Raw genomic sequence first — 57,671 nt, 5'->3', positions numbered from 1 at the left:
GAGTAAATCATCAGACCAATATAAATCGCGTATTTGAATAGAACACTCATAGTAAAAGCGGCTGCTTTATAGCAGCCACAATATTACACTGGTTTCATTTAATTACTGGTAAGTTACATCTACTGCAACGTTAGCAGTATATGTACCAGCAACTAATGTCGCACTTGAAGTACGTGCAGTACCACCAATATTAAGAGCCGCAGTACCACCGGTAAGAGTAATAGCGTTATTAAAGTCGAATTCAGCTGCAATCGTATTTACGCCGTTAACCAAGTTAGTATCAGAAATACTTACTGTTACTGCATCACCAGACTCTCCAGAAAGAGTAAATGCCGCAGCTCCAGCATCACCTTGAGCGATAACAACGTCCGTTGTGTTGTCTGAAGTGATGATACCGAAGTCAAGATCACTTGTTTTTGTCATTGTAATTGCTTGTTTTACTTCTAGTGTTGCATCAAAAGTGTCACTCACAGCGAAAACGTTCGCTGAAGAGAAAGAAAGTGCAGATACAGCAACAACCTTAAAGACTTTGTTCATTTCTTTAATCCTTTATATAAAATCGGCTTTATTATTAGGGTTACCTAATAGTCAATCAAAGTTAACAATTAAGTAACAACAATCCTATTTAGAAAATATATATATTGACACTTATTTATAAAGAAATGAGGCGCAGTGAGAATAAGATCACGCAAATTGATATAAATAACACTAACAATAATAATGGTATTGGGTCATTTTCACCAATTATATATAAAACTGGTTTTACACTTAATTCCTTTATTTTTGTACGTAATTATTTCTATAAAAAGACCTTAATTAAAGTAACCCTAAAATAAAGAACAAGAATAAAGGACAAGAATAAAGCCTTATTATATTCAGGTTAATTACTATATAGATCACCGTGTTGCAATACAGTCTCATAAATGAAACACACTGACAATTAAAATAAATTGTAATAAAAATGAAATATTAGAGTTTTCTTTATATCCAATTCAAACGAGGATTATAAAAAGCATTAAAAATGAGACAGACATAACGCTCCAGTAAAATTAACCCCGACAATCATAAATACCGAAAAATTAATTAAATCTAAGAGGATTGTATTGCGAAAAACACCTTGATTGGACAGATCCAAGACAGGCAAGTGAAGCAGTTTAAACATCTGCGCTGCGGTTTAGACACAAGCACAGCGGATTAGCCTCAGGTACAGGTACAGCCGATTAGCCACCAGTCAAAAAACAACGAGATGTTTCTAATCACACAGCTTTAGAGTACAAGACAAACAAACTCATTCGCGGTAAACCTGAAACCCGACTCATCGCCTTACAACAGCTAAGGTGACAAGATAGGTTAAAAAAGAGGTACACAGGCAGAATTGTGACCATAGAAAAGCCACAATTGGATTCAAAACCTTCCCCACCGACTCGATTGAATAGTAAAGCACCGTTTTCCGGCAATTTATTTGTGATCTGGGTTGCACGCGTACCGCATACTATCAGATACTGAACAAAACTAACCTTCAGCCACAGTAAACGTTCCGCGCTTGCTGTTCAGGAAATTCAATGAGTTCAGATAATCAGCCGACCTACTTCTTTTTCGATTACGAAACGTGGGGCGTTAGCCCAGCAAAAGACCGTCCGAGTCAATTTGCGGGTGTTCGTACCGACCAAGATTTCAATGTTATTGGAGAGCCTCTGGTTATCTATTGCCAACCTCCCGCTGATTACCTCCCTGCGCCTGAAGCTGCACTGATCACCCGTATCACACCACAAAAAGCGGCTTCACAAGGTCTTCCTGAACCAGAGTTTATCGCTAAGATCCATGCTGAGTTGGCGAAACCAAACACCACAAGCCTTGGCTACAACAGTATTCGATTCGATGATGAAGTAACGCGTTACACCTGTTACCGAAACTTCATCGACCCATATGCGTGGAGTTGGCAGAACGGCAACTCGCGTTGGGATCTGTTAGATGTAATGCGCGCTGTTCACGCACTGCGCCCTGAAGGCATTGTTTGGCCAGAGAACGAAGAAGGTTATCCAAGCTTCAAACTGGAACACCTATCTGTGGCAAACGGCATTGAACATGAGAACGCGCACGATGCGATGGCCGATGTTATTGCGACCATCGAACTGGCTAAGAAGTTAAAGGCTGCACAACCTAAGATGTTCGATTACCTCTACAACATGCGTCATAAGCGTAAGCTGAATGACCTGGTTGATATTGTAAACATGACACCATTGATGCACGTTTCGGGCATGTTTGGCCGTGACTGCAACTACACAAGTTGGATTGTGCCTATGGCTTGGCACCCAACCAATCAAAATGCCGTTATCGTGGTTGATTTAGCCAAAGATCCAAGCCCACTGTTAGAACTGGACGCTGATGAACTCAGAGACAGACTCTACACCAAACGCAGTGAACTGGGTGAAGACGAGCTACCCGTACCAATCAAATTGGTTCAACTGAACAAGTGCCCTATTCTTGCTCCAGCTAAAACGCTGACGGCTGAAAATGCCGAAACCATCGGTATCGATCGCCAACAATGCTTAAAGAACTTGGCCCTGCTGCGCGAACACCCAGAGATTCGCGAAAAACTGATCGGCCTGTACTCACAAGAGCGAGAGTACGAAAAGAGTGATGATGTTGATACACACCTTTACGACGGCTTCTTTTCACCTGCTGATAAAACAGCGATGAACATCATTCGCGAAACTGACCCAAATAACTTGGCAGCTCTAGATATCACCTTCGGTGATGAACGTATTAAACCGTTACTGTTCCGTTACCGTGCTCGTCATTTCCCATGGACGCTCGACGAAGCTGAGCAATTGAAATGGGCGAACCATTGTCGTGAGTTTTATGAGAGCCGTTTAGAAGAGTACATGCTCAACCTTGAAAACCTCGCGCATGAACATGAAAGCGACGAGAAGAAAATGGCTATCTTGAAGGCGGTTTATCAATACGTAGAAAAGTTAGCTAGCTAATTCCATTATCAAGAGACGTAACACTTTGAAAGAAAGATTGATCCAACTGGTTTACTGCTTAATCTCCTTCACCTTAATCATAGGTGCACTTACAGCAGGTAACGCGTTACAGCACTTTTTGGATACCTCAATCCCAGGCAGTATTTTTGGCATGTTGATTCTGTTTGCCGCCATGGTGATTGGTATTGTTCCTTCGCACTGGGTACAACCCGGTGCAAGCTTGATTATCCGGCTAATGATCTTACTGTTTGTTCCGATCAGTGTTGGGTTGATGGATCACTTCGACATGCTCATCGCGAACGCATTGCCAATTATGGCGAGCGCCGTTGGTGGCACGTTGCTGGTGTTGGTGTCCTTATCATGGTTTTTAGACCGCTTGCTTTCGAGAGGTAACTGATCATGTGGATTCTACTCACCATCGTGGTATTCCTGTTTGCTCGCTGGGTAAGTCAAAAAGTAAACTCACCGCTGTGTAATCCCCTGCTTATCAGCATTGGTATCATCATTCCGATACTCACGTTCTTCAAAGTACCGTTTGAGACTTACTATGCAGACAACACCTGGATTACCTACATGCTGCAGCCTGCGGTTGTTGCCCTTGCTTACCCGCTTTACGAACAGTTACCTCAAATCAGAGCCAACTGGCGCATCATCACCTTTGCTTGCACGCTAGGCAGTGTGATGTCGATGACAACGACAGCATTAATCGCAGTGGCTTTTAAAGCGGACTTAACTTTGATTGCGAGTTTATTAGGTAAGTCAGTCACCACACCAATTGCGATGGAAGTATCGAGCCATTTAGGTGGTGAAGCAGCAATTGCGGCAATACTGGTATTGATTGTTGGTCTATTTGGGGCAATTTTTGCTTATCCAATCTACAATCTCATTGGTATTAAGAGCCCTATCGCGCGTGGTTTAACCATGGGTACCGTGTCTCACGCTTTAGGTACTGCGACCTGTGCTGAAAAGAATCAGGAAGATGCTGCATTCAGTTCGTTGGCATTGGTTCTTTGTGGGGTTATCACCTCAATCATTGCACCGAGTATATTTTCGCTCGTGGTTTGGTTCTATTCTTAACCACTTTGATTACAGTTTATACGCGCTCTAATAGATGAGTTGGTAAATAGCTAAACTCACTGGTTCGCGAATTTTAAGCGTTACAGATATCAATAAGCCCAAGCATAACCTGATTATTTCAGTGATAGCTTGGGCTTTTTTCTCGCAATTACTCGGCAATAGCAGTCAAATCACGCCCTGTTTAGGCCAATAAGTGGGATATCAATGGTAGTTTCTACTCTTGCAATCGATTTCATCTGTGACCTCACTCTAATTATGCAAACCAATGTAACAACAACAACGCAGTGGTGATCAATGTCACAGAAAATTCCTGAGCATTGCATAGAATTAAAGCCTAAGGTCAATTAAGGATTCAACATGAACAGTCGTATTACCCTGGCGCTGGAAAGTGCTCCAACAGCAATCAAAGCACTTTTGAGTGACATCGTATTAGCAGACAACTTTGACGCGACATTGTCTCCAGAACAATTTGCTAGCCTACTGCAAGCAAGTGGTTTAGCGGATGACGAGCTACGTATTGCGCTACTTCCTTTTGCCGCAGCCTATTCTTACGCTCCGCTATCTGACTTTTATGTTGGTGCAATCGTGCGTGGTTTGTCTGGCACTCTGTATTTTGGTGCAAACCTTGAAATTGCTGGTGCTCAACTTGGCCAAACAGTACACGCTGAGCAATCTGCAATCAGCCACGCTTGGATGAAAGGCGAACAAGGTATCTCTGATATCACCATCAACTTCAGCCCTTGTGGTCACTGTCGTCAATTCATGAACGAACTGACCACAGCGAAAGAGCTTAAGGTTCAGCTTCCACAACGTGATGAAATGTCTCTGCAAGAATACCTGCCAGACTCATTCGGCCCTGCTGATTTAGGTGTGACGACTGGCCTAATGACAAAGCTTAATCATAAGCACACGACTGAAGAAACAACGCCTATTGTTGTAGAAGCGCTAGCAGCACTAAACCGCAGCCATGCGCCTTACACCAAAAACCTAAGTGGTGTTTCACTGCAATTGACGTCAGGTGAGATTTTCACCGGTGCTTACGCTGAAAACGCAGCGTTCAACCCGAGCTTACCTCCTCTACAAGTGGCGTTGATTCAACTTAAACTGGCTGGCTTCGATTTTGAACAGATTGAAAGTGCAGCGTTGGTTGAAATTGCCGAAGGTAGCATCAGTCACCTAGCGGATACGCAGTCTACATTAGAAACGATTAATCCCGACATTCCAGTGACTTACTTAGCAATCTAAGTACATCTAATTAACAAAATTTTAAATAAGCAGCCCTATTTAACGGGGCTGCTTTTTTTATACCTGTAATTAACGCAACAACTTGCGCAAACGTTTGCTTTTATCATTGAAATAAGTATGATCACCCCGTTTTCAATCAATCGCTCAAAAGATCGGAAGGAATTTCTATGTTTGGTACTGCTACTCGTGAAAATGCTACTCGTGTACTTCTATTAGGTTCAGGTGAACTCGGCAAAGAAGTTGCTATCGAGTGCCAACGTTTAGGCGTGGAAGTTATTGCATGTGACCGTTACGCAGACGCACCCGCAATGCAAGTTGCACATCGTAGCCATGTATTAGACATGTTAGACGGCGATGCACTGCAAGCAGTCATTGAACTTGAAAAACCAGATTATGTGGTTCCTGAAATTGAAGCTATTGCCACCAGCAAGTTGGTAGAGCTAGAAGCGCAAGGCTTAAATGTCGTTCCCACTGCAAATGCGACTAAGCTAACGATGAACCGCGAAGGTATCCGTCGCCTAGCTGCAGAAGAGCTAAAGCTGAGCACTTCTCCTTACCGCTTTGCAGACACCTTTGAAGACTTCGCTGCCGCTGTTGAATTCGTGGGCATGCCTTGCGTTGTTAAGCCAGTAATGAGCTCTTCAGGTAAAGGCCAAAGCGTTATCAAAACAGAGAAAGACATTCAAAAGTCTTGGGACTACGCACAAGAAGGCGGTCGTACTGGCGCGGGTCGCGTAATCGTTGAAGGCTTCATCGACTTTGATTACGAGATCACGCTTCTAACCGTTCGCGCAGTCGACGGTGTGCATTTCTGTGCGCCTATCGGTCACCGCCAAGAAGATGGTGATTACCGTGAATCATGGCAGCCACAAGTCATGTCAGACAACGCACTTAAAACAGCGCAATACACCGCTGAACAAGTGGTTAATGCACTAGGTGGTCACGGTATCTTCGGCGTAGAGCTGTTTGTTAAAGGCGATCACGTTATCTTCAACGAAGTATCCCCTCGCCCACATGATACTGGCTTGGTTACTCTGATGTCTCAAGACTCATCGGAATTTGCACTACACGTACGCGCATTTACAGGTATGCCGATCAAATCAATTACTCAGTATGGCCCTTGTGCCTCTGCCGTAATCCTTGGTCAAGGTACTTCAACCAACATTCGCTTTGAAGGCCTTGCAGAAGCGCTAGACGCACCACAAACACAAGTTCGCCTGTTTGGTAAGCCTGATATCGATGGTCGCCGTCGTTTAGGTGTGGCGCTTACTCGTCGTAACAGCACAGAAACAGCGATTGAAGATGCCATTGAGAGCGCGTCAAAAGTAAAAGTGATTTACTAACCTGCTATTCAATTCTGAACAATCACGAGTTCAAATCTGAACCATAAAAAGACGGGCTATCGAGCCCGTCTTTTTGTTGGTGTTATCTGTTCGCTTAACTAAGCAGACTGAACTTAAGCGTCTGACTCAATCAAATACACTTCTTCACAGAAGCGAGACAAGCCTTTCTTAGCAATCTTCGGATGTTCATCGTTCGCTATATCTTGATTCAACAATGTAATTTTGTATCCTGCAAACAATTGAGCAATCTCTAACTTAGGTACGCTAAACGGAGGCCCCGCCATCTCGCTTTGATCATAATCCAGAGTCACCAGAAGGATCTTACCGCCCGGTTTCAGCAGTTGTTTTAAGCGCTCTACGTACTGCACTCGCATCTCTTCAGGCAATGCGACTAAAGACGCGCGATCATAAATGGTATCGACAGGTTGGATTGGCGCTGAAAAGTAATCGCCCGTGTAGATGTTCAGTTCATCGAATTGGTAGAGCTCGTGCTGACCGCTAATTTGAGTCACAGTCGGGGTATAAAGGTGCTCTGCAAAAAATGCGCGAACCGCAATCTGGCTTAACTCGACACCTTGAACATCTTCATGCTTTGAAGCTAGCCAAATCAGATCTTCACTTTTGCCACAAAGTGGAACAAACACACTCTTCTCGTAGCTAGGCTCAGTCTTTTCCCAAAATTTAATCAGAAGTGGGTTTACATCTTCGAGGTGGAAACCAATTTGGTTGGCTGCCCATTTATTGTGCCAAAATTCAGGATTATTCATCTTTCGTTCATGTTAAACAGTCATAATGCAAGGGTACAGTATAGAGAGGTAAGAGCAACCTTAGCTTGGTTTAAAGTACTAAATTGATTTCGATAAAATCAGAAACTGGCTAAGTTCAAAGTTCTGATAATTGCGGAACTAACGGTTGGGTTATTTGGCTATATCTTCACATTTTAAAGCAATATTAAACGTTAGAATTGGTTTCTGTCTTAGCTAGCCTCATTTAATATGTAGTGAAATTAGTTAAGCTGTTTTTACTCTTGTGCGTTACTGGTTACCCCTTTTGACTACCCGTTTTTTGTAACCTTGTATTTTGGAGTTTGAATGAGTGTATTTCTCCGTACGACGGCCCTAATGCTTTTGGTATTGAGCCGAGCGCCTGCATTCGCAGCAGCACCTGTTTCAACAAGTTCAACAGATCAAACGCGCACTCCTGCGCAAAACCAAGTATCTTCAAACGTATTCCGTCATAGTTTGAGCGGCCTTTACGGCATCAAAGCCTTCGACTCACGCCCGACTCAGCCTTACACCGACTTCGATATTTTGTACAGCAAAGCGCATCAAGGCCAAGCTGAACTAGAAACTATCTGTAAAAGTACTGCCCTACTCACCAATTCTGAAGCGCTATTTGCTGGCGTTAAATCTCAAGCTCGCGCAGAAGAAAAAATCGCCCTTGAGCTTGATGGTGATGTGACAAAAATTACCGACTTAGCCCGTGCAACTATCATCGCGAACGATGTAGAGAGCTTGGTTGAAGTTTACGAAGCGCTAAGCCGTGAAGCAGACGTTGTTAAGCTGAAAAATAAGTTTAAATCGCCGGCTGACTCTGGTTACCGTGACCTTAACTTGTTGGTTCGTTTGCCTAAAACCAACATCATTGCAGAGGTTCAACTTCACTTAAAAGCGATTGCTGACGTGAAAAGTGGTCCTGAGCACGAGCTGTACGAAATTATCCAAGGCATTGAGCGTCACGCAATTGCAGAACATCGCCCAATCAACGATATCGAAGCGGCACAAATCAATAGCCTACGACGCCAATCTTTAGAGCTTTACCAACAAGCATGGCAACCGTACATTACAACGCACATTAAAGCGGCTTAACACATAGATAGGCTATTCCAATAAACATCACAAGGGCTGCACTCGCAGCCCTTTTTAGTACTTGTTGAGTAGCCTCTCCACTTCCTATCCCAAATAATCAGATCGTTTAAATTTAGATCTCAGTCTCTTTTCTCCGTCGAACATTTCTGTTTCTATAGCGAATAAGCTTCTGACAAGAAAAGGAATTACGTCAATGCAGAATAACAAATCCATGCTTTCCATCGCGCTACTTGCTGCGTTTTCTGTACACGCTAGTGCTGACGAATGCGGAAAGATCACCATTGCAGACATGAACTGGAACTCGGCGAGCCTATTGCTCATGTCGACCAATTCATTTTGAATAACGGCTACGGCTGTGAAGCGGACTTAATCCCCCGGTGATAGCGTCCCTACGGGCACGTCAATGATCGAAAAAGGTCAACCTGATGTTGCGCCAGAGCTTTGGACTAATGGCATCAAAGAAGCGTTGGATAAGGGTGTTGCGGATAAGCGTCTACGTTACGCGGGCAAGTCTTTGGTCAACGGCGGTGAAGAAGGTTTCTGGGTACCAAACTACCTTGTTGAACAGTACCCAGAGCTTACAACCATTGAAGGTGTGATTAAAAACGCAAAGCTGTTTGAACACCCAGAAGATGATGAGAAGTTTGCGTTTTATAGCTGCCCTGCGGGTTGGACTTGTCAGATTACCTCCGGTCACCTGTTCGATGCGCTTAAGTTAGAAGATCACAATTTTGAAATGGTTGACCCCGGCTCAGGCGCCGCTTTAGCAGGTACGATAGCGAAAGCTTACGAACGCAAAAAAGCATGGTTTGGATATTACTGGTCGCCTACGCCTGTGCTAGGTAAGTATGAAATGGTGAAGGTTGATTTCGGAAGTGGTACTGACATTGAGGAATTCCGTAACTGTACGACACAACCTGATTGTGAATATCCTAAAGTGACCATGTATCCACCAGCACCGGTTCACACAATCACCACAGAAGCCTTTGCTAATAACGAACCTCTTGCCTACCAATACTTTGAAAAGCGTGGTTTTACCAATAAACAAATGAGTGAGTTGCTGGCCTGGATGGAAGACAACCAAGCCGACGCCGAAGAAGCCATGTATTACTTTCTAGAAAGCTCACCACAGGTATGGAAGCCTTGGGTGTCTGAAGACATCGCAAGTAAGGTTCAACAAGCCCTTTAGAGTGAAGATTCAAAGTCAGAGGCCTAGCCTCTGTTTTCGCATCTAAAGCAAGTTCTTACCGGACAGTAAATAGATGGAGTTTGAGAAAGGTTACTAAAAATTAAAGAAATGCGTTTAGCTTAAACTCTATGCAGATACAAAAAGACCACGCTAGGCGTGGTCTATTGCTTGGCTACTTCTCGATTTTAATATTTTCGACACGGGCCTTTAGTTTTTGTCCCGGTCTAAAAGTAACAACACGTCGAGCAGAAATTGGAATGTCTTCACCTGTTTTCGGGTTACGACCAGGTCGCTCGTTTTTCTCGCGAAGATCAAAATTACCAAAACCAGACAGTTTTACCTGTTCGCCATTTTCGAGCGCTTTACGAACTTCTTCGAAAAACACTTCCACCGTTTCCTTGGCATCCCGCTTGCTGTATCCGAGTGTCTCAAACAGGTTCTCAGCCAAATCGGCCTTCGTGAGTGCCATAAAACTTTCCTCAAAGCTATGTTAAACATTGCTACCATCGCCAGTAGCGCCAAAGCATTTACCCTATTCAATCAATGAGATAAGGTCATTTACTAGGAAAGTGTATGCCAAGCTTCTGATTTTCGCCAACTTTTTTATCTTAACTATTTAATTATTCTTTCAAATCAGAAAGATAACTCGCTTCAAATTTCACATATATAGCTAAAAACCATCTACTCAACAGTAACGAAATGGCGTTATATTCCATACAAACAACCATTAATAGAATTTAAAACTTTAGCGAACTAAATAATAATTTTTGAGACTTTTCTCCGATACCCAATAAAATCAGCCACTTGATTTGATATGGGACTCAACAGAGGTTACTAAATAAGCGTTATTAAATATAAGATTTGTATCATTTCAGAATTTAATTCGAATTCACTTATAAAAGCCTATGTTCTTTTGAGGTTTTCGGTTACAACTTAACAGAGGATGGCTTGACGGAATCAGAACTCGATGAGTGTATCGAAATCAGAATAGAAATGATCGGTCTAGAAATAGACGATGATCTTGAGAGCCAGTTACTTGCGTGTATGGTTAGTTGATTGCTTAGTAAGTTGGTTATTTAAATAACTTCACTTCTTCGACATAGAATAAGACCTCACAAGTGCGAGGTCTTATTTGTCATTCAAAGCTGCTCATGCAATATCAGCTTTCTTCAATCATTTTTGTTCAGCAAGTGTTTGTGTCGCTTTGGTATTCGTTACATTCGCAGGTTTCACAATCAAACCAATTCCGACAAGAAACAGTATTGATGCAACAACCTGAGCCACAGACAGCACCTCATCATACATAAAGTAACCGCTAATCAATGCGAAGATAGGCACTAACAAGGTTAACGGCGCGGTCGTGCTTAAAGGGTATTGGATTAGCAGCTTATTCCATACCCAATAACCAAATAGCGTGGTTGGGTAAGCCTGAAACAGCACCGCAATCGTCGTGTTCCAATCCCATTGTTCGATGCCCTGCCAGATAATTTGGTCACCATGTAACATCACGGCAAATAACACTAATGGCACCGGAGCAAACAACATCCCCCAGACATTAAATGCAAATGCTTGAGTGGTTTTCGATGCCTTAACAATCACGCCCATCAAGGTCCAACTGCACGCCGCAATCATAATCAAGATCACGCCATTAACGGTGACATTACCCGTAGCTGCTGATACCAATACCGCCAACGCACACATGGCTAGCATCGCACCCAATAACTTACGAACGGAAGCACTCTCCTTGAACACCCACACGCCAACCGCCATGCCGATTAATACGTTGGTTGAAAGTAAGACCGATGAAAGCCCAGACGATAAACCAGCAGTGATCGACCATGAAGCCATCCCCCAAATACCCACACCGAACACAAAGCCATAACTGACTAAGTAGCGCCAAGCGACATTAGGTCTCGCTACAAAAAATATCACTGGAATCACCGCTAGCGAGAAACGCGCGGCGGTTGCCAACAACGGATGAACATTAGTCACACCCATTTTGATCATCGAGAAGTTGAATCCCCAAATCGCCATGACGAATACCGCTAACAACAAATCATTTCTTTTCATACTGACCCCTCCTTTGTTTTAAATGAGTATCCCTTGAACAATAAAACCAGTACAGATACAATTTTTACATTAAAAACCAGTACAGTTAACAACGGTCGTGACAATGAGTATCTACAGAAAGCTAGCCAATCAGTTTATCGATGAGATAGAAACCGGCAAAAGACCGGAAGGCGGACGCATGCCTTCGCTGCGTCAATTGGCCAAGCAACAAGCCATCAGCATGTCGACCGTGGTCAGCTGTTACCAAGAACTGGAATCACAAGGCTGGATACATTCTCGACCGCAAGCGGGGTATTTTGTCTCGCCTCACAAGCCGTCTCACTCAACGCCTGAGTGGGCACAGTTTGAGAGTAAGATATCGAGTGTTAAGCAAACGTCATCGACTCACAACTCAATCAATGGGCCTTTAGGGGTTTCGAGCACCACTAATGATGAGCAGTCGATCGTTGAACTGGAACGAAGTTTTCGTCGCGCTATTAGGCGTATGAGCAACAGGCTTAACCATTACCCAGATACACAAGGTGAGCCGATTTTACGACAGGCATTATCCACTCATTTTGCCAAGCTCGATGTCCATTTTTCACCTGAAGAGATGGTGATTACGGCTGGCTGTATGTCTGCGATTAAGGCCGCACTTGAATCTTGCACTAAAGAAGGCGACACCATCGCTATTAGCTCGCCATGTTTCAACGGTATTCTGGAATTGCTCGGACAAATGTCGCGAAAAATCATCGAGATCCCGTCTCTAGATGATGGTGTCGACTTGCAACAACTGGAAGCGCATTTGAAAAATAAACAAGTCGATGCCGCGATCTTTTGTACCTCTCATATGAACCCTCAAGGGATCAACATGTCAGCCACTCAAAAGCAGAAACTGGCTGAATTAGCGAATCACTATCGAGTGCCGATCATTGAAGATGATGTGTATCTGGAACTGTCCTACTCCTCACACACGCCGCTCCCCGCGAAATACTACGACAAAGGCGGTTTTGTCTTATGGTGTGGATCAGTATCGAAAAGTTTGTCACCGAGTTACCGTTTGGGATGGTGCTTGCCGGGCAGGTTTATCAACGAATACAAGGCTCAGTTCTCAGCTGCGAGCTACGGCGTTGCCCTGCCCACTCAGCTTGCGGTTGCTGACTTTATTGGATCTGGCCAATACGCTAAGCACGTGAGGAGAAGATGCACTCAGATCTTGTCTTTGCGCCAACAATACCTAAGTTATTTGGCTCAGCACCTTCCTCAAGATGTGAAGATAAGTAATCCACAAGGTGGCATGGTGCTTTGGCTGCAAATCCCAATCTTGAACCAGTCAGCCTTTGCTCAGGGCATTACCGAGAAGAACATTGATATTAGGCTTGGACACCTGTTCAGCACTCTCGACCTTTACAGCAATTGCTTACGCATCAATATTGGGTATTCGTTAGAGGGTGGAGCCAAGCAGCAATTGGATGCCTTAATCGAGCTTATCCATATTCACAGCTAACAGCACGTAGCACGTAGCCTTTCAAAATCCGCTTTTTTAAATGCCTTCGAATGCCGAATTCTAATAGCCTTTTGTCATAAAAAAGAAGGCTATTATTCCTATCTTAATTCGGGTAAAGCCCCGAACCGTAAGGAAACCCACTCGCCTCAAAACCCTTAAATGCTGAGTTTGCAAGCACCCACAAAATTATGCAACTTGGCTAATGACACATCACTTTTTATCGTCAATATACAGCCGTCAGCGCTGGCGTTTTCCTGTATTTGAAGAGAACTATTATGAGTGATAAAACAAAAAACAAACCACTACCTTCCTTTATCGAAGAACGCTTGAACTTCTATATTCAAGACCTGATTACCCAGAACCAAAGCCAGAAGCATTTAGTATTGGGTAAACGCCCCCAGCGTAATTCCGTTGTGATGCAGAGCAATGATTACTTAGCGCTGTCACACAACAAACAGATCCAACAAGCCCATCAAGCGGCGATTGTCGAACAAGATGACAACGTAGTGATGTCTGCAATTTTCTTACAAGATGAGCAGTCTAAACCTGCGTTTGAAACTGAGCTCGCGAACTATGTCGGAATGGAGAGCTGTTTGCTTTCTCAGTCTGGCTGGGCTGCTAATATTGGGCTATTGCAAACCATCTGCCCACCGGGCACACCTGTGTACATTGACTTCTTTGCACACATGTCGCTATGGGAAGGCATTCGCGCTGCAGGCGCCCTCGCCCACCCGTTTATGCATAACAATATGAATCACCTGCGCAAACAGCTAGAGCGCCACGGCTCCGGCGTTATTGTGGTCGATTCGATTTACAGCACAATCGGCACCATCGCCCCACTACGCGACATCTACGAAATGGCGCAGGAGTTTGATTGTGCCGTTGTCGTTGATGAATCGCATTCACTGGGTACGCATGGGGAAAATGGTGCTGGCTTAGTTCACGCATTGGGTATCACTAACCAAGTCGACTTCATTACCGTTAGCTTGGCTAAAACCTTTGCTTATCGTGCAGGCGCTATTCTTGGGCCGAAGCAGCTTTCAGAAACCTTACCTTTTGTCGCGTATCCAGCTATTTTCAGCTCGACCGTGTTACCACAAGAGGTGGTTCGTTTAGAGAAAACATTAGAGGTAATAAAAGGCGCAGAAGACAAACGAGAAGCCTTATTCAAAAGCGCTAAATCGCTTACTACCGGTCTCAAACGGATTGGCTTTAACATCCGCAGCGAGTCTCAAATTGTGGCACTAGAGTGTGGTAGTGAAAGAAACACCGAACGTGTTCGTGATTTCCTCGAAGAACGAGATGTATTCGGTGCGGTATTCTGCCGCCCTGCGACTGGCAAGAACAAAAACATCATCCGTTTTTCAGTGAATGCCGATATGACGCCAAGAGACATTGACCATGTGCTCACGGTTTGTCACGAAGCGTACCATCACCCCGAGTTAGAGTTCGTGTAACCTTTTTCGAACCATATTTATAACCAACACCAACGGCAGGACTGAATGGACGCTATCATGTCGCGATACAAAAAGAGCCCAGCAATTCGCTGAGCTCTTTCTTGAATCTATGTCTACCCAATGGCCGTGAACTTCAGACTATTACACCCGCTAAATCCAGTGAGCAATTTTATCAAACAGTCGGTTTTTATCGGCAGGTTTAACAATAAAGTCCGACATGCCTGATGATTCCATCTTTTCCAAGGTAACGGGAGAACTGTCACCCGTGTGAGCAATAATCGGCACCGAAGAGTATTCTTTGTCGGCACTGCGAATTCGGCGAGAAGCTTCAACACCGTCCATGATTGGCATTTCAATATCCATCAGAATTAAATCAATATCATCGCTATCCAACGCGTCTAAGGCTTGTTGCCCATCTTCTTTCTGTACGACATCAAAACCCTGCTTTTCCAATAACATTGCCGTAAATCGGCGCAGAGATTCGTTGTCATCGACCACCATGATCGTGCGCTTATTGGTAGCCTCTAACGGTTTTACAGAAACTGATGGCATCACATAGTTGGAGTCGAAAAGTAAGCGTTCGATGGTCGCCTTGGTATTCAGTAGCCAAACTTGTGTTTCCACCCAAATAGGTTCAAAAGCAACGTTTCGGACACGTTTAATTGGGTGATGTTCATACAAATAGATGATTCGAGCTTCAGTGAATGAAAGTAAAGATTCAATCCTATCGAGGCAACTTGCTCTTAAATCCAAGCTCTCCATGTCAACGAATATCAAGTCGAATTCGAACTGGTATTCCTTATTTTTAAGCGCTGATGCTACATCCAACACCGTGAGCTCAAACCCCATAAAACGGGCTACCTCAGTCATTTTATTGGTGAGAACTTTCTGGTCACTCACCATTAGCACAGTCTTAAGTTTAGTCAGTTCATTCTTGATTTCTTTCACCGAATGGGAAGACAAAGACGGAAAAGTCATCGTGAACTGTGTCCATTGATCCACTTCAGACTGACATTTAATTTCACCACCAAACGAGCGCATTACCTTCTGACAAAATGGCAAACCTAAGCCGTAATTACCCGATTGGCCAGTAGTATAAAAGTCCTGAAAAATGCGTCGAATCACATCATTTGAGATGCCTGATCCGTTATCGGTAACCATTATTTGATTGGCCACTTCATCACTACACATGGTGACATGAATATGAAAATCTTCAGGGCAGCGATGGTGGAATGCGTTCTTGAACAAGTTATACATCACGTACTTCAACAAAGTGTCGCTACCCAAGAAATCAAAGTTACTCTGTACGTCTAAAGAGATTGCTGATTTATCAGCAGAGCGCTTGTAATTGAAACTGTCTATCGCATCCTCAACCACCGCTTGCGCTGAATGCTTCTTAAACGTAGATCGAGAGACTCGGTTTTCATCAATTGAAGTCAGTAACAGATCTATCGTTTCGTTACCGGAATGAATGATCTCCATCGCTTCATCGCCCACTTCACGCAACTGAATCACTTCTTCATTGCTTAACGCATATTGCCCTTTTTGATCGCCACTTTTAGGGTTCGGCAATATGGACTGCATGACATCAATAGAGGTAAGTAATCCGCTTAGAGGGTTTCGCATCTCATGGGCAATACCCGCACCAAAAGACTTCGCCAATGACACCTTGTTTTCATGTTCCACCTGATTGCGGAAGTAGAACAAGTTGCCGAATAAGTAGATAAACAAAAAGATTGGCACATGCGTCCAATCCATTGTGAGTTCGAGGTAGAAGCCTTGTGCAATCCAAGCGCACAAGGTAGCAATCCCAATACCGGCAAAGGTTTGTGCAAACATCACTCTCGTCACGTGCACCAATAAAATATGGAGGAAAATAGCCGACATGAATGACATAACCCAAACGTTGGACCAATTATTCATTAGCAGCATGTAGAAGAAGAAACCTGGCAAACAGATAGTTACGGCAACTTGATAATAAGCCGGAAGGTATTTTCGCCATTCAAATGGGACGCGATTGCGAAATATAATGCCAAAGAACAATACCGAGCAAAACAGGCGAAGCGCTAAGTTTTCGTAGGGTTGCGGGAACAAAAACTCCCACACAATGTAGTAAATTGGGAAGCCGACAAAGCCCATCCAACCCACGAGGGTTAAATTCGGTTCTGCGTACTGGTAAACTTTACGAATCGCGTTCATACGAAATACTTTGCTCTCTAAGCCCTGACGTTTATTAATTCTATGATTTGGTTTTTATACTTATATTTTGGCGCCGATTATATTACACATCACGTCCGAGCAGTGAGGTTTCAATCAAATATGTACCAACGCATTTGTTTTTATTATTAAGCGTAGATGAATGATGCACCCTGCTGACGCTTAAATTTAAGTACGAGTGCATGGTTCAGGGATGGGCATGCGCGGTGTTCTTTTGATAACTGTGTTCAGCTTACCGCTATGTCACTGTTACTCGATGCATTTTTCTTGGAGTATCCCCGTAATCTATCACTGCGTAATGTTGCGTTACCCTGTTATCCCAGATCGCCATTGAGCCGTTGTCCCATTTGAAACGAACTTGAAACTCAGGGCGTCTCGCAATTTCAAACAGTTGGCTGAGTAAAACATCACTCTCTTTGCGGTCGAGTTCGTTGATATAACGAGTAAACTGTTCATTGATACAGAGCGTTTCTTTATCCGTTTCAGGATGAACTTGAACAACAGAGTGAACCACTGGCGGATTCTCCTGTGCTGTTTTAATCAAGGATTTGTGCCAATCGAGATCAATGTCTTCTGATTCTATACCTTCAAAGGCCACAAGCGAATGAGTCGCCGACAACCCTCTCAACTTAGCTTTCATATCTTCATGTAGAGATTCAAAAACCGCAGTCATAGAACACCAGATAGTGTCACCACCAATGCTTGGAATGTGTTGAGCATGCAACAGGGAAGCTTTCGACGGCAAGCTGCGCCACGTTAAGTCGGTATGCCAATAACTTTCCTTTGGCGCATTGCCACGGGTTGTTTCAATCACACTCACCTGTGGCGCACTTTCCACGCGAGGGAAGAAAGGATGTGCAGGTTCTAACGTTCCAAAGCGCTGTGCAATCATCAAGTGTTGTTCTGGAGACAAAGTCTGCCCGTCGAGAAAGATCACTTGATGGGCAATAAGTGCCTGATACACCTTATCGAGTTCATCAGCACTGCATGTAGAAAGCTCTAGTTCGTGAATACGAGCGCCGATGTGAGGAGTAATGGGTTCTATTTTCAACATACTTTCGCTTATTGGTGATATTGAGTTGCAGGGCGGATCTGGCTACTAGGCTAATCTGACTACTAACTGTAAACCGGGTAAATGCTGGTTTTCTTTCTCACTTGAAATAGAAAGTCGTCTCTCCGAAACAAAAAAAGAGCTCCTAAGCTGGAGCTCTTTTCGTTTTTTGATACTTCCTGTATCCATAGACAAGTCCAATCTGTAGTACTTTCACTGAAAGCCAGATCATCGATATCTCCAGTTGTGTATCACCAATAAATCTAGCATACAATCTTCAGACTGTTCTGGGACACAACCGAGATAATCAACTCTAGTGCCAAGCCATCTCGCCGCTTAGCACTTTCGCGCCAAGTTCTAAATCGCCTTCCGTAGCCTCAAATTTCGGGTAGGCTTTCTTCATGTAATCACTGATCTCGACCGATGTTGGATTACTTTTGCTCGCCAACGCTTTTTCAATATCAGCCACATAATCCTTCGTGAAGTGAACTGCATTTATTCCTGTTGGCATTTCACCTAAATAGTGACCCGGAATTACAACCTCTGGCTCTAGTGCTTTCATACGCTCCAACGATTGTGACCACTGGCTACGAATCTCTTTCGATGCAGTATCTGCCATCCATACATGCACACCGCTATACACCGACACGCCACCAAACACCGTTTTTTCAGACGGAACCCATAGGTAAGCTTGGTGTGTATTTATCTCTTTCACTTCGATGGTTTCACCTTCGATGCTTAATGTTGTGTCGTTCATCACCATTGGAACAATCACCTTAGAGGGCGCGTTGCCTTCTAATATAGGCCCCCAGTATTCAAGCTTTGCATCTTTGGTGCGTTTGATATGCGCGACAACGGCTTCACTGGCAACGACTTTAACGTTAGGAAATGCCGAAACTATCGGTTCCAAACCAAAGTAGTAATCTGGGTCGCCGCTGCTGATGTAAACCATCGATAATTTTTTGCCTGTGGCTTTGATTTGCTCCACCAAATTTTGTCCGTCTGCGACACTGAATTGTGCGTCAAATAGAATCACTTCTTTCTCACCCGAAACCAATACCGAGCTTGCAGGGAATATCGCGTTCTCACCGGGGTTATAGTGAGTGATGTTCAGATCCACAGCTAAAGCAACACTTGATGCCAGCACGGTTCCTAGGCTTATGGTTCCTAAAAGCATGCTTTTTAATAACAGGTTTTTCGATAACGTATTCATGGCTTTATTCCGATACTTGGAGTTGAACACCTGCCAACTCGTTGAATGTCCAAATATCTTATTTGATTGTTTTTAGATGAAATAGATATCAAATTGACTTTAACTATTGCAGTTTTCGGACATATACTGAGGTCGGTTTAATTCTCTAGGCAATAAAACAATGGATAAACTCGAGGCAATGAATGTCTTTGTCACCATAGTGGAACGTGGCAGTTTGAGCGCAGCGGCAGAGCACCTTGATCTCTCACGAACCAAGGTCACTCGTTATTTGGGTGAGTTAGAAACATGGATGGACACACGCTTGCTTCACAGAACAACACGAAGCTTGAGTTTAACCAGCGCAGGTAAAGAAACACTTGAGGTCGCCAGAGAACTTTTGGCACTGGAAACATCCCTAGCTGGGATCAGAAACCAAAACCGAGAGCATTTAAAAGGTCAGCTGCGTATTACTGCGAGCTACTCGATTGTCGATAGCTTCTTGATGGAATCAATTAGTCGCTTCATCGCCAAATGGCCAGAGGTTTCTATCGACATTATCTCGACTGATCAGACCGTCAACCTGGTTGAGTCACGCATCGATTTGGCCATTCGCATAACCAACGAACTGACGCCCAATATTGTCGCGAAGCAGATCGGTGAATGCCGCTCCGTGATTTGCGCATCGCCTCAATATCTAAAAGAGAAAGGCACACCCACAGAAGCCCAAGATCTAGCGCACCACAACTGTTTATCGTTCAGTTACTTTGGCAAAACCGCTTGGACGTTCAATGGCCCCAATGGGCTCGAATCGGTTCCGATTAAAGGGAATATCAGTGCAAACACCTCAGAGGTTCTGCTTTCTGCCACACTCAAAGGCAACGGTATCTGTTTACTGCCCTTCCCTTCAGTGGAAACCATGATGCGTGATGGTCTATTAGTGCCACTGCTTTCTGAATGGCAACCTAAAACGCTCGGTGTTCATGCTATTTATGGAACGCGTAAACAAGTCACACCGCTGTTAAGAGCCTTTATCGACCATTTATCTGACGAGATGGAACAATCGACAAGTTGGTAGAAGTACGATGCCATCACTAAGGAGGAAAACTTGCCATTAGTAAAACTGATGCAGAATTAAAATCATTAATTTTACTTAACTGTCAGTTGCTTCTATCGTGACTGCATACATCATCAATTAGCTTATTAACGCAGGGAAACTGACTATGACTGCCATTACCGATTTAGACATTTTGTTAAAGTCCATGTCACCAGAACTCATTGAAGGCAACTATGTTTTCTGTACTGTCGACGGAGCGTTAACAGACTATGTTCAGCTCAATCCAATCTCAACTTTTCGTGAGAAAGAAGGTTTAACGCTGGTTCTGGAAGAAGACGTTGCGACCAAAGCTCAGCTAAACTTCGACGGTGTATTTAGCCTTATCACTTTATCGGTACATTCGAGCCTTGAAGCGGTTGGATTAACGGCGGCGTTTGCGACAAAGCTTGGCTCTTACGGCATTAGCGCTAACGTGGTTGCGGGCTACTATCACGACCACATCTTCGTTCAAAAAGACAAAGCAGAAGCTGCAATGAGTGCGCTGAAAGAGTTTTCAGAAGTAGATTAGTAAAGAATTCGATTACTCACAAATACAAAAAAAACGACGTAATCTACGTCGCTTTGGCTTATTGCTTAACGTGCACTCACTGATCAGGCATCAGTGAGCGAACCAGTTAAGCAAGCTTAAAAGTCGCCACTTTGTCACTTAAGCCAGCGGCTTGGCTCTTAAGTTCGTTCGACTCAGTTAAGCTGTCCTGTGCGCCCACAACTAAGTGGTCGGTAACATCTTTAATGGTCGCCACGTTCTGGGTAATTTCACCCGTCACATGTGTTTGCTCTTCAGCAGCCGTCGCGATTTGAGTCGCCATATCGCTGATCAAAGCAACTGCAGTATTGATCTCTTCAAGCGCATGCGAAGCTCGATCGGCATCTTCTACTGAATGTATTGCCAACTTAGAACTGCTCTCCATCAGCTCAACCGCTTGCGCCGTTGTGCGCTGCAGGATATCAATTGTTGATTTGATCTCTTCTGTTGAAGAGTGAGTGCGCTGCGAAAGCACACGTACTTCATCAGCAACCACAGCAAAGCCACGACCTTGTTCACCAGCACGAGCCGCTTCAATCGCAGCATTCAAAGCAAGTAAGTTGGTTTGCTCTGCAATGCCTTGAATCGTTGCGAGTACAGTCGAGATCTCTTGAGCATGCTTGTTAAGTTCGCTAATCACATTACCTGCTTCGTTCACTTCATTGGCTAGGTTATTGATAGAACCTTTAGTGTCGACGACCAGAGCGTGACCACTGTTAGTGCTTGTCGCTGAGTCTTGTGCCGCTTTTGCTGTTTGCTCGGCATGCGATGCAATCTCTTGAGTTGCACAGGCCATTTCCGTTACAGCCGTTGCCACCATTGTGATTTCTTGCTGTTGATGGTTAAGCTCATCCACAGAACGGTTCGCACGTTGAGTACTTTGCTCTGACTGGCTATTTAGCTGTTCTGACTGCCCACGGATATGGCCAATCAACTGCTGTAAGCTTCCAACAAAGGTATTGAAGTTATGAGCCAACTCGCCCACTTCATCTTGGTTTTCTACATGAATGCGTTGAGTCAAATCACCGCTACCATTCGCGATTTGCGCCAATGCTTGAGATACGTGGTTCAACGGACGGAATAGAATAGTACACAAAAGGTTAAACAGTATGGTACATACAATGACGACCAGCAGTGTCACTAAAACTTGACCAATCACTGCATCAAATAACGGTGCAACCAGAGAGTCATGATTAACAACACTCACTGTAATCAGGCTCGTTCCGTCAATAGCACGTGCGTACAGAACATAGTCGCTGCCATTCAGCTCGATAGAAGTGTCTTTACCGCTAGTCAGAGCCTTTTGTACATCGGAGAAATTTAACCCAAGTGAACTGATATTCTTGTTCAGTAACTTAGTGTCAGGGTGCGTATAAACCGTGCCCTTATTGGTCGCGATGAACATGTAACCTTCACCTGGAAGAATCACCTGCTCTAGACTGTTTAAGATGTCTGTAATTTCTACATCAGCACCCAACACAACCTGTTGCCCATGCAGTTGCATTGCTGTTCCTAATGAAACAACGTTCGCCCCAGTTGCTGCAGCAACCGTTGGGTTATCCATGAACACCTTGCTTGGGTTCGCAACCGCATTGGTGTACCAACCCCATACGCGTGGATCATCATTGCCCGGTGGCAACACAACACCGTTCGCATTCTTTTGCGAACCATCAGGAAATGCCAAGAAGACATTATCAAAAGAGGCTGAGTCACGAACCTGTTTTAGATGAGTCACCAAGCTTTCTTGTTTGGACTCTTTCGAAAGAGAAGTAAGCGCACGCTCTTTGGATAAGATCCAATCCGATACATATTGATTGTACGAAGCCGATGCGCCCTCTAAGCGCTGTTCAACTTCAATATCCAACCTTTGCAGTGAAGCACGAAAAGACAATGCCTCGACCAAAATCCCCCCCAGGATAATGGCCATACTGGCTGAAATCGCCAGCTTATTTTTAAGCGAGAGTTTCTTGAACATAGGAAACCTATAATTTGGAAGTAATAAACCGTGGCGAACAAATTGATTGCCAAAGCGGTTTGCAAGCGGGATATATTTTACGCTTTAAAATAAATTAAGAAACCAGCTAACCGGTTGAATTATTCATATGTGTGAGTAAGAGCACGCATCGTAACCCATTGATTTAGAGAATGGTAAACTATAAATTTTGAATTAATGAGTTAAACATGGTCAGCTGATGAGTGTCTCTGTTTGAGAGTAATAACGGCACAGATCGCGCTATACCGTTAGATCATTAGGAAGGTATTTAAACGTGTTGAACGTCTGAATAGAAACAGGTTGCGGACAAAGTAGTCAAAAGTTGATCAACCAAAGTCCAACGTTAACAGCAATCGTGTTTCGTCAGATGAAGTGACTGGTGAACGGTGAACAAGGCCTCTATTCTCATTGCCACTCCAACGCTCCCCTTTTAATAACGCAACATCACCACTGGCCATTTTCTGGATGTCAGATTCGTCGTTGTACAGGCCTGAAACAGAATCAGGCTTTCCGTTAGCCCCTAGCCCTAACTTAGAACGGTCGACTAAGTCGTTTGGCAACCATTGAGTCGCAACACCATGATAAGTTGTCACCAAGCGGCAAGGCACTTGATCAAAATGGAAACGTGGGCACATCGCTTTATTCAGAACGGCTAAACGTAACCCGACTTCTTCAAGCTCAAACAAACAACAGAACATATCCACCAGCTCTGCCATGTTTTCTAATAGCGCTTTAGAGGCGGTGCCATCGGTAGCAAATTCCAACTTATCGAAAGCATTATCAGGTGACACGCTAACAGACTTACTAAAGTTTGGATTCAAGGCGATAAATTCACTAATTGCCGTCGTTAAGCCTTCATCAAACTGTCGCTGCCATACCGCTATATTAATATCACTTTGGTAGATATCCGCTAATACCGTTGGCTGCTCAGAAGCACTCAAGCTTGGCTTGTGATTTGCCTTATCCTGAATACTCACAGCTGAACTAATGTTGAGTGGCTGGCTGCTATTGGTAGCCAAAGGCTTGGTTAACACGGCATTCATTACGTCGTCTCCTTGATACATGCTCATCGCTTCCCTTTTACCAACAGAATAATTATTCTTGGCAAGAGTGATTTTGGTTATGTTATAACATAACTAAAAATAAACAAGTCACTTCGTCGATCATGATTCCAGTAATACAGCGACGCTCTTCTTTTCCTGCGGTAATTTTTCGAATGCTGAACTAAGCTTCTCTCAATCACTCTTTCCAAAAAGTCATTTTAAAAACGTACGACTCAAGAACGTAAACCTGTGAATTCATCAATCTGGTGACAACTTATGAAAAAACTAATCTCTACATTCGGCCTCCTATGCACCGTTATCTCCGCTCAATCTTTCGCGGAGTCGGGCTACACATTAGATCCGAAGTTATCGAACATCACATTCGCGACCATTAAAAAGCAGTTTGTTGTCGAGCCCGCATCCATCAAACCTATGTCTGGAGGACTTACCGAAGAGGGTCAGTTTTCAATAGTATTGGACTTGAAAAGCGTGAGCACCGGAGTCGCTATTCGTGACCAGAGACTGAATGAACTCTACTTTGAATCGATGACTTTTCCTGAAGTGAAGATCTCTGGGAAGGTTGAACCGTCGATGCTATCTGGTGATCCAAAAAGAACAACAGTAGCAGCGGAAGTTACTTTACACGGCGTAACCAAAACGATCGATTTCCCAGTTGTGGTGGCTCCATCCTCAGGGTTTGTCATGGTTAGCTCAGCTTCGACAATCATCGTCAACGGCGCTGATTTTGGGATATCGACAGAGAATCTAAACACACTTTCAGCGACCGTGGGTGGATTAGCGATTTCCGACCAAATCCCTTTGGGCTTTAACCTACTTTTCGACCAATAATGGACTTATAACTATTCCTTTCTATTCTCCCTCATTTCACATTCATCAATCGTTTGAGAGCGGTGAATGTGAGTAAGAGTACGCGACAACGCAATAAACTGAATTAGGTTTGAATAAACTAAACCAAAATTTCCACTCGATTTCCCCAAGTCGGCCAGATAAACATCCCTCACAAAGTATTAAATTTAGCGTTATATAGGCTCAGAGATGTCGTTGATGTCACATGTCGTTACACAGCATGACGCCTTAAGGCTTTACATCTTGGGCGAGGTAAACAACAATCCCTGAGAACAAATCCATAACATAATGTATTTAGAAATTATGAGTAACACAGAAAACAAAAAATCGAGTCCTCTTTTCGAAGTCGTGTTTAACGTCTTTCTTCCTTCATTCATTTTAATGAAGTTCAGTGGAGATGAGCATCTCGGAACAGGCTTAGCTTTGCTTGTTGCCCTTGCCTTCCCTATTGCTTATGGTGGCATGGAGTTAATCCGCAATAAGAAGTTCAACTTCATCGCTGCGCTCGGCTTTGTAAGCGTGCTATTGACGGGCGGTATTGGTTTCTTTGAGCTAGACACTCGTTGGTTAGCACTAAAAGAAGCATTAATCCCTGGTCTAATTGGTTTGGCGGTTCTTGGCTCAACCTTCACCCGCTACCCGTTTATCCAGAAAGTTATCTTCACACCGGCCCTATTAAATATCTCTCTTATTGAAGAGCGCCTAAAGCAGTTCGGTAACCAAGCAAAGTTTGATCGTTGTCTAATGACATCCAACTACCTATTCGCGAGTACTTTCGCATTTTCTTCAGCTATGAACTACTTCCTAGCGACTTGGATTGTGACTAGCCCTGCTGGCACCGCTGCCTTTAATGAAGAACTTGGCAAGCTGACACTTTACAGCTACCCAGCAATCGCCATCCCAAGCATGCTGATGATGTTAGGTATTTTCTACTACATTTGGCGTCAAGTTCGCACGATGACATCACTAGAAACAGAACAAATTTTTATTACTAAATAGTTCTGAATTAACAAATCGCTCTGACAGCACAACATGAAGCCCAGCAATTAAGCTGGGCTTCTTTGTTTTTACTCTTTCGTTATCAACGTGATAGATGACAGCTTCGATTTGGATTATGAATCGAACGGGCAACCCTAATGCTCTTTTCTCAAGTAAATTTGGGCAACATGTCTATAAACCAATAATAATCAATGAATTGCATTGATTGAACCGACAGATGCTTTTATAGTCAATTCTGTTGGTTACTTTACAAAGCTCTACCCGCTCACTGACATTATTTCAATTGCTGTTGATAAGATCGCATAAGCTAGGTGCTAAAGGTAGACGCTAGCCGTACTCAATAAGGAATATAGATTATGAACAAATCTCAATTAGTTGAACACATCGCGACTTCTGCAGACATCTCAAAAGACCAAGCAGGCACAGCACTAAATGCGCTAGTTGAAGGTATCTCTACTTCGCTTGCGAACGGTGATGACGTATCGATCCTTGGATTTGGTAGCTTTAAAGTTAACTCTCGAGCTGCTCGCACTGGTCGTAACCCGCGAACCGGAGAAGAGATTCAGATTGCCGCATCAAAGACGCCAGCATTTAAAGCGGGCAAGGCACTAAAAGAGACGTGCAACCTGTAACACAAAAAACACAAGGAAGATTACGATGACGACTAAGGAAAAAGCGAAAACGAGCCGAAGCAAAAAAGCAGGCAAGTCGACTAAAGCGCAAGCCGAAACGCCTAAGACTCGTCAACGCATTGAAGAGCTTCTCGAAGAGCGTGAACTGGCTAAACTGTTAGAACTTTAGTTTATATAAGAACTAAAGTTTAGGTTTAAGCAAGGTGATAGTTTGTTATCGTTCTAATGCCACTGCAGATTTGTAGTGGCATTTTTGATTTAGGAGCAAGCGCCTCTAATAAATAACATTGATACCCCTCCCCACTAAAGCGACAAACACATCTGTCCAAAATCTGAACGCTAAGTAACTGATTGAGTTACATAGCTATACATATCCATACTTACCCAAATCACCTTTTTCACTATCATCATTTTCTTGTTATTGGTGAGATTATTGGAAGGGTTCATGACACGACTATGTTCGGGCAATCCTTCTTCTTTGAGGTGATTATGAATGTCGTTCGCATGGGGATTGAAGCAAATACCCATAAAAATAAGGGTAAGTACAAAGCGATAGTTAAGTTTACTATTCGAGCCCTGTTTTATTATTCAGCTACTCGAAAAATGAGTAATAATTTCAACTCTGAAGAGAGAAAGTTATTATTTATCAAGCAACCCAACTTCCTTTCTAAATTTGTGACTCCCTACTTATGTACTGGCTTTAGCAATAAAGAAAAGATCGATATCTTATCCAAACACTACGACTGGTTTGAAAACACCTTCGCAACAGAAGCTAGACACCAAATCTATAACGAAAGGCTCAATCTTTTAAAACTTGAGATAGATGACAACGTTTATCTGGTTAATCTCAGCTTCGAAAGAAACGCGAGAAAAGAAGGTGAACTGACAATTTCATTGACCAACTCTCAACTCGAAAAAATGTATACCATTTCATTTACTGTTTTCGACAACAACATCTACATCGGCGGTATACAGGGTGGCGCCAATGACAATGGATTTAGCCGCACATTCACCAAAGCTTTTTACGGTTTAAGACCTAAATCCTTCATGGTAGAAACACTACGACTGCTCGCTATTAACTTGGGTATCGACAATATCTATGCGGTAAAAGAGTCTGGTCATGTCTCGAACTCATTACGCTACGGTAAGAAAAACAAAGACATCAGCCTTAAATACGACAGTCTGTGGGAAGAGCACGATGGACAGGTGCATGATAACTATTTCTATCGTCTCCCGACAAACCCGAACAGGAAAGATCTTGAAGCTCTAAAACGTCAAAAGCGTAAGTTGTATCGCGAGCGTTATGCCTGGCTAGATCTGTATGAACAAGATCTGAAGAACGTAATCAGTCAGCACATCCATGATCCTGTTCATTATGCTCATGACAGTTAATTTGGCTAACCTGTACTCGACTCGCTAACGCGTATTACCTTTACTAGCGTGCTTTAGTCTAATCACAGCCCTTGGACCAAACGCTCAATCCCGAGGTGATAGCTTTAAAATAAATATTAGACAATGCTAATTTACATCTTTATAGTATCTAGGTATTTCGAAAACTACTCAATCGCCGGCGACCAGCCAGTACTGATCATTAAGAAGATACAAGCTCTATGCTCGGCAATTTGTATAGTTAAACTTAGAGACAGTAATAGGTAAACGTATGACTAAAATTGTAATCATCGGTGGCGTAGCTGGAGGTGCTTCAGCTGCTGCACGCGCTCGTCGTCTTAGTGAAGAAGCCGAAATCATAATGTTTGAACGAGGACCATTCGTCTCTTTTGCCAACTGTGGATTGCCATACCACATAGGTGGCGATATCGAGGATAGAAGCAAGCTTCTGTTACAAACACCTGAAAGCTTCTTAGCTCGCTTCAACGTTGACGCACGAGTGATGAACGAAGTTACCTCTATTGATCGCACCAATAAAACCGTTACAGTCAAAAATCTTGTTGATGGTAATCACTACAGCGAGAGTTACGACTTCTTATTACTCAGCCCTGGAGCCGGTGCCGTCGTTCCTCCCATCTCAGGAATCGATAACCCCCTCACCCATTCACTACGCAATATTCCAGATATGGATCGCATCATCGAAACAATCCAAATGAATAAACCTGAGCACGCGACAGTTGTTGGCGGTGGCTTTATCGGCTTGGAAATGATGGAAGCGTTTCATCAGCTTGGGATCAAGACTTCGTTGATTGAGATGGCTGACCAAGTAATGACGCCAGTAGACCGGGAAATGGCCGGCTTTGCCCATGCGGAGATTCGTGACAAAGGCATCGACCTAAAACTCGGCGTCGCGCTTGAGTCTGTGAAATATATACCTAACGAACACATCGCAAGTTTTGATTCAGGCGAGAGCGAGAAGCACCAACACATAGAGGGTGAATTAGAATTAACACTTAATAATGGCGAGTCATTAACTACTGATATCTTAATCATGGCTATCGGTGTGCGTCCTGAGACTAAGTTAGCAAAAGAAGCAGGACTTCAAATTGGCGAACTAGGTGGTATCTACACCAATGAAATGATGCAGACTAGCGATCCTAGCATCTACGCTGTGGGTGATGTGGTCGAAGAAAAAGACTTTGTCACAGGTGCACAAACTCTAGTTCCGCTTGCTGGCCCTGCTAACCGTCAAGGTCGTATGGCTGCCGACAACATGCTCGGACGCAGTGAAACTTATCAAGGTACACAAGGCACGGCTATCTGTAAGATTTTTGACCTAGCCGTTGCCTCAACAGGGAAAAACGAAAAACAGTTGAAGCGTGAAGGCGTCGACTATGAAAAAGTCTATGTGCATACCGCAAGCCACGCTAGCTACTATCCTGGCGCTGAGATTGTCTCGTTCAAGATGTTATTCGCCCCTAAGACAGGGAAAATACTAGGTGCGCAAGCCGTCGGTAAAGATGGCGTTGATAAACGCATTGATGTTATGGCAGTAGCTCAACGTGCAGGTATGACCGTTGATCAGCTTCAACACCTTGAATTAACCTATGCACCACCTTACGGGAGTGCCAAGGACGTGATTAACCAAGCCGCATTTGTTGCCAACAATATTATTAAAGGTGACGCGACACCTATTCATTTCGATGAGATTGCAACATTAAGCGACAACCAACTCCTACTCGATGTTCGTAACCCTGGCGAACTAGAAAATGGTGGCTTTATTGAAGGCGCAATCAACATTCCTGTCGACCAACTGCGTCACCGCATGGACGAACTATCAAAAGACAAAGAGATTGTAATCTACTGCCAAGTCGGGTTACGTGGTAACGTGGCTTATCGCCAACTCGTCAACAACGGCTTTAAAGCACGCAACTTAATCGGTGGTTATAGAACACTCATGTATGCAAAAGCTTAAGGATTAATACTTAGTCGCCGGTAATGGTGCGCGGACACTTACGGGCTAGTTGCTGAGAGAAAGTCGCTCATAAATAGATGCGAGTAGTTAATAGTAAACATTGAAAAACCGAGCTTGGCATTTAAGTAAGTGCCAAGCTCTTTTATTATTCGTAGGAGTCAATAAAAGCTTGCAGTGCTCGCTGATCGACAATTTCTAACCCTTGCTCTCCTTTTCTGATGAAACCTTTGTCTAATAGGTCTTTAACCGCTCTTCGATACACTCTGCTCGATGTGCCAAAACGTTCCGCTTCTTGATTCACTTTATCGAAACCGCCTAACACAGTGTTAGTCTCGCTTTGAACCAATAAATCATACGCAATATTGTAGGTAATTGAGTGTAAAAGACGGTTAGTGTAAATACCCATAGAGTCTTGATAATCTTCCGCCAATGCAGAGGCAAAGAAGAACATCATCCCCGGATTTTCAAGTAGTGCTTCTGCTAATCTCTGAATGCAAATAACATCAACTTGCATGTGTTCATCAGCCACTACGTTCCACTGACAAGGGGTCTGCGTGAAAAACTCCATCTCACCGAAGATATGATAATCACAATTCACTTCGCCCAATTGAAAGCGTCGCCCATTAGCCGCCGAAATACTCATAGAGACTCTTCCAGCGGGCACTACATAAAGATACTGAAGCTGTTCACCTTGACGTAGGATTTCATCATTTTGATTGAAGTAACGAGAGTTAACTTGGTGTTGGTAGATGAGATCTCTAAATTCAGAGCTTTTTTGTTCTAAGTAGTTTTTAAAGCGTCCGCTTGAGTATGGTGCAATCTTCATACTTACTCTCTCATTGCATTACTGCTGTTTATATTCAAACGATTGTAACCACTTAAACCACAGGAGAGAACCCAATAAAAAAGCGACGGTCTCCCATCGCTTTCGTCTTGCATTTATTCAGGCTCTTATTGAGTAATTAATGCTTCCAGTGCCACTAATGACGCTAGCCGCTCTCCTTGCATCATTACCTCTGCCTCATCGACATATTGCCCAACGCCCTCCTTTACATCTTGTTCGTACAAGACAACATTGTTCAAGATAGAAGCGACATTAAGCCCTCTCAAGCGTCCCACGGTAAACAGCGCGGATGTTTCCATGTCTGCACCTAAAATGCCTTTGCCATTCCAGTACTGACAAAGCGCCTTCTCGTCATCGGTATAAAAACTGTCGTGTGAGCGTACCGTGCCCAAATAGTAAGGTGTTGTTTGCTGCTGCAAGAACTTGTCTAGCTCTTTAAGCAGAGAGAAGCTTGCATAGGCGGGATACGACGGCTTAACGTAAGCGGTAGAACCACCCTCATCGCGAACCGCGCCCTCTGCAATAATTAGCTCACCAAGCCCGATATGTGACTGCATCGCGCCTGCAGACCCTACTCGGACAATATGAGTCACACCACAAAACTTAAGCTCTTCTACCGCAATGATCATTGAAGGTGCACCAATGCCCGTGCTGCAAACCGATATCGCTTTACCTTGATATTGACCAGTGAAGATTCGATATTCACGGTTTTCAGAGACCAGTTCAGCATGTTCAAGCAAGTTAGCGATTCGATTCGCTCTATCTGGCTCACCACAAACAATAACTAACGGAGCAATTTGCGTTTCATCAACGCAGATATGAGGTTGCTTTGCCATCTTCACTCCTAAGAAGCCGTTGCTTGAGTTAACGATTTATCACTGTTTCGTTTAGCTGTGCGTGCCCACTCACGAGTACCGTTTGCCGCAATAAACATTAAGATTGCGTATTGAACAGACATTGCGTACACACCCTGCGTCGCATAAATACCAACGCTGATAATGTTAATCACAATCCACAGTATCCAGTTTTCAACATACTTACGTGTCATAAGAACTTGAGCAACAATAGATAGAATGGTCATCGTGGCATCCCAGAATGGGAACGCATCCGGTTCAAGCACTGGCTCCGCTAAATCCGCACCAAATAGATTCAGGCTATCTACCGCGATGTTTGCTAGCGCAAAAAAGAATGGGTCGATGTACATAGTTAACAAAGCAATAGAAATCGCACACGCTACGGCCGTTGCTACTAGTTTATTTTGGCTCAACCAACGAACTTCTAGCGTTTCACCTTGCTCATTAGGACGTGTCCATGCGTACCAACCGTAAATGTTGGCACAGAAGAAGAACAATTGAAGAAGTAGCAGTCCGTATAACTGAATTTGGAAAAAGATAACCGCAAATAAGGTGACATTCAGCAATCCGAACAGGTAGTTAATGGTTTTTTCTTGGCTTGCAAACCAAATACACAACAGACCAAACACGGTGCCGAATGCTTCAATCCAGCTCATTGCGTAGCCATCCCCTATTGGGATATTGACTAAAGTATTGTTGATATCAAGTAGAGCGAATAGGTCCATAGATGTGTCCTTTATTATTTGTTTTAGTGGCACCTATTTTATTGCGCCTCTCCAAATAAAAAGGAGGACATTTGTCCCCCCTAGAATGCATGCGGTCATAAATCAGAATATTAAATCCGGAAAATCAATTTCACGGGAAGATGTCATAGCCCTCCCACAGTCTCGAACTCGAAACTCCAGCACCAGAACAGCCCCCTTCCAAAAACGAAATTTTAGCTTACTGGCTTAACGCCGATATCGCATTGACGGTTACGTTTGAGAAGCGCATGATTTTATCTTGAGCAGAATCGTTGTCTGGCGTGTTAACCGTGTAATCGCCCCAAAACTCGTTCTGTGCAACGTACTCAATTGAATGGCAGGTCACATGAATAAAGTAATTATGTTAGTAATGGGGCTGCTTTTTACCAGTCGATTGTTTGCCAGTATTGTTCCTCATGTTGGTCAACTTGAGCATGATGCGCCTATTCTCCTTCGCTCGGCATTGATTGTAGGGGTTGCGGCTTACGCGGTTTGGAGTGCATTTAAATACTTCAAAAAGATCAAGGCCTCAGATTCAGATCAACTGTAACGGCGAAAGTCCAAAAGCTTTTGAATAAGCCTCTAATTTCGATTACTGATCTGCGAAATAATCGACCAAGATTTTACGCCACTTTCGTGACTCACGAATCTTCAACAGGGCGCGGTTAATCTCTTCTTCGTACACGTTATTTTCAGTGATTATGAAACCGTAGTTGGACTTTTATAACTGATAAAACAACACCGCTATACCAAGCTTAAGTTTGATAGCTAGAAACTGACATAAACTGACTTTGTGCCGACGAACATAACTTTCCGCACTGAGTAATTTGGCTTTCTAGGAAGTAGATATTACGTCTACTTTTCACCCACTGGGCACGAACTTCCAGTTCTTGACCAATCAAAATCGGATGATGAAAACGAGAGGTTAAACTCACCGTCATCGCCTTGATATCATTCTGAAATAGACAATGCAACATCGCGCTGTCATGCAGTGTAGTGACAATGCCACCTTGCATGATGCCATCGTAGCCCTCAGTTTTATCTGTTGGTACAATCTTGGCTCTGGTTTTATATTTAGCTACTGCCTCATGCTTAGTTAAAGTGTCATGCTCGCCAATAGCTTCAAAGCAAATGGCGCTGTCGTTGAAAAAACCTTGGCTGCACACTTGGCAACGCCGATGATTGTGTGGAAAGAAAACCTTCATACTTACCTTTACCCATAGATTGCTAGAGATTGATATGGCTCGACCAAAAAAACATCGCCAGTTGTGTACCCGTACGGCTTACTCTTGTTTTAAGCCCAATGGTGTTCCTATGGACGAGCTTCATAAAGAAGAATTGCTATTGGAAGAGCTCGAAGCCTTGCGCTTGGCTGATCAAGAAGGCCTGAGCCAGCTTGAAGCCGCTGAACAAATGCAGGTGTCTCGCCAAACGTTCGGCAACATTATCAAGCGTGCACGAGCTAAAGTCGCCAAGTGCATCGTCAATGGTCACGCGTTGGTGATTCAAAGTAGTTAATTAACGTGTTAGCCAGAGGTTATTTAACTCAGTGAGCGAGAACTCTGATGCTTACTTCGATACTTAGCTTGATGGCTCAGTAATCTGATACAGCTTTTTGCTTTGCCCTTCACACACATCCTTGCAATTGCATTCACGCTCAATATCTAACTGCGCCAATCCTCCACAGCTGCCTTTGATTGGCTTGCGCGAAAAAATCACGCCTATCGCCATCAATGTAACGACTCCGACAAACCCCAATAGCGTCAACAAAAAGGTCATTGTCGGAACCCTCGAATAGCATCTAGCTGATTAGGCTGTACCATTAGAATCGAAGCTTGTTTTTTGTGCCCGTTTTCGCCGCACGTTTTATTGCCACACCCACTATTTCTCGGCTCGCGACCATAATCGAGATCGGTCACTTCCCGTAGATTGTCGAAATCCAAAGCCCCGATTTCTGCCTTACCTGTCGATGCCAAGACTCGAATATCGTTATTGAACAAGTGCGCCAGCATCTTCTTACCAATATAACGAACCACCACAGATTTCACATCGTAAGAACGGAGAACCGAAATCCATTGCTTCTTTTTATTGCAAGAGGTGTCGGAGTCAATCAAAGGAACAATCTGTTTTATCTGTCGTTGTTCATCGACAATCGCGATCTGTGGGGAACGAGCAAAGTGGTTGCCAACATGAAGGTCGCGACAAGGTACTGCGTATAACATAGTAACTTCCTGTTATTGATGATCAGGAGTTCAGCATACGCCCCATTATTGGCATATGCCAATAACTATCATGTGAAAAATAAGATTTACTGGATCGATAACTAAGATCACAAGCACCCAAACTTACCGTCATCTTCAGCCTATCTCAGTTACCTTTCAAATAACCATATATACTAGGGGGTAGTATTTTTACTGGGGGTATTTTTTGCGTTGTTAATGCCTGTTATCAAGAGCCAAGCTCAAACCCATTACAAAAAGGCCTCGCACAACCGAGAGCTTAATCGACTATTCAACGTCACACACTAGTCTGAATAATGTCGAATTAGGGACCAATCAAAGATGTTTATAGGAAAAATAGGTTGGATTGAAAATCAAGAATTGCAGTCGGCTTCAATGTAAACAAGCTTATAATTTGAAGTGAACAACGCATCGGGTTGTTATAATATAACATCACACTAAATTACCATCATTTCTCATGAAACAGCCATTTATTCTAATCGATGTCATCAATCGCCTCTCCACACGCTATGTAAGCCGTTTCTCGACATGCTTTCGCTCTCTCAAGGGCTTGACTGTTGGCCTAGCATTATTGTGTTTTGCGCCAAATCTATATGCCCACCCTCACTCTTGGATAGAGATGAAAACTCATATTGAGGGAGAGAATGGCATGATCACCGGTCTCTCTATGGAGTGGTCTTTTGATGCAATGACCTCGATGTACATGTTGGATGGAGAAGACGTCTCTGCCGATACAGAAACTGAAACATTCAAAAAGCTCGCTGCGTCTGTAATCGAAAACATGATGTACGAGCACTACTTCACGTACTTTTATGATGGTAAAGAGCCCATCAAATATCAGGTGGTTGAGAACGCAAAGTTTGAGCGTGATAAAGCCAAGATGGTTCTAACATTTGACCTACCACTTTCTAAACCTAAGCCTGTGACACGAAACTCGCTTCGCGTATTGATTTTTGACCCTAGTTACTTTGTCGACATGTCGTGGCTATCCAACAGCGACGTGACATTGTCACCTGAACTAGCAAGACAATGCCATTTAGAATTAATCGAGCCTAACCCGACGCCAGAGCAAATGAGTTATGCAATGTCTTTACCTGTCGATGCAGATCCAGATAACACGCTAGGCCAACTGTTTACACAATCGGTTGAGCTTCATTGTGCGGCGGTTCCCGCTTCTTAGTCGCAGTGGTTCGTTTCAGCCTTTAAGTCAGCGTCTAGCTGATTAAGCATGGCAACTAATTAACAGAAAGATTTCAGATATAGGTTCTTGTTAAATGAAGAAAAATCAATCCAAAATCAATCACTACCTCATTAGTGCTGGCGCGTTCGTGCTTATTGCTATTGGTGCGTATCAACTGTGGTCCATGTGGCCATCGTTAGTTATCTCTAGCATTCAATGGCAAAGAGAAGTCAATTCAGAACTTGCAGACCTGCTCTATGAAGCTAAATCCAACCCTTGGGGCGCAGGCAGTTACCTTATCGGGTTCAGCTTTATCTATGGCATGCTTCATTCTTTGGGGCCAGGGCACGGCAAAGTTATCGTGTCGACTTACTTAGCGACTCACCCAACCAAAGCCAAGGCGAGTTTAGTGCTTACGGCCGTCTCCGCTTTTTTACAAGCATTGGTCGCAATCTTACTAGTAAGCGTGTTGCTGTGGGGCTTTAGTGCTTCCATGCGAGTAGTGAATGACAAAGCGAATATGTTTGTTTCATTAAGCTTTGCCTTAGTCGCGGTCGTCGGCGCACTTATATGTTGGAAGGCTTTGAAAAACATCTACACCGCTATGCGTAAGCCTAAGCTGAAAGTGAAAGCCATCACTACACTCGCAACAGACACAGCTGCGACAATTTCAGCGCGTTCGCCAATGGCACTTCGTTCATCAATATCAGCCCCTTCTCCGATAATCGACGCTACTAGCACAATGCAAGCCGCAGCTAACACTCATGCAGATCATTCTCATGCCGACTGTGGGTGCGGCCACCAGCATGTAGCCGATGCAGACGCAATCAACAAAGCCTCAACGCTCCGAGAATATGCTGGAATTATAGTGACGATTGGCGTAAGACCGTGCACCGGAGCCATCATGGTACTGCTTTTCGCAAACATGGTTGGCCTATATTGGATGGGTGTTGTCAGTGCTTTTGCCATGGCGATTGGTACTGCTTTCACAACCTCGACGATTGCTATAATGACACTAACAGGCAAGAACTTGGTAAAACGCTATTTGGCAGCAGGTAACAAGAATAACAGTGCTTCACTAAAAGCCGCAGGTCATTATTTACAGCTATTCGGTGGTGTTTTACTTGTCTTAATTGGCTTGTTGCTAATGAGTGGACAAGACAGCGGTATGTCGCCTGTTTTCACTATGTAGCGAACGATGTAATAACAAACCTCAGTTTATTGCGACCTTTACCATTTTTACTAAAAAACACTAGCCCTTATCTCTCAAATCTGAATTAACAGCCACATAATTTCTACTAACCTAACTTTGCACAGCCAGTTAGGTTAGTAGTCAGCCATTCAGAACAGCGCGCTCTATGTAGTTCTGTAACAAACCTACATCCAACTTTGATTTTCCTATTCTTAGCTACTCTTTCATAAACTAACTTAGATTGTTCTAACAATATTAGAGCACTATCCCCCTCCTTTTGAAAATAAGGACATAACTTCCGCAATCCAGAAACTACGATCGCACTCTTCCTATTTTGAAAAAAAATAGAGCAGCAGTTTTATCAATTGAGTAACAAGCCGAAATTATACCCAATAAATTTCACATCAAACTCCAAGCCTTTACCTTACAACTACAGATAGAGCTTTCTTCAACCAAATTCTTGGATAACCTATACTCAAAGGTAAACAAATGAAACTATACATTCCGAGCGCCACGCTCAGTGTTTTGTTACTTTCTCCGAGTTTCGCGAGTGCCGAAGATATACCTGATTCACACGAATTGCGTAATTTCTCGATGCGTTCACAAAGCTCTGGGATAGCCCCACCGCAAGAAGTACTCGGCGTTTATGTTGTCAATTCTGGTCCTGGTCTGGATACCGGTTGTACCTATGCTTCTGGCGGACCTCTACTTATCTCTTTACCTGTTCCTATGGTTGTCAGCCCCAACGTTTTACAAAGTGACGGGAGAATTGCCCCAAGTAAACTGGGCGATATGCAGCAAAAAGGCGTTCTCGGTTCTAACGCAAGGATTAGCATGCCGGTCTTCGACATAGACTCCAATGCCAACGTCAGTAATATTGCTCCAGAAATAGATATCGTATCTTTTAACGGAAAGTCTTTAGGTACGCTGCAAGGCGCTGATAACCGTTGGACGGATACTAACCTTCAAGTCGATATCAGTGATGTCAAGTTCGGCCAAAACAATGAGATTCGCGTCGATATTGATACTGGCAATACGGGAGACAACTGGTGTATGTCTGTCGATTGGGTCTCAATCGAGTTTGATGTTGCCATTCCTGTGATTCTTGCTCATGGCATTGCTGCACAATCAGACACTTGGGATGATGATACGGCTCCAGGCGTGCTTTCTACACTTGATGACTATGGCATTCGTTATACTCGTTTCTCTGCTGACAAAAATGGAACCACAGCGACTAACGCTAATATCTTGAACAACAAAATTCAGGGTTTTCTCGATGAGTTGAAATCCGACAAAGTTCACGTCATTGCACACAGTAAAGGCGGGCTAGATACCCAAAACCTCAAAGCACTTAGCCCTTCCTTTGAGATAACCTCCCTTTCTACTTTCTCCACACCTCACCTTGGTAGCGTCGCAGCAGATTTGTCGGTGATAAAAATGGACCACTACGCCGATATCTACAGTAACGTCAGTACCGATCCAAATAATTACGCTGGCAAGTACATGCAACTCCCAAATATTCCGTTTGCGGGTCCTAAAATGCCTGGTATCCGTGATCTAACAACGGATACAGCATCAAACGCGATCCAAATGCGTACTCGCGGCAATATTGCAAATACATTTTCTATTGGGGCAAATGCCGATCTCAACCAAGACGGTGTTATTGAGAAAGATCCTGATATCGTTGGCCTATTCCCATGGGGATCGCGTTGGGCAGGCGTTACCGCTTGGCAGGCGCTAAGAAGCTTTAGTTCTGCGGCCTACCTCGATACTCAAACTCAACCGGTCACAATGCCAAGTGTGCATGGACCACAAGCTCATCCAATCACCATAGTCAGTTACCAAGCCATTCAAACAGTACCGCAAGAAAATGATGTTGTTGTGACCTTGGCAAGCGCTAACCCAAGTTATACCAATGCATTGGGTAACGTATTGGCTAACCACTCAACAATGAAAACGGGACAAAACGTTGAACGTTTTCTACAACAAATTATTTCAATGCGCTAAGGAGTGGCCACAATGAAATTCATCAAGCAATTAGTGATGGTGTTCAGTCTTTTCTGTACCTTCATCACACCGGCTATCGCCAGTAATGCAATACCCGTTGGGATGAGTACAAGCACGACACTATCTCAACCAGTGACTAGTAACGATAACGAAGTCACAATGCTATTTACCATCGACAAAGCGGAAGCCCTAAAAGCAGAAATCATCGTGCCGTTGGATGATGCAACCGTATATTTAGTCAAGCCTAACGGGCAAGTCGCAACATCATCCAATGATGTGCAAGCGAACATACTTTCAGGTGACACACAAAGTCCGCCGCTACCGGGCAGCTATTTATTTTTGCCTGAAGTAACTAACCCTGAACCTGGCGAATGGAAGATCGTCGTTGATTTTCCAAACCCAAGTTACAACACAGTAATTATTGCTCAGGTTGCGATCCAATCCCCTATTGCGTTTGGCATGGCGATAGCTGCAAACCAATTTGTGGTCGGTGAACCAGTTCCCGTTTCTGCATTACTGACAAACAAAGGGAATCCAATCACAGGTGCCCAAACCAGCGCAGTGATCATTGATGAAGCTGGAATAAAAACACGCCTGACGCTTAAAGATGAGGGTGTCAATTTCGATGCTATTGCTAAAGATGGTGTCTACAGCAATATTTTCGTTCCACCCGCTGAAGGGGATTATCTAATTGAAGGCATAACGTCTTTTGAAGAATATGGAACAACTATCACTCGCCAGACAAGTAAAAAAATCCACGTACTACCCTCTGACATTGAATTTGTCAGCCTCTCACTCGCTCCACTGTTTTCCTCTGAAGGCTGTGTTATTGCCTTAGAGCAGCGCTTGGAACTTGATGTTAAATCCGCGGGGGATTTTGCCATTCATGGTTACCTCACCGATGGAATTGACGAGCTGAACACAAGCAAACGTCTGCAACTCAAACCTGCGAAGCAAATCGTCACTCTACAGTACTCAACTGAAGATATTTTTGGCGCGTTTGATTCAGCGTCTACTTTGACCTCCAACCCGACGATCATCTACGCAATCACTCAAGATGACATACGAATTTCAGCCCCTCGAATTCAGTTTGAAGAATTTATTGATTTAGCATCTTTTGAGCGTTGCCGCGAACCGATTGAAGTCACGGGGAGTTTAGTCACCACACCGACTATGTCGCAAGATGGAACCTACATTGATTCGCTGAGTTTTGAGTTTCCTATCCATGTTACGCGCAGTGGAACTTACACAGGTTCGGTAAATATCGTTGGTGCAGCCGGAGAGTATTTAGAGCTAGTGAGTTTCCAAGAACCGCTTGAGGCTGGCGAAAACACCATCAAGTTTACCGTTCCTGGTGACACGTTTAAGCAAGCCGATGGTCCTTATGAACTGAACGCACTGCTAATCTACAGTGGCGTTGACTCCTATCGACAAGGAGTTCTCGGTCAAACTCCACCATACCAAGCCTCTGATTTCAGTCCGCCAGTGAATGTGACCCTCCCCTCTAACCTATTCGGTTTGGAAAGAGAAAACTGGCAAGCAACACATGTCACGCAACATCGTGTCGGTGGTTACTTAAGAGCGGGGGCTTCAATCCCATACGACTACGAAACACTAGCGAGTTTTGACTTAAGTGAGGTTCGAGGGAAAATTAAACAGGCAACGCTTATTGTTGATTTCGGAGATTCAACTCTTCAATTTCCATTCAACAATGTAACTGCGCATATCGTTAATCAAACTTGGTCTCCAAACACACTGGATTACGACACGTTCTGTGAGTCTTTTACAATATGTGCAGCATGGAGTAATCCACTCACTACATTCAACAACGTAGAAGCCGGTCAAACGCTTAGGTTTACCAACTCTAAACTATTAGAAGCATTAAATGAGAAGAGAGTGTCTGGGTTGAACAAACTAGATATTGCTCTTACCTCTTCTCCCTATGAAAGAAGTTTCTTCATTAACGTTAAGCAGGTGTCATTATTCATCGAGTACTGATCCTAAAACTGAAATAGAATAAGGCCATGCCCAAGGTATCGCTTTGGGCATGGCCTCTCAGAGTGAACAGTGATGAACCTTGCAAGCTTCATATGTTTATTCTGTTAGAGCAGACTATGCCAGCCCCTCAACAGTAGTGATAAAGCACGCTAATCACTATAGACTCCATCAACCAACAAAATGAGATCGAAGTTTTATCCAAAAATGCCAGTAGTCCCAACAACCGGGTGACTCCACAGGTCTATCCATCCCATCACCAATTTTTTAGGTGACTTTAAAGATGCCCCTACACTAGTCTGATAGCTAAAGTTAGAATAGACCCGTTAAGCATCATCGATTTACAAAACAGAGCCAAAATATCTAAATAAAAACAGTGAGAAGCGATACAATAATCAAGTTGCAAAATTGCAGCGTGGGACACCTGCCCACTGACAGCCCATTCACAGAGAACCATAAAGTAGCCTCACATGTCTAAAGAACCCGGTTTCACTACAGAATACAAACTCGACAAGACGTTTTTCGCGGAGTGTTATGATCAAACTAGCCTTCCGACTCAATTTCCAAAAGCCTACTTAAAAGGAATACTGTTTCTTATTTTTGGTGTGGTTCTGCTGGAGTTTGAACTATTACCTAACGGCTATGTTGGCTGGTTCTTTATTGTTTTGAGTGTGATTGAAGCATTCAGTGTGTACTGCAAAAGAACCTGGTGGTTATGGCGACAAAAAATCAGCTCAGGCGCAGGCAGCAAAATTGTCTTTCAAGGTGATGCTAACGGAGTGAGTTACAAAAACCACAAAGCGACCAACACCATCGCGTGGAGTGACATCGACCAACTTGAGCAGACCGATCTTGGTTTTATCCTGCATATCGGTAAACAGCGCCAATATGTGAGTAAATCTTGTTTAAGCAATGAAGCCATTGCCTTCATGATTGAACACCACGCCGCATCAAAAGCGAAATAACACCAATAAATGCCTGCTGATTTAGCAGGCATTTTTCTATCACTTTTAATTCTACGTATCGAATTACCGGACAATAACAATGAATACCGTGTACCAAATCAGTGATTGCCACCTTTCCGATGAATCCAGCTATGAGAACCTGCGCAGAGCACTGGAATACGTCAACAAAGATACGGCATGCAAGACCATCTTTCTGACTGGTGATATTTGTTGTAACCCAAAGTCTGGCGACTACGTTCGATTAGAGGCATTCATTAGGCAACACATTAGCGACCAATCCATTTACGTGATTGCGGGTAATCATGATGACTCTCGCTTAATGCGCACAGAGCTAAAAGGCTCGACGATTTATGTCACCGACAAAGCCACCATCGGTGAACGAGAGTTTGTGTTCCTAGACTCAAGCTTCAAGCCGCTAGACAGCCGCCACCCACTTGGTTCAGGGCGTATTGATAACCGCGGCATGGCTCAGCTAAAACAACAATTGAGAAAGGCCAATGATCCTATCGTGGTTGTTCACCACCCTGTCATTCCAGTCGGTGCAGATTGGATGAAAGCGATCCGCCTAGAGAACGATACTGATGTGATGAAAGTGCTTCGAAAATATCGCGTTCGTGACGTGTTCTGCGGTCATGGCCATGATGAAATAACAGCGACACAGCAAGGCATAACTCAATATATGGCCCCGTCGACAGCCTATGGCTTTGACCACTCGATCAATGAATACAATCGCAGCGAGAAGATAGGATTAAGTCGAATCTCGTTCTGTACTGATTCCATCAACTACCAAGCTGTCTATTTTTGAACCCTATCTTACTGTCTTAAACCTCATAGATTAGCTTTCAAATAAACCAAACTATATAGAGCTATGCCAATAGAAGAGGCTTGCGGCGATTCAATTTATCAATCTGTGATTGAAGCCCACAACCCAACTTCCACAACGGGTCAACGTTCAGTAGAAGAAATTACCTGGTTAGCACTGATGACTGTAAAACAAATGCACGATTTAGTTCGGCGCAATCTCGAAAACGAAGAGCTCGAAAACTAAAAGTTTGAAAAAGAATTATCTAGAAAACAGAAAGCTTGAAAGCTGAATACGTAGGATTATCGCCCCACTCTCACAAGTGACCAGAGCCTTGCAAACGTTATTACCCTAAGGTTTGCTAGCAAGGTCTTTGTGATTGATAATAAAAGCAATATAGGCGCAAGTTAGCGCTTTTTTATCACCTAGGTTTATATTGAGGCTATATGGAAATCAAAGTACTAAAAAGCTTTGTGGCTGTCGCGACACATTGCAGTTTTTCAAAAGCTGCAAAAGAGTTAAATACCGTTCAACCTGCCATTAGCCGCCATATCACAAGCCTTGAACACGAACTTGGAGTGAGCCTATTTTTCCGTACATCTCGCGAAGTCGTCATTAGCGCCGCAGGGCAGCACTTACTTAAAGATGCGATTAGACTCATCGAACAAACGGAACAAGCAAAACAGTCCGCGATTCGAGCTTCTTCTGGTTGTATTGGTAGTTTAACTATTGGTTATCTTGGAGGCGCAACTCTGAGCTTTTTGCCTCGTTTAGTTCGACAGTATATTGCTGAAAACCCCAATATTGATGTTGATCTTGTTGAGATGACGGCTTCTGAACAGATCGAAGCTCTGGACAAACGAGAGATCGATATTAGCTTCTCTCGCCCACTGCCGAACCTGCTTGTTGATGATTACACCTCGGTGACGATTTATACAGATAAGCTTGTTGCTGTTTTGCCCGTCACCCACGAGTTGGCTAAATACTCCACCATTCAAATGAAACAACTGCAGCAAGACCCTTTCATCTTATTTGAACGTGAACAAGCGGTAGGATTATTTGACTCCATCATTACTCAATGTGACCTATCTGGATTCTCTCCAAATATAAAAAAACAACCCAACAACATGCAAACCGTGTTAACCCAAGTCTCTTCTGGCTTAGGTGTATCTATCGCACCGCATGCAATTCGTGATTTACGCAGTGAGGGATGTGTATTTGTTAATCTTGAATCTGTGGACGTACAAATGCCATTAGTGATGACACACCATTCGCATACTCTATTCCCTACAGCCAGTGTCTTTGTTGCTGTCGTACAGAGTGAAATTGAGGCGATTCAACAAAACATGGCTTAGAAAGTTATCTATACCAGATTCGCATAGAATTTAAATCAAATGGTTATTTTTGTTATTCAATCGCTAACCTTAGACTTAGCTCATCGAAATCATTCATTAAAACGATGAACCAAAGTTAAGGTGTCACCATGTCAAAATTGACTACAGAAGTGTTGAGCACAGGACGTTTATTACTGATGTCGAGCGCAGTCTCGGCAACTGCTGCAAACCTTTATTATAACCAACCCATCTTACCTAAGATCGGCGCAGAGCTAGGGTTAACAAGCGAACAGCTAGGCGCAGTGCCAGCTGCCGGTCAAATTGGTTATGCCGTGGCATTGCTATTCTTATCGCCCTTAGGAGACACGTTACCCCGCAGACGCCTAATAGCGATCTTGTCTGTCATGTTGGTGTTGTCATCTTTTGTCGCGTTTACTGCATCTAGCTTAGTGGCTCTGGTTGTTGCGTGTTTTGCGATTGGTTTGAGTGCCAACATCACTCAGCAGCTGATTCCATTTGCAGCGTCACTAAGTACTCCAGAAACGAAAGGAAAAGTCATTGGCACATTAATGACAGGCCTAACTGTGGGCATCTTACTTTCGCGTACACTCAGTGGGTTCATCGGTGAGCAGTTTGGGTGGCGCGCGGTATTTATGATGTCAGCAATTATTGCGATGGTCTTTGGTGTGTTGCTGTATGCCTTTTTACCGACGAACACGCCGACAACTAAAATACCTTACCTTAAACTGGTTGCGAGCATGGCCACGTTAATCAAGCAGCATGCGACATTGCGTACTTCCTCTTTAACTGGCGCGCTTTGGTTTGCTTCGTTCAATGCGCTGTGGGCGACGTTAGCTCTGCATGTCAGTGAATCTCCGTTTAACTACAATGCACAACAGGCAGGAATGTTTGGTGTTATTGCTCTTGCTGGAGTCATTGGAGCAAAAGTTTCAGGGTCACTGGTGAGCAAGTTTGGCTCTCGAAACATGATCAGTATGGCGTTAGTTATTATTACTGCTGGTTTTATTATATCGGGGCTTTTCGCTGACACATTGGCTGGATTGATCGTCGGTATCATTCTCATCGACCTTGGGGTATTTAGCGCTCAAGTATCGAACCAAGTACGCGTATTCTCAATTGACCCACAAGCTCAAAGTCGTATCAACGGAATCTATATGCTTGGCTACTATCTCGGTGGTGCGTTTGGTTCATTTGTGGGAATTCAGGTATTTGAACGTGCGGGTTGGATTGGTGTTGTGGGCTTTAGTATTGCAGTCGTGATATTGAGTTTTATCGTTAACCGTTCAAATAAGCAATAAGTCACCTCGTCTTAATTCTTGAACTTACCAATATGCACAACGGATATTCACTCTGTAATTGATAGCAAATTACCACCCAGTGATTTGCTATCGTTCTAGATCTAATAAGGCAGTAGTAACTCTACTCTCTCAAGTTTTGAATATCATGATTCTCAAACAAGCTTTCCCGCCTAGAGCGCTGTTATGCCTTTGCGAGATGATCTTGGTCTATTCTTATCATTTAGACGACTGAGTTCCGAGGCTTTGAGTATGAATAAACTGTTTTTAATCTTATTGGTTTTTCTTTTGTCCGGATGCGGAACAAGTGATAGTGCTTTGATTGAGAGTGGTCACAACACCTCTTACATACAAGGTTTTCATGACGGTAGGCATAGCGGCATGCAAGAAAGCGGCAATAGCTTCGAAAACTATATAAAAGATGGAAAGCGTTTTGAATCAGACAGTGACTACAAACAAGGCTGGATCGCGGGTGAATCTGAGGGGAAAAAACTACAAGCAGAAGCAACAGCGATCGGTAAAGGTGCCGCTGCTGGTTATCCTCAAAAATCTACAACGACGGATTTAGGTGAAGTAGCAAAAGACACCTTAAAAGGCGTCGATACATCAGGCTTAGAGAATTTAAAATAAAGGTATAACAAAGCCAAAGTTGGGGTCTGGAATAACTCGTACCTTGCCGACACTTACAAACACACCTGAGCATAAATTGATCTGCATCAGCATATGGTTTAATAATGATTAACTACTAAACATTCATAATACAAATTGCGCAATACTGAATTGAGGAGTTCATTTTTTACGTTGTTGGTGATTTCATGGATGTTCACACCTTAGCTATATATACCTCTTTGTTAGCAGCCACGGTTGCGAGCGCTATGTTGTTAACGCATAAATATATACTCGCAGGCACCACGTTAGGGATAAATTATATTGCTTATGCTGCTTTGCTGTTAGGAGCCAGTGTTACCCCGCTTTCGTTCGGCGTTACTCAATCTTCAGAATCCATTGTTTTTCTTTCCAATGGTGCATACGCAACGGCTTTTGGTTTACTACTCGTCGGCATAACCGTGTTACGAGGAGCAAGTCGATCTTTTCTCGTAATATCAATCATCATTAGCTCCCTTGGCATTAGCTTCTTCCTTTATAGCGCCATAATTGCGCCTTCTGTTACTTCTAGGATCGAGGCTCGAAGTATTCTCGTTGTGACAATCTGTATCTTAGCCCTCTGTGCAAACAATTCAGGGGAAAAGCACGATAACAGAGAAGCAAAGTGCCTGTTGAACCTGACCCTGTTCATCAACATTCTCTATATGGCAATTCGGGGCGTACTTGCTCATACCAAAGGAACGAACTCGAACTATTACCTGATATCAGATATTCATAAATTGTCTTTCGTTATCATGACAATCACAATTGTTAGCCTCGCATTTTCAGTGTTTTGGATCTTAACTGATCGTTTGTTGAAGCAGACCTATCGTTCATCGATCACTGATGAACAAACCGGCCTTTATAACCGTAGAGGCCTAGCAGAACTGATACCCAAGCTTGTTCAACCAGGCCGAGAGAGTGACATTTCTGTACTGATTGCCGACCTAGATCACTTCAAAAAAATTAATGATACCTATGGTCATGACAAGGGAGATGATGTGATTAAGCACTTTGGTCAAATTCTTGAAGATACATGCCGCACAAGCGATTTCTGTTTTCGCTATGGTGGAGAAGAGTTTGTTGTCATGTTACCTAGAGCGAATAAAGTTCAAGCAATGCAGATAGCTGAAAGAATAAGAAACCACGCAAAACACAACTCCAATCAAGAGCTCTCTTCTGGCACGTATACTGTCAGCATTGGAGTGACTCAAGCCCTCATAAACGATGACTGGAATTCATTAATTAAAAGAGCGGATAACGCCCTCTACGACGCAAAATCTCAAGGGCGCGATTGCATTGTTGAGCGTTAAGGCGAGTTGTAAAACAGTGTAAATATTCTTCCATCACAAAACATGTTGGCTAAGATTCAAGAAGTTAAACACACACAACCAGTAAGGTTAGCAAGGATGCGCTTTTTCGGTTTGTTTTAGCGATAGCATTATTGGCGTAACTCCCTTAAAGCGACTCTAGAACTTCCCGCCATTTACCCATTCTGCTTTTGGTGGCACGGGCTCTTGATTTACCCATATCTCTTTAATTTGACCTCCCTCAACTCGGAATAGATCAAAACGCGCAACCTCGAGACCATTATCAATAACTCGGCTGTAAGCTGCTACGAAGTTACCTTGACCGACAATCTTGAACACTTGGTCATAGCCACCAATATAGCTATCTAAAGGGCTCACATCTGAGGCTTGATAAACGGCTAGCTCTTCGTGCTGGAGATACTTTGATAGCTTGTCTTTCTGCCCTAGTACCATGACATCACATAAAAAATCACGGATAAGGTTCTTATTCTCCTCTGTTTTATCTAAGTCAGTATGATTGATTGGCCCTTGCAGTCGACCTTCCCCTTCCGTCGGTTGATCTTCGAAGGCAGAAATCACATCCCAATGTTCAATAATTTTATCGTCATTATCGGTATCGAATAGATCCGTAGTCACCCACTTATATTCGCCATTATTAATATCTTGGAATGCTTGAACAAACACGAATTGGCCATCGACGATTGAACGTATGATCTTTATGTCTCTAACAGGGCAGCGTTTTAAGAACGGTTCGAAGAACTCAACAAAACCATCAATACCGTTGCGAACCCCAGTGCTATGTTGAGTATAACGTTGACCGGTGTACTTCGTTACCGCCTCTAATGCATGACCATCTCGGATACCTTCCATATACAGATTAGTCGCATTCGCTAGCTTATTGCTCATAGATAGTTTCTCCAAACTTAATAGTGCCAAAGTACGTTATTTGGCTCGTACACTGAAACTCAGAATTAGATTGTCTCAGGTGTCCTTTTAACTGTCGGATTGTTGAATAGGCTCTTCGCGTCGCTATTCAAAACCAAGTTAAGCTCGATATACGTCTACAGCATATCGAGCCTTTACAACCTAATTGGTCACTGTGGTTACTGTTTGGCGTGATAAGCTTTAGATACTGCGTAGCTATCCTCAAACCAGTTCCAACTCTTCACTTTGCTATCTTCAACCTGAACTCGAACCGCCCAGCTGAATTTACCCGTGTCTACACCAGATTCATTCGCAATGGCACTCATGCTGCCCATGAATACTGCTTGGTCTCCGTTTACAAAACTATAGTCTGTTGACCAGCTTGTGACTTTCAAACCTGCGCCAAATAGAGGAAAGAAAGTGTTGAGCACTTTTTCTTTTGACTCCCAGTTACCGATCCAAGGGATGTCGGCGTCACCTTCGTTGTGCCAGACAAAATCATCGGCCATTAATGACTCGAGTTTTGCCATATCACCTGAGCCTGCCGCCCATAAGAATGCTTGAGCCGTTTCTAGTGTCTTTGCTGAATCGACTGCTTTTGTTTCATCTGCAAGGGCTGGAGTGAATTGAAAGAAAGCCAGAAGACTCGCTAGACCGATAAGTAGATTTTTCTTTAACATTTTCTTTCTCCTGATTGTCAATTTTGAAGCTCAATGCGTGGGAGATTAAAAGTGCCATCAGTGCATGCTTTGAACTTCAGTTCTGTTTGTTGCCTTGTTGAGATAACTATAGCTGTGCTAAATTTTTGGTAAACTCACTAATTGAACACGTTGGATATGCGCAAATGCACAACATAAGATGGGATGACCTGCAATATGTTCTAACAGTGGCGAATGAAGGATCCCTGTCGGCCGCGGCAAGAGCACTTGGTGTAAACCACAGCACCGTTTTACGTCGTATTGACACCTTTGAGTATCGTCACAAATTACGAATTTTCCATAAACTTCCTACCGGATACAAACTAACGGTTGAAGGGCAAAAGCTTCTGGAGTCAGCTCTCGCTATCGAATCCACAGTAAGAGAATTGGAGCACAAGGTTTTTGGACAGGAATTGAAGCTAGAAGGTACGCTAAGAATAACGACGACCGATGCGTTATCTCGCCTCATTCTGGGTACTCATTTGGCTGCTTTTCATCGGCTTTATCCAAAAATTCAGTTAGAACTCAGCCTCACATCTCGTCAATTGGATATTTCACACCTAGATGCAGATATCGCGATTCGCCCGGCAAATGAGTTGCCAGCCCATTTAGTTGGGACCAAGTTAAGTAAAATTGCCTTTGGTGTTTACGGATCGCCAGAATATATAAATGGCCTTAAGAGTAAGCACCCCTTAAAGTCTGCATCTTGGTTAATGATGCATAGAGGCAGTGCTTCGCTACAGGTTTCTGAACTGATTTCGGAAGACAAAATTGTCATGAAAGCCGACTCTTTTGAGCCCCTGATCATCGCGGCTGAAAATCAGATGGGGTTAGCCTACTTACCCTGCTTTTTAGGTAACAGTAAGGGAACTCTGCAAAGAGTAGATATGGAAGTGATGCACCAAAATACAGACCTATGGATGATGACTCATAAAGATTTAGAAGATTCAGCCAAAGTAAAAGCATTTTTTAATTTTATGAAAGGCGCAATCAAATCAGACCATAATCGGTTGGCCGGATTTGATTATTAGAGAACGAGTGCCGGCTCTTCACCATTAGGCTTACGAACAAAATGACACAAAGCCCACAGCACAAACAAAGTCACAGTCAGCTCCCAAGCGCGTAGGAAGGTACTTTCCAACCCCAAATTACTACTGGTCATGTACAACTGAATCGGCAGCATGGTCGCTAATAACGCATCGGCATGAACGTCTCTGGCTGAACCTTTCGCTTTGGCCATTGATGCGGTGATCATAAAGGCAAATAAACCCAACACTATGGTGTAGTAACCGAATGTAGACTGATGCCCTGCCATCAACAAGGTGAACACCGCGGCTACTGCACAGCCGCCTACTTGAGTTTGAAAACGGCGGTCAACCACGTCGATAAAGCTTTTGTGTGTGGTTTGGGTTGCAGCAGCAATCACTGGCACCATGCAGAACGTTGCAGAGATGATGTCGACAATCATCAAGAATGCCAAACCAAGACCAATCAACGCGAGTGAAATTGCTCTGTTCTCAAATGTGACAGGCTGTTCTTTAAATACAGGAGGCTTGTTTCCTTGCTCAACAGGGAACAGAGCCACCATGGTTTTTGCTACTACCATGGTAATCAACATGGATACCAAAATTTCATGAATACGCATCGGCATATCCATGGTGGTATGCTGAGCAAACACCACAATCAAAATCCAGTTGAAGGTTGGCATCAACATTTTACCTTTCTTCGCTGGCGTAGTGGCTCGACGACGCATAAAGTCGAAGAAGAACAGGCTGATGGTCCACACCACAAACGGATGCTGTGAAAATACCTCAGTCACCACCAACGCTGTACTTGCTGCCAATAAAGTGGGTGCCAAGGTACGGATCAGACCAAGCCAAGAGTAATCTTTATTCTTGGTCATGATGATGGTTGGATACAACGCCAGATAAACGGGAGAGTCTAGGTTTAGTAGCTTTCCCAACACCATACAAATCGTCACAGTAAGTGCGACACGCAGCGCTTCATTACGTTGAGAATGACCCTGTGCGGTGTTTTCGAATGTCCACATAGTCATCTCCTACTAATAGATGTAGCGAAATGTTGAAACCAAGTGAATCCAAGCCGAGCCAATAACGTGCATTATTGGGTTACCGCTTTCAACAATCACACTCGCTCGTGAACCTGAGATCATCGAAGGACCCAGTTCGTTAACTGTAATGCGGGTACGTACTTTCTGTTGCTCACGGATCCAACGCGTATCATTAGTCACGCTAGACAGCTTGCCATTGGCATTATTGGTGTCGTAAATCGCACGCTCTTGGCTACTCACTTCACCCGTAAAGACTTTGCCCGGTAGCGCATCAAAAGAGACCAAAACTTCGCGGCCATTAGTAAGCTTATCAATGCCTTTCTCATTGAAGTCTGCACTGATCCACGCATGAGCTTCGTCCACCAGCAGCAATGATGAAGTGCCTTGAGTGATATAACTGCCCGATTGCAATTGTAAGTTGGTCACGACACCTTCCGTTTGCGCGACGACTTGAGTGTGGCCTAAATCCAGTTCCGCACTGGCAAGTTTTGCTTCTGCTAATTCAATGGCCGCTGTGCGGTCTTGGGTCGATAACTCAACCTCAATGCGTTTCACTTCCGCGTTCGCAGCTTCAACCGCACTACTCGCAACTTGTGTATTGGTGATTGCATCATCAAGATCTTGTTCAGTCGCAAGCCCTTTGTTACGCAGTTTTTGGTTACGTGCGAGTTTCTGTTTCGCGTTGTGATATTCGAATTCTCGTTGGCTTTGTGTTTGTTTCGCTGCTGCTAATTGCTGCCATTTCGCTGAGTCAGAATCACGCGCTTGATGCAGTTCGGCTTGCGCTTGTGCCACTTTCAATTGGTAGCTACTGGCATCGATAGCAAATAATGGCTGACCTTTTTCAACCAACTCGCCATTACTAACCATGACGTCGGTAATTACGCCGGACACTTCTGGCGCAATGGTCGCCACGTTACGATACAAAGTCGCTTGAGTGGTGAAAGGGGAAACATTATCTGAGGTGACTAAAAAAGCGGAGAACAATGCTGCCGCTGAAAAAACAGTGTAAATTGCGTATCTATAAAAATTTTCGTTCATGTTTGTGCCTAGTTTTCATTCGTTATAAAGCGCCGCGCTCACGGCTTATTCAATCCTCTTTTCTACGAAAACTAGGTTATAACCATTCACAATTGGAAAATAGAGCCAATAAAAGAAGTGTGGATTCCACATTTGGAAAGGTTTATGATTTGTACCGATTTCGCTCGATGGTTGAGCGAAAAGGTCAGATAAGGGTGTATTGAAACGTTAGAAGACTGAATCAAGGTGAGCTTAAGAGGAGTTTAACAGTGGAACCTCACACACAAACCCAAGTTACTTCCCTTGATCCTGTAAGTGCTCAATGAAAGCCGGAACCTTTTTCGCTATGTGCTTTCTTGATGCATAAAAAGCGTATAGAACTAAATCTTCAGGTTGATATTCAAGTTCTATGATCTCTAGTTCGCCTGTCTCGATCTCGTGACGACAGAGTTCTTTAGGAAGTATCGCAAAGCCCAAACCAACCAATGCGCCAGCTTTAGCAAGTTGTCCACTATTCACTTTAAACGCAGATTTTACTCTTTGAGTAATCACCTCACTTGTTTCGTTCTTAAATACCCATGGCGTTCCGTTTAGTGCGGTAAAGCTATTAATACACGGTACATGTTTCAAATCCGTAATCTTAAAAGGCTTGGAAGATGTGCGAAGAAGTTTGGGGGAAGCCACAACAACGCTAGACCAACGTTTAATCTCTTTCGCTATCCAATTGTTATCCTCAAGTTTCCCTCGATGAAAACTCAGAATAACGTCAAATCCATCGAGCAAGTCCTCTTTAGGGCTGATGCTTGTATCGCAACACAATGAAATAGATGGGTATTTGGTGCAGAATGAAACAACGGCTTGAGCGAGTTCCTGTGAATCAGGCATTAGAACATTGAGCTGCCCCACCACATGACGTGAGTGCTGCGTTACCTCCGTAAGCGCTTCGTTAAGCTTGTCCAATAAAGGCTGAGTACGTAAATAAAGATGCTCGCCTGCTTCTGTCGGGGCTATACGGCGCGTCGTTCTATCGAACAATCGAGCATCTAACCGCTCTTCTAATAAAGCAATGTGACGACTTACATTTGAGGTCGGTAAACACAAAAAATCCGCCGCTCTTTTAAAGCTATTGTTCTCATAAACACAGTGAAAACTTTTTAGCCATTGTTGGTCAATCTTCTCAAGCATTCCCATTAACCTCATCCATATCAATAATCCGCCGACACCAACAATCCCACCAAATAGGATTATAAAGCCAATTTTAAGCACTTTATTACCAAAAACAGGCTTATACAATGCTCATCATTAAAGTGAACTGGATAAGGTTTCCAATGAGTTGGTTAGAAAAGCTATTAGATAAGAAGAATATAATAAGTACCCGTAAAGCTTCTATTCCTGAAGGGGTATGGACCAAGTGCTCTGCGTGTGATCAAGTCTTATACCGATTAGCCCTTAGAGAAAACCTGGAGGTCTGCCCAAAGTGTGATCATCACATGAGGATGACAGCACGCTGTCGTTTAGACAGCTTCTTGGATAAAGGAGTGATGACTGAAATTGGTAGCCAACATGAACCACAAGACTTACTCAATTTTAAGGATCAGAAACGCTACAAAGAACGTATCGCACTTGCTCAAAAAAGCACGGGCGAAAAAGATGCCCTAGTCGCTGCAAAAGGAGAACTTTTGGGACTTCCGGTAGTGGCGTGTGCTTTCGAATTTTCTTTTATGGCAGGTTCAATGAGTAGCGTTGTTGGGGCTCGCTTTGTTGACGCGGTTAACTCAGCCATTGAGGCTAATTGTGGATTAGTCTGTTTTTCGGCTTGTGGTGGAGCTCGCATGCAAGAATCGCTAATGGCATTAATGCAGATGGCCAAAACCAGTGCTGCGTTAAAGCGACTATCCGATGCAAAGCTCCCTTATATATCCGTGTTAACCGACCAAACCTTTGGTGGAGTCTCGGCAAGTATAGCTATGCTCGGTGACATCAATATAGGTGAACCTAAAGCGCGAATTGGTTTTGCCGGTCGCAGGGTGATAGAACAAACAGTACGTGAAAAATTACCTGACGATTTTCAGCAGAGTGAGTTCCTACTCGAGCATGGTGCTTTAGACATGATTGTTGATAGACGTGAGATGCGCGCCCGAGTGGCCAAGCTAATCGCAATGATGACCAACACTCAGATTCAAGTTGATCATTAAAAACCTCCCCCTCTAGCTCCCCCTCAAATGACCAACAACGATCTCTTTAGATTAACGAGCGAGGGGGAGAACATTCTTTATCGCTGAACATACCCGTACCCAGTTACATTCCATTAGATTACTGAATTTGAACTAGCTTCTTATGGTTAAAATGCCTATTGTACAAACCATAAAATTATAAAGACTCGCGGCCTTTGCCGCAGAGACTCTCCATTTAAAGCGAAAAGACTTACTATGAATTTTGATATCAATGCACTGAAACATCACCAACTGGTCGAAGATGGTCAATTAGAAGGGTGTTACATTCATCAGCCTGTGCAAGGCAGTCAGCCAGATGACAAAGCCGTTTTAGAAGAGCGCCAAGCGCTGGAAAGCCAAGGATATAAGGTGGTTCAGGTTAAAGCGAAAGGCGGAACAACTACGTTTGCCGAGGCTATGCAAGAGCTTGCGAAAAAGACAGGCCACCAGCCAAAATAGTAAGTGACTTGGTAAACCAATATGGTCACTAGGTTCTATATCAAGAAAGCACCCTACCGACTACTGAGTCAGCAGGGTGCTTTTTTATTGACGGCCTTTTAACTGACTAATCTTGTTAACTTTTCTTACTGAGCTAAGTTACCGACCTAAGTTACTGGCTCAGCTGACTGAACTTCGGCAAGCTCTTCACAAACCTCTGGTGTACATCCATATAAGTTTGCATATAGATTTCATCGATATTGTCACTACTCGGGAAGCTGGATGAGAAATCTACGTGGTTGCGGTCGATAGACAATTTAGCGGCCTCGACAATATGAGCGATGAACATTCTCGGATCTTCCAAGCCAATAGAGATACGCATTGTGGTCGGTTTGATGCCTGTTTCATTAAGCGCTTCATCACTGAGTTCTGAATGCGTAGTCAGGGCTGGGCACAGCGCCACGGTGTTGGTTTGCCCTAAGCTCACTTGCATGCCGATTGCTGGCTCAAGCATGTCGAAGAACTGTTTGAATCCATCTCGATTGATTGGCGCACGATCGCCGTTACCTTCCATATCGATTGTGAAAAGCGCCGCTGGCAAACCCAAGTACATGTTGTTCTGGCAGTGTTCATAGTTGTCACTGTCTGGCAAAGCAGGACACGATACGTTGATGTCAGGGTGAGCATCAAAGATCTTCGCGAGAGTCAGTGTATTAATCGTTTTTTGCACCACTCGCATCTCATACGTTTTCATACCATTGAGCACTTCAAACGCTTTGTCTGCGTCTAGGAATGCGCCCTTAATGTAGTACACATTCCAAAACAGCGTTTCGTTCCATGGAATGGTGACCTCATCGCCATTGGGTTTGGTGAAAATCACCTCATCTCCTTTTGGCACAAACATAGTCTCATTACGACCAATCACAACCCCAGCGGTTGTGGTGCCAGAACCCGCCAGTTCTTTGGTGTAGGAGTGAATCACATAATCTGGTCTTTCCATCACATCATCACGTTTTAGTACTGGATGCAGTAATGGTGTACCCACTGTAGAGTCGACAATCACATCCCAACCACAAACGTGACCAGCTTTACTGATGCTAGCAACATCTAAAACGTATCCATGCGGGTTACACGGTGACTCTAGGTAAACGTAAATCTTCTTACCTGCGGCCAGGCGATCCGCGTATTTATCGGCAACCTCATCAAGACGAGCCGCAAACTCATCACCTGAGTAACCATCGGCCCACTCTACCGCGACATTCAGGTTAGACGGCTTGCCAAACCAATCTTCCAACAACTGATAGGAACCGCCATAGATGTTGCGTGAGGCCAAGACAATGTCTTCATGCCCGAGTAAATGGCTCAACAACCCATCAATAGCCGCCATCCCCGAGTTAAAGTTCCATGCGAGGTATTCGTTGGCTCTAGAGCCTGCCTCAATATCAACCATATGATTAGCCAGTGAAATCGATGTTGGGTTAAGCAGTCGAGAATAAATATCGTGCAGCGGTTCTTTACCGTTGAACGCATCTTCAATCCATTCTGTACAGGCAAATAAATAGGTCGCAGTGCGCGTAATAACCGGGCTTGCCGAGAAGATAGCCGCCACATTATCGAAGATAGGATACGCGCCTTTAGACGCAAAGTTGCCATTATTGGTGGCAATGGATTGGTAAGTGGCACGCATCGGGTTTTGCAGGTTATCGAGGATCTTAGCGATCTGGAATGACAGGAAACGTTTGGCGTTAAACCAGGCGATTCGGTCACTCTTGTCGAGTTCTGAAAGTCCATCAACGGTCAATGCCCAAAGGTCGTGAGTCTTGGTATTGGCTTTGTACAGCGTCGTCGCCAGTTCGATAAGCGTGACGCCGTAATCACTGTTTGGATCGATACCAAAATGCTTTGCTTGCTCAACGGCAAGAGCTTCTGCTTGTTCGTGTTTGGTGGTTTTACGCAGCGGGCTAAGTTGAGTTGAAGTATTCATAATTCCTAAGTCATTCCATGCTTGTTGTTCCTTCTTTAATTTTAGTTTTGGGCAGATGTTAAAAATTGCTATTTGCGAAGTAAGACATACACTTTGAGCAATAATATTGCCAAACTAAATTCAATATTGATGGATTATGCCAATGGACGAGATCGACAAGAAAATACTGGCTGAACTGCAAAACAACGCTCGGCTGTCTAATCAAGAGTTAGCCGATCGAGTAGCACTGTCGCCCTCTCCTTGCTTACGCCGAGTTCGAGCATTAGAGAAACAAGGGATAATTCGTGGTTACCACGCCAGTGTCGACCAAGAAGCGTGTGGCCTGCCAGTCAATGTGTTTGTGTTGGTGAAACTTGAAAAGCCGACAGAAGAGAACATGCGAGACTTTGAGCAGCACATTGAAGTGATTGACGAGGTGTTAGAGTGTTTTCTGATGACGGGCAATCACGACTACCTATTGCATGTAGTCAGTGAATCGCTAAAAAGCTACGAGCAGTTCATCCGTAAACAACTAACTCGCCTGCCTAATATTGCTTCTATTGAATCCAGCTTCGCCTTCGGTCAGGTAAAAACTAAGACCAAGTTGCCAGTGAGGTAATTAGAAACGACTTAATTTGTCTGTGCTGAAGGCATTGGATAATCATCTCCAATCATACAGATAAGAGCGCCACCAAAAGCTTTGTCGTAACGTATTTTTCCTGTCGCATCTGAGCTTTCTATACTCGAACTGCCGTCCACAATCTGATTAATTTCTTGTGCGACTTTTGTTGGTACCAACCAGATACAAGCTGCAACAGAGCAAGTGGTTGATGACGATTCGCAACCTGTCTCGGAGCTTCCTCTTATCCAAAGACTATCCTTTTCCTTAAGCAGTAATTGCGTTGCTATGTAATCTGGGTGGTCGATGTACTGATCGCCACCTATCCATGTATCTTCATAAGGTAGGTACGGCCCTTTCCATGTGGATAAGCCCGGATTTGCAATTAAGTGATTGATGTTTAAGTAGCCGAAGTTCGTATCGGTATCGGAAGCAATAGGAGGCAGAGAGCCATTATCACGAGAATATTGCTCAGCGGCATCCAAAACAGTATTCAGTTGGCCGATTAGAAATTTTGCCTCGTCGACACGGGACATACGGTTCCCGAACTGGTTGTAGATAAAAAAGGTTCATCGCGG

Annotated in this window: 56 protein-coding genes and 3 pseudogenes (1 of these 59 running past the window's edge); 35 read left to right on the top strand and 24 right to left on the bottom strand. The window is 43.8% G+C overall.

Annotated elements, in window-relative coordinates; genetic code table 11:
- Positions 1 to 50 carry the start of a DUF4402 domain-containing protein gene (locus AB4384_RS14990; RefSeq protein ID WP_004734872.1) on the bottom strand. It extends 388 nt beyond the left edge of the window, so the window shows 50 of its 438 coding nt (coding positions 1-50); its start codon is at positions 48 to 50; its stop codon lies beyond the left edge, outside the window.
- Positions 51 to 102: 52 nt separating this feature from the next.
- A complete protein-coding gene (locus AB4384_RS14985) occupies positions 103 to 537 on the bottom strand; it encodes a DUF4402 domain-containing protein (protein ID WP_265120073.1) in 435 nt (144 codons plus the stop codon).
- A gap of 1,025 nt (positions 538 to 1,562) precedes the next feature.
- Between AB4384_RS14985 and sbcB the strand changes: the two genes are divergently transcribed.
- The 5 genes from sbcB to purT all read left to right on the top strand — a co-directional run bounded on the left by sbcB (position 1,563) and on the right by purT (position 6,652).
- Positions 1,563 to 2,987, top strand: coding sequence for an exodeoxyribonuclease I (gene sbcB / locus AB4384_RS14980; RefSeq protein ID WP_017091224.1), 1,425 nt, complete (start codon positions 1,563 to 1,565; stop codon positions 2,985 to 2,987).
- 25 nt (positions 2,988 to 3,012) lie between these two features.
- Complete coding sequence (locus tag AB4384_RS14975) at positions 3,013 to 3,384, top strand: CidA/LrgA family protein (RefSeq protein ID WP_004734867.1); 372 nt, start codon at positions 3,013 to 3,015, stop codon at positions 3,382 to 3,384.
- 2 nt (positions 3,385 to 3,386) lie between these two features.
- Positions 3,387 to 4,064: an LrgB family protein gene (locus tag AB4384_RS14970; RefSeq protein ID WP_004734865.1), complete on the top strand. Its 678-nt coding sequence runs from the start codon at positions 3,387 to 3,389 to the stop codon at positions 4,062 to 4,064.
- A 357-nt stretch (positions 4,065 to 4,421) separates the two neighbouring features.
- Positions 4,422 to 5,309, top strand: a complete 888-nt coding sequence (gene cdd / locus AB4384_RS14965) for a cytidine deaminase (protein WP_372129743.1) — start codon at positions 4,422 to 4,424, stop codon at positions 5,307 to 5,309.
- A gap of 167 nt (positions 5,310 to 5,476) precedes the next feature.
- Complete coding sequence (gene purT, locus AB4384_RS14960) at positions 5,477 to 6,652, top strand: formate-dependent phosphoribosylglycinamide formyltransferase (protein WP_372129742.1); 1,176 nt, start codon at positions 5,477 to 5,479, stop codon at positions 6,650 to 6,652.
- A 113-nt stretch (positions 6,653 to 6,765) separates the two neighbouring features.
- On the opposite strand, the gene AB4384_RS14955 is transcribed toward purT, so the two are convergent.
- Positions 6,766 to 7,419 carry a thiopurine S-methyltransferase gene (locus AB4384_RS14955; RefSeq protein WP_017065505.1) on the bottom strand — a complete coding sequence of 218 codons (654 nt, stop codon included), beginning with the start codon at positions 7,417 to 7,419 and terminating at the stop codon, positions 6,766 to 6,768.
- Positions 7,420 to 7,743: 324 nt separating this feature from the next.
- On the opposite strand from AB4384_RS14955, the gene AB4384_RS14950 reads away from it, so the two are divergent.
- Complete coding sequence (locus tag AB4384_RS14950; RefSeq protein ID WP_017059130.1) at positions 7,744 to 8,520, top strand: RelA/SpoT domain-containing protein; 777 nt, start codon at positions 7,744 to 7,746, stop codon at positions 8,518 to 8,520.
- Between the two features lie 193 nt (positions 8,521 to 8,713).
- A pseudogene (locus AB4384_RS14945) lies at positions 8,714 to 9,709 on the top strand (ABC transporter substrate-binding protein).
- Between the two features lie 172 nt (positions 9,710 to 9,881).
- On the opposite strand, the gene ihfA reads toward AB4384_RS14945, so the two are convergent.
- Entirely contained in the window at positions 9,882 to 10,178 is a 297-nt protein-coding gene (ihfA, locus tag AB4384_RS14940) for an integration host factor subunit alpha (protein ID WP_004734853.1), read from the bottom strand.
- A gap of 449 nt (positions 10,179 to 10,627) precedes the next feature.
- On the opposite strand from ihfA, the pseudogene AB4384_RS14935 reads away from it, so the two are divergent.
- Positions 10,628 to 10,765 (top strand): annotated as a pseudogene (locus AB4384_RS14935) (GTP-binding protein); the annotation flags it as partial.
- A 117-nt stretch (positions 10,766 to 10,882) separates the two neighbouring features.
- On the opposite strand, the gene AB4384_RS14930 reads toward AB4384_RS14935, so the two are convergent.
- Complete coding sequence (locus AB4384_RS14930; protein ID WP_372129741.1) at positions 10,883 to 11,779, bottom strand: EamA family transporter; 897 nt, start codon at positions 11,777 to 11,779, stop codon at positions 10,883 to 10,885.
- A 103-nt stretch (positions 11,780 to 11,882) separates the two neighbouring features.
- Here AB4384_RS14930 and AB4384_RS14925 point away from each other — a divergent pair, with 103 nt between their 5' ends.
- On the top strand, positions 11,883 to 13,265 hold the full coding sequence (locus tag AB4384_RS14925; protein WP_372129740.1) for a PLP-dependent aminotransferase family protein: 1,383 nt from the start codon (positions 11,883 to 11,885) through the stop codon (positions 13,263 to 13,265).
- Between the two features lie 275 nt (positions 13,266 to 13,540).
- A complete protein-coding gene (gene cqsA / locus AB4384_RS14920; protein WP_372129739.1) occupies positions 13,541 to 14,722 on the top strand; it encodes an alpha-hydroxyketone-type quorum-sensing autoinducer synthase in 1,182 nt (393 codons plus the stop codon).
- Positions 14,723 to 14,872: 150 nt separating this feature from the next.
- Here the strand turns inward: cqsA and AB4384_RS14915 are convergent, their stop codons facing one another.
- The 3 genes from AB4384_RS14915 to AB4384_RS14905 all read right to left on the bottom strand — a co-directional run bounded on the left by AB4384_RS14915 (position 14,873) and on the right by AB4384_RS14905 (position 19,203).
- Entirely contained in the window at positions 14,873 to 16,921 is a 2,049-nt protein-coding gene (locus tag AB4384_RS14915) for a response regulator (protein ID WP_372129738.1), read from the bottom strand.
- A 256-nt stretch (positions 16,922 to 17,177) separates the two neighbouring features.
- Positions 17,178 to 17,993 (bottom strand): TauD/TfdA family dioxygenase, encoded by an 816-nt coding sequence (locus tag AB4384_RS14910; RefSeq protein ID WP_017059123.1) that lies wholly within the window; start codon positions 17,991 to 17,993, stop codon positions 17,178 to 17,180.
- A gap of 310 nt (positions 17,994 to 18,303) precedes the next feature.
- Positions 18,304 to 19,203 carry a Vmh family MBL fold metallo-hydrolase gene (locus tag AB4384_RS14905; protein WP_102393121.1) on the bottom strand — a complete coding sequence of 300 codons (900 nt, stop codon included), beginning with the start codon at positions 19,201 to 19,203 and terminating at the stop codon, positions 18,304 to 18,306.
- Between the two features lie 160 nt (positions 19,204 to 19,363).
- Between AB4384_RS14905 and AB4384_RS14900 the strand changes: the two genes are divergently transcribed.
- On the top strand, positions 19,364 to 20,257 hold the full coding sequence (locus AB4384_RS14900) for a LysR family transcriptional regulator (protein ID WP_102393120.1): 894 nt from the start codon (positions 19,364 to 19,366) through the stop codon (positions 20,255 to 20,257).
- A 145-nt stretch (positions 20,258 to 20,402) separates the two neighbouring features.
- Complete coding sequence (locus AB4384_RS14895) at positions 20,403 to 20,804, top strand: ACT domain-containing protein (protein WP_017069835.1); 402 nt, start codon at positions 20,403 to 20,405, stop codon at positions 20,802 to 20,804.
- Positions 20,805 to 20,910: 106 nt separating this feature from the next.
- Here the strand turns inward: AB4384_RS14895 and AB4384_RS14890 are convergent, their stop codons facing one another.
- Entirely contained in the window at positions 20,911 to 22,797 is a 1,887-nt protein-coding gene (locus AB4384_RS14890; RefSeq protein WP_372129737.1) for a methyl-accepting chemotaxis protein, read from the bottom strand.
- Between the two features lie 344 nt (positions 22,798 to 23,141).
- Positions 23,142 to 23,858, bottom strand: coding sequence for a DUF1826 domain-containing protein (locus AB4384_RS14885; protein ID WP_136982815.1), 717 nt, complete (start codon positions 23,856 to 23,858; stop codon positions 23,142 to 23,144).
- A 276-nt stretch (positions 23,859 to 24,134) separates the two neighbouring features.
- Between AB4384_RS14885 and AB4384_RS14880 the strand changes: the two genes are divergently transcribed.
- The 6 genes from AB4384_RS14880 (at position 24,135) to AB4384_RS14855 (ending at position 29,720) form a co-directional block, all read left to right on the top strand.
- Positions 24,135 to 24,707 carry a YceI family protein gene (locus AB4384_RS14880; RefSeq protein ID WP_372129736.1) on the top strand — a complete coding sequence of 191 codons (573 nt, stop codon included), beginning with the start codon at positions 24,135 to 24,137 and terminating at the stop codon, positions 24,705 to 24,707.
- A gap of 321 nt (positions 24,708 to 25,028) precedes the next feature.
- On the top strand, positions 25,029 to 25,724 hold the full coding sequence (locus AB4384_RS14875; RefSeq protein WP_017059114.1) for a VC0807 family protein: 696 nt from the start codon (positions 25,029 to 25,031) through the stop codon (positions 25,722 to 25,724).
- Positions 25,725 to 26,080: 356 nt separating this feature from the next.
- Positions 26,081 to 26,356 carry an HU family DNA-binding protein gene (locus tag AB4384_RS14870; RefSeq protein ID WP_017059113.1) on the top strand — a complete coding sequence of 92 codons (276 nt, stop codon included), beginning with the start codon at positions 26,081 to 26,083 and terminating at the stop codon, positions 26,354 to 26,356.
- A 25-nt stretch (positions 26,357 to 26,381) separates the two neighbouring features.
- Positions 26,382 to 26,525, top strand: a complete 144-nt coding sequence (locus tag AB4384_RS14865; RefSeq protein WP_017059112.1) for a hypothetical protein — start codon at positions 26,382 to 26,384, stop codon at positions 26,523 to 26,525.
- A 320-nt stretch (positions 26,526 to 26,845) separates the two neighbouring features.
- A complete protein-coding gene (locus AB4384_RS14860) occupies positions 26,846 to 27,748 on the top strand; it encodes a VirK/YbjX family protein (RefSeq protein WP_133151375.1) in 903 nt (300 codons plus the stop codon).
- A 268-nt stretch (positions 27,749 to 28,016) separates the two neighbouring features.
- The gene (locus tag AB4384_RS14855; RefSeq protein WP_372105029.1) at positions 28,017 to 29,720 is read left to right on the top strand and encodes an FAD-dependent oxidoreductase; all 1,704 of its coding nucleotides are present in this window, start codon (positions 28,017 to 28,019) and stop codon (positions 29,718 to 29,720) included.
- Between the two features lie 145 nt (positions 29,721 to 29,865).
- On the opposite strand, the gene AB4384_RS14850 is transcribed toward AB4384_RS14855, so the two are convergent.
- The 3 genes from AB4384_RS14850 to pnuC form a co-directional block, all read right to left on the bottom strand.
- Positions 29,866 to 30,546: a Crp/Fnr family transcriptional regulator gene (locus AB4384_RS14850; protein WP_136978221.1), complete on the bottom strand. Its 681-nt coding sequence runs from the start codon at positions 30,544 to 30,546 to the stop codon at positions 29,866 to 29,868.
- Positions 30,547 to 30,671: 125 nt separating this feature from the next.
- Complete coding sequence (locus tag AB4384_RS14845; protein ID WP_372105030.1) at positions 30,672 to 31,400, bottom strand: nucleoside phosphorylase; 729 nt, start codon at positions 31,398 to 31,400, stop codon at positions 30,672 to 30,674.
- Positions 31,401 to 31,408: 8 nt separating this feature from the next.
- The gene (gene pnuC / locus AB4384_RS14840; RefSeq protein WP_017069647.1) at positions 31,409 to 32,143 is read right to left on the bottom strand and encodes a nicotinamide riboside transporter PnuC; all 735 of its coding nucleotides are present in this window, start codon (positions 32,141 to 32,143) and stop codon (positions 31,409 to 31,411) included.
- 364 nt (positions 32,144 to 32,507) lie between these two features.
- Here pnuC and AB4384_RS14835 point away from each other — a divergent pair, with 364 nt between their 5' ends.
- Entirely contained in the window at positions 32,508 to 32,711 is a 204-nt protein-coding gene (locus tag AB4384_RS14835; RefSeq protein WP_017059106.1) for a hypothetical protein, read from the top strand.
- Between the two features lie 42 nt (positions 32,712 to 32,753).
- Here the strand turns inward: AB4384_RS14835 and AB4384_RS14830 are convergent.
- Both AB4384_RS14830 and AB4384_RS14825 read right to left on the bottom strand, forming a co-directional pair.
- Positions 32,754 to 32,882 (bottom strand): annotated as a pseudogene (locus AB4384_RS14830) (ABC transporter substrate-binding protein); the annotation flags it as partial.
- A 34-nt stretch (positions 32,883 to 32,916) separates the two neighbouring features.
- Positions 32,917 to 33,366 (bottom strand): PaaI family thioesterase, encoded by a 450-nt coding sequence (locus AB4384_RS14825; protein WP_102320058.1) that lies wholly within the window; start codon positions 33,364 to 33,366, stop codon positions 32,917 to 32,919.
- Positions 33,367 to 33,400: 34 nt separating this feature from the next.
- Between AB4384_RS14825 and AB4384_RS14820 the strand changes: the two genes are divergently transcribed.
- A complete protein-coding gene (locus AB4384_RS14820; protein WP_029235478.1) occupies positions 33,401 to 33,679 on the top strand; it encodes a DUF134 domain-containing protein in 279 nt (92 codons plus the stop codon).
- 63 nt (positions 33,680 to 33,742) lie between these two features.
- Here AB4384_RS14820 and nqrM read toward each other — a convergent pair whose 3' ends face one another.
- Positions 33,743 to 33,940, bottom strand: a complete 198-nt coding sequence (gene nqrM, locus AB4384_RS14815; RefSeq protein ID WP_017059103.1) for a (Na+)-NQR maturation NqrM — start codon at positions 33,938 to 33,940, stop codon at positions 33,743 to 33,745.
- Positions 33,937 to 34,383: a NifB/NifX family molybdenum-iron cluster-binding protein gene (locus AB4384_RS14810; RefSeq protein ID WP_136982810.1), complete on the bottom strand. Its 447-nt coding sequence runs from the start codon at positions 34,381 to 34,383 to the stop codon at positions 33,937 to 33,939. Before AB4384_RS14810 ends, nqrM begins: the two co-directional genes overlap by 4 nt.
- Before the next feature lie 475 nt (positions 34,384 to 34,858).
- On the opposite strand from AB4384_RS14810, the gene AB4384_RS14805 reads away from it, so the two are divergent.
- From AB4384_RS14805 to AB4384_RS14755, 11 genes are all read left to right on the top strand, one after another.
- On the top strand, positions 34,859 to 35,581 hold the full coding sequence (locus AB4384_RS14805; protein WP_136982811.1) for a DUF1007 family protein: 723 nt from the start codon (positions 34,859 to 34,861) through the stop codon (positions 35,579 to 35,581).
- Positions 35,582 to 35,675: 94 nt separating this feature from the next.
- Positions 35,676 to 36,773, top strand: a complete 1,098-nt coding sequence (locus AB4384_RS14800; protein ID WP_136982812.1) for a nickel/cobalt transporter — start codon at positions 35,676 to 35,678, stop codon at positions 36,771 to 36,773.
- A gap of 489 nt (positions 36,774 to 37,262) precedes the next feature.
- Positions 37,263 to 38,780, top strand: coding sequence for an esterase/lipase family protein (locus tag AB4384_RS14795; protein WP_372129735.1), 1,518 nt, complete (start codon positions 37,263 to 37,265; stop codon positions 38,778 to 38,780).
- A 12-nt stretch (positions 38,781 to 38,792) separates the two neighbouring features.
- Positions 38,793 to 40,778 (top strand): choice-of-anchor X domain-containing protein, encoded by a 1,986-nt coding sequence (locus AB4384_RS14790; RefSeq protein ID WP_372129734.1) that lies wholly within the window; start codon positions 38,793 to 38,795, stop codon positions 40,776 to 40,778.
- Between the two features lie 467 nt (positions 40,779 to 41,245).
- On the top strand, positions 41,246 to 41,740 hold the full coding sequence (locus AB4384_RS14785; RefSeq protein ID WP_065676948.1) for a YcxB family protein: 495 nt from the start codon (positions 41,246 to 41,248) through the stop codon (positions 41,738 to 41,740).
- Positions 41,741 to 41,819: 79 nt separating this feature from the next.
- Entirely contained in the window at positions 41,820 to 42,545 is a 726-nt protein-coding gene (locus tag AB4384_RS14780) for a metallophosphoesterase (protein WP_029235480.1), read from the top strand.
- A gap of 63 nt (positions 42,546 to 42,608) precedes the next feature.
- Complete coding sequence (locus tag AB4384_RS14775; RefSeq protein ID WP_017059095.1) at positions 42,609 to 42,788, top strand: hypothetical protein; 180 nt, start codon at positions 42,609 to 42,611, stop codon at positions 42,786 to 42,788.
- Positions 42,789 to 42,988: 200 nt separating this feature from the next.
- Positions 42,989 to 43,897, top strand: coding sequence for a LysR substrate-binding domain-containing protein (locus tag AB4384_RS14770; protein ID WP_372129733.1), 909 nt, complete (start codon positions 42,989 to 42,991; stop codon positions 43,895 to 43,897).
- A 128-nt stretch (positions 43,898 to 44,025) separates the two neighbouring features.
- A complete protein-coding gene (locus AB4384_RS14765) occupies positions 44,026 to 45,195 on the top strand; it encodes an MFS transporter (protein ID WP_372129732.1) in 1,170 nt (389 codons plus the stop codon).
- A gap of 249 nt (positions 45,196 to 45,444) precedes the next feature.
- A complete protein-coding gene (locus AB4384_RS14760; protein ID WP_372129731.1) occupies positions 45,445 to 45,822 on the top strand; it encodes a hypothetical protein in 378 nt (125 codons plus the stop codon).
- Positions 45,823 to 46,007: 185 nt separating this feature from the next.
- On the top strand, positions 46,008 to 47,150 hold the full coding sequence (locus tag AB4384_RS14755; RefSeq protein WP_372129730.1) for a diguanylate cyclase: 1,143 nt from the start codon (positions 46,008 to 46,010) through the stop codon (positions 47,148 to 47,150).
- Positions 47,151 to 47,306: 156 nt separating this feature from the next.
- On the opposite strand, the gene AB4384_RS14750 is transcribed toward AB4384_RS14755, so the two are convergent.
- A complete protein-coding gene (locus tag AB4384_RS14750) occupies positions 47,307 to 48,053 on the bottom strand; it encodes a nuclear transport factor 2 family protein (RefSeq protein ID WP_372129729.1) in 747 nt (248 codons plus the stop codon).
- A gap of 197 nt (positions 48,054 to 48,250) precedes the next feature.
- On the bottom strand, positions 48,251 to 48,751 hold the full coding sequence (locus AB4384_RS14745) for a nuclear transport factor 2 family protein (RefSeq protein WP_372129728.1): 501 nt from the start codon (positions 48,749 to 48,751) through the stop codon (positions 48,251 to 48,253).
- Between the two features lie 164 nt (positions 48,752 to 48,915).
- Here AB4384_RS14745 and AB4384_RS14740 point away from each other — a divergent pair, with 164 nt between their 5' ends.
- The gene (locus AB4384_RS14740; RefSeq protein WP_017059087.1) at positions 48,916 to 49,800 is read left to right on the top strand and encodes a LysR family transcriptional regulator; all 885 of its coding nucleotides are present in this window, start codon (positions 48,916 to 48,918) and stop codon (positions 49,798 to 49,800) included.
- On the opposite strand, the gene AB4384_RS14735 is transcribed toward AB4384_RS14740, so the two are convergent.
- From AB4384_RS14735 to AB4384_RS14725, 3 genes are all read right to left on the bottom strand, one after another.
- Positions 49,797 to 50,819, bottom strand: a complete 1,023-nt coding sequence (locus AB4384_RS14735) for a DUF2955 domain-containing protein (protein WP_372129727.1) — start codon at positions 50,817 to 50,819, stop codon at positions 49,797 to 49,799. The genes AB4384_RS14740 and AB4384_RS14735 overlap by 4 nt on opposite strands.
- Before the next feature lie 12 nt (positions 50,820 to 50,831).
- Positions 50,832 to 51,881: an HlyD family secretion protein gene (locus AB4384_RS14730; RefSeq protein WP_102333221.1), complete on the bottom strand. Its 1,050-nt coding sequence runs from the start codon at positions 51,879 to 51,881 to the stop codon at positions 50,832 to 50,834.
- A 273-nt stretch (positions 51,882 to 52,154) separates the two neighbouring features.
- On the bottom strand, positions 52,155 to 53,051 hold the full coding sequence (locus tag AB4384_RS14725) for a LysR family transcriptional regulator (RefSeq protein ID WP_372129761.1): 897 nt from the start codon (positions 53,049 to 53,051) through the stop codon (positions 52,155 to 52,157).
- A gap of 137 nt (positions 53,052 to 53,188) precedes the next feature.
- Here AB4384_RS14725 and accD point away from each other — a divergent pair, with 137 nt between their 5' ends.
- Together accD and AB4384_RS14715 are read left to right on the top strand one after the other, a co-directional pair.
- A complete protein-coding gene (gene accD, locus AB4384_RS14720; protein ID WP_372073984.1) occupies positions 53,189 to 54,055 on the top strand; it encodes an acetyl-CoA carboxylase, carboxyltransferase subunit beta in 867 nt (288 codons plus the stop codon).
- 234 nt (positions 54,056 to 54,289) lie between these two features.
- Positions 54,290 to 54,532: a hypothetical protein gene (locus AB4384_RS14715; RefSeq protein WP_048611711.1), complete on the top strand. Its 243-nt coding sequence runs from the start codon at positions 54,290 to 54,292 to the stop codon at positions 54,530 to 54,532.
- A gap of 151 nt (positions 54,533 to 54,683) precedes the next feature.
- Here the strand turns inward: AB4384_RS14715 and AB4384_RS14710 are convergent, their stop codons facing one another.
- Complete coding sequence (locus AB4384_RS14710) at positions 54,684 to 56,495, bottom strand: PLP-dependent transferase (protein ID WP_372129726.1); 1,812 nt, start codon at positions 56,493 to 56,495, stop codon at positions 54,684 to 54,686.
- Positions 56,496 to 56,637: 142 nt separating this feature from the next.
- Here AB4384_RS14710 and AB4384_RS14705 point away from each other — a divergent pair, with 142 nt between their 5' ends.
- Positions 56,638 to 57,093, top strand: coding sequence for an Lrp/AsnC family transcriptional regulator (locus AB4384_RS14705; RefSeq protein ID WP_017059083.1), 456 nt, complete (start codon positions 56,638 to 56,640; stop codon positions 57,091 to 57,093).
- 11 nt (positions 57,094 to 57,104) lie between these two features.
- On the opposite strand, the gene AB4384_RS14700 is transcribed toward AB4384_RS14705, so the two are convergent.
- Positions 57,105 to 57,629, bottom strand: coding sequence for a type II secretion system protein (locus AB4384_RS14700; RefSeq protein ID WP_372129725.1), 525 nt, complete (start codon positions 57,627 to 57,629; stop codon positions 57,105 to 57,107).
- Positions 57,630 to 57,671: the final 42 nt, after the last annotated feature.

It is taken from the genome of Vibrio sp. 10N.261.51.A4, from assembly GCF_041471945.1.
In the GTDB taxonomy this organism is placed as follows: domain Bacteria; phylum Pseudomonadota; class Gammaproteobacteria; order Enterobacterales; family Vibrionaceae; genus Vibrio; species Vibrio crassostreae_C.
Note: the sequence above shows the minus strand (reverse complement) of the source record. Positions and strands in the feature narration are given on the sequence as shown.

Coding starts and splice junctions, on each gene's coding strand:
- AB4384_RS14985 (WP_265120073.1), bottom strand. CDS start 537: ATGAACAAAGTCTTTAAGGTTGTTGCTGTATCTGCACTTTCTTTCTCT.
- sbcB (WP_017091224.1), top strand. CDS start 1,563: ATGAGTTCAGATAATCAGCCGACCTACTTCTTTTTCGATTACGAAACG.
- AB4384_RS14970 (WP_004734865.1), top strand. CDS start 3,387: ATGTGGATTCTACTCACCATCGTGGTATTCCTGTTTGCTCGCTGGGTA.
- cdd (WP_372129743.1), top strand. CDS start 4,422: ATGAACAGTCGTATTACCCTGGCGCTGGAAAGTGCTCCAACAGCAATC.
- purT (WP_372129742.1), top strand. CDS start 5,477: ATGTTTGGTACTGCTACTCGTGAAAATGCTACTCGTGTACTTCTATTA.
- AB4384_RS14955 (WP_017065505.1), bottom strand. CDS start 7,419: ATGAATAATCCTGAATTTTGGCACAATAAATGGGCAGCCAACCAAATT.
- AB4384_RS14950 (WP_017059130.1), top strand. CDS start 7,744: ATGAGTGTATTTCTCCGTACGACGGCCCTAATGCTTTTGGTATTGAGC.
- ihfA (WP_004734853.1), bottom strand. CDS start 10,178: ATGGCACTCACGAAGGCCGATTTGGCTGAGAACCTGTTTGAGACACTC.
- AB4384_RS14930 (WP_372129741.1), bottom strand. CDS start 11,779: ATGAAAAGAAATGATTTGTTGTTAGCGGTATTCGTCATGGCGATTTGG.
- AB4384_RS14925 (WP_372129740.1), top strand. CDS start 11,883: ATGAGTATCTACAGAAAGCTAGCCAATCAGTTTATCGATGAGATAGAA.
- cqsA (WP_372129739.1), top strand. CDS start 13,541: ATGAGTGATAAAACAAAAAACAAACCACTACCTTCCTTTATCGAAGAA.
- AB4384_RS14915 (WP_372129738.1), bottom strand. CDS start 16,921: ATGAACGCGATTCGTAAAGTTTACCAGTACGCAGAACCGAATTTAACC.
- AB4384_RS14910 (WP_017059123.1), bottom strand. CDS start 17,993: ATGTTGAAAATAGAACCCATTACTCCTCACATCGGCGCTCGTATTCAC.
- AB4384_RS14905 (WP_102393121.1), bottom strand. CDS start 19,203: ATGAATACGTTATCGAAAAACCTGTTATTAAAAAGCATGCTTTTAGGA.
- AB4384_RS14900 (WP_102393120.1), top strand. CDS start 19,364: ATGGATAAACTCGAGGCAATGAATGTCTTTGTCACCATAGTGGAACGT.
- AB4384_RS14895 (WP_017069835.1), top strand. CDS start 20,403: ATGACTGCCATTACCGATTTAGACATTTTGTTAAAGTCCATGTCACCA.
- AB4384_RS14890 (WP_372129737.1), bottom strand. CDS start 22,797: ATGTTCAAGAAACTCTCGCTTAAAAATAAGCTGGCGATTTCAGCCAGT.
- AB4384_RS14885 (WP_136982815.1), bottom strand. CDS start 23,858: ATGAATGCCGTGTTAACCAAGCCTTTGGCTACCAATAGCAGCCAGCCA.
- AB4384_RS14880 (WP_372129736.1), top strand. CDS start 24,135: ATGAAAAAACTAATCTCTACATTCGGCCTCCTATGCACCGTTATCTCC.
- AB4384_RS14875 (WP_017059114.1), top strand. CDS start 25,029: ATGAGTAACACAGAAAACAAAAAATCGAGTCCTCTTTTCGAAGTCGTG.
- AB4384_RS14870 (WP_017059113.1), top strand. CDS start 26,081: ATGAACAAATCTCAATTAGTTGAACACATCGCGACTTCTGCAGACATC.
- AB4384_RS14865 (WP_017059112.1), top strand. CDS start 26,382: ATGACGACTAAGGAAAAAGCGAAAACGAGCCGAAGCAAAAAAGCAGGC.
- AB4384_RS14860 (WP_133151375.1), top strand. CDS start 26,846: ATGAATGTCGTTCGCATGGGGATTGAAGCAAATACCCATAAAAATAAG.
- AB4384_RS14855 (WP_372105029.1), top strand. CDS start 28,017: ATGACTAAAATTGTAATCATCGGTGGCGTAGCTGGAGGTGCTTCAGCT.
- AB4384_RS14850 (WP_136978221.1), bottom strand. CDS start 30,546: ATGAAGATTGCACCATACTCAAGCGGACGCTTTAAAAACTACTTAGAA.
- AB4384_RS14845 (WP_372105030.1), bottom strand. CDS start 31,400: ATGGCAAAGCAACCTCATATCTGCGTTGATGAAACGCAAATTGCTCCG.
- pnuC (WP_017069647.1), bottom strand. CDS start 32,143: ATGGACCTATTCGCTCTACTTGATATCAACAATACTTTAGTCAATATC.
- AB4384_RS14835 (WP_017059106.1), top strand. CDS start 32,508: ATGAATAAAGTAATTATGTTAGTAATGGGGCTGCTTTTTACCAGTCGA.
- AB4384_RS14825 (WP_102320058.1), bottom strand. CDS start 33,366: ATGAAGGTTTTCTTTCCACACAATCATCGGCGTTGCCAAGTGTGCAGC.
- AB4384_RS14820 (WP_029235478.1), top strand. CDS start 33,401: ATGGCTCGACCAAAAAAACATCGCCAGTTGTGTACCCGTACGGCTTAC.
- nqrM (WP_017059103.1), bottom strand. CDS start 33,940: ATGACCTTTTTGTTGACGCTATTGGGGTTTGTCGGAGTCGTTACATTG.
- AB4384_RS14810 (WP_136982810.1), bottom strand. CDS start 34,383: ATGTTATACGCAGTACCTTGTCGCGACCTTCATGTTGGCAACCACTTT.
- AB4384_RS14805 (WP_136982811.1), top strand. CDS start 34,859: ATGAAACAGCCATTTATTCTAATCGATGTCATCAATCGCCTCTCCACA.
- AB4384_RS14800 (WP_136982812.1), top strand. CDS start 35,676: ATGAAGAAAAATCAATCCAAAATCAATCACTACCTCATTAGTGCTGGC.
- AB4384_RS14795 (WP_372129735.1), top strand. CDS start 37,263: ATGAAACTATACATTCCGAGCGCCACGCTCAGTGTTTTGTTACTTTCT.
- AB4384_RS14790 (WP_372129734.1), top strand. CDS start 38,793: ATGAAATTCATCAAGCAATTAGTGATGGTGTTCAGTCTTTTCTGTACC.
- AB4384_RS14785 (WP_065676948.1), top strand. CDS start 41,246: ATGTCTAAAGAACCCGGTTTCACTACAGAATACAAACTCGACAAGACG.
- AB4384_RS14780 (WP_029235480.1), top strand. CDS start 41,820: ATGAATACCGTGTACCAAATCAGTGATTGCCACCTTTCCGATGAATCC.
- AB4384_RS14775 (WP_017059095.1), top strand. CDS start 42,609: ATGCCAATAGAAGAGGCTTGCGGCGATTCAATTTATCAATCTGTGATT.
- AB4384_RS14770 (WP_372129733.1), top strand. CDS start 42,989: ATGGAAATCAAAGTACTAAAAAGCTTTGTGGCTGTCGCGACACATTGC.
- AB4384_RS14765 (WP_372129732.1), top strand. CDS start 44,026: ATGTCAAAATTGACTACAGAAGTGTTGAGCACAGGACGTTTATTACTG.
- AB4384_RS14760 (WP_372129731.1), top strand. CDS start 45,445: ATGAATAAACTGTTTTTAATCTTATTGGTTTTTCTTTTGTCCGGATGC.
- AB4384_RS14755 (WP_372129730.1), top strand. CDS start 46,008: ATGGATGTTCACACCTTAGCTATATATACCTCTTTGTTAGCAGCCACG.
- AB4384_RS14750 (WP_372129729.1), bottom strand. CDS start 48,053: ATGAGCAATAAGCTAGCGAATGCGACTAATCTGTATATGGAAGGTATC.
- AB4384_RS14745 (WP_372129728.1), bottom strand. CDS start 48,751: ATGTTAAAGAAAAATCTACTTATCGGTCTAGCGAGTCTTCTGGCTTTC.
- AB4384_RS14740 (WP_017059087.1), top strand. CDS start 48,916: ATGCACAACATAAGATGGGATGACCTGCAATATGTTCTAACAGTGGCG.
- AB4384_RS14735 (WP_372129727.1), bottom strand. CDS start 50,819: ATGTGGACATTCGAAAACACCGCACAGGGTCATTCTCAACGTAATGAA.
- AB4384_RS14730 (WP_102333221.1), bottom strand. CDS start 51,881: ATGAACGAAAATTTTTATAGATACGCAATTTACACTGTTTTTTCAGCG.
- AB4384_RS14725 (WP_372129761.1), bottom strand. CDS start 53,051: ATGGGAATGCTTGAGAAGATTGACCAACAATGGCTAAAAAGTTTTCAC.
- accD (WP_372073984.1), top strand. CDS start 53,189: ATGAGTTGGTTAGAAAAGCTATTAGATAAGAAGAATATAATAAGTACC.
- AB4384_RS14715 (WP_048611711.1), top strand. CDS start 54,290: ATGAATTTTGATATCAATGCACTGAAACATCACCAACTGGTCGAAGAT.
- AB4384_RS14710 (WP_372129726.1), bottom strand. CDS start 56,495: ATGAATACTTCAACTCAACTTAGCCCGCTGCGTAAAACCACCAAACAC.
- AB4384_RS14705 (WP_017059083.1), top strand. CDS start 56,638: ATGGACGAGATCGACAAGAAAATACTGGCTGAACTGCAAAACAACGCT.
- AB4384_RS14700 (WP_372129725.1), bottom strand. CDS start 57,629: ATGTCCCGTGTCGACGAGGCAAAATTTCTAATCGGCCAACTGAATACT.